We start from the raw sequence: 57,671 nt of genomic DNA on the forward strand, positions 1-57,671 counted from the left end.
CTGGAGGCGCGGTGCCAGCTGGCACCGCGCCTCCAGGCCGGTTCTCGGTTGCGTCCTACGACAGCTTCTTGCTGTCCTCGAGCCAGCCCGCGAGCTTGGTCATGTAGTCGGCCTGCGACGCGTAGTCGAGGGCCGGGAACGTCCAGCTGTGGACCTGGCCCGCCTCGAGCGCAGCGTTGTCGGCGAAGGTCGGCTGCTTCTCCAGATCGGCGACCTGGTAGCCCTGCTGCGACAGCAGCAGCACGTCACCGGTGATCTGGCCGGCGTTCTCCCACGAGTAGATGCCCCAGTAGAAGCCCTCGGGCTTCGGGTTGACGAAGTCGACCCCGTACGACGCGTACATCTGCAGCGACGGCTCGTCGGTCGGGCGGGTGACGTACGCGCCGTCACCGTCGGCGTACATCGAGACGACCGACAGGTCCTTCTCCTTCGAGACCTTCTCGAGCTCGTCGGCAGCGGTGTCGAAGCGCTTCTCGGCGGCGTCGACCGTCGACTCCTTCGCGCCGAGGGACTCGGACAGTTCCGCGATCTTCTCGATGACGTCCTCGCCCTTGCCGCCCCACTTCACCTGGACGACCGGCGCGATGGCCTCGATCTGCTTCTCCTGCGGCTTGTCCTTGAAGCCGTAGCCGGGCTGCTTCGTGTCGAGCGTGCCCTTGGCGTCGGTCGGGTAGACCGACGTGACGACGAGGTCGGGCTTGAGCGCGGCGAGCTGCTCGAGGTCGATGTCGCCGTAGGCGGTGCCGAGCTGCGTGATGCCGTCGGTGTCCAGGCCCTCGAAGCGGGCGTCCTTCGCCATCGTCAGCTGCCCGAAGGTGCCGACGGGCTTCAGGCCGTACTCGATGAACGACAGGGCGATGTCGTTCAGCACGACGACGCGCTTCGGCGTGTGGTCGACCTTCACGGTGGCGCCCGTGGCGTCCTCGTACGACCACGCCTTCGACGCGGCGGTGCCGCCGTCGGAGTCGGAGTCGTTCGAGTTGCCGGTGCTCGAGCAGCCGGTCAGGAGGAGTGCCGAGACGGTCACGGAGGTCAGGAGGGCGGCGCGCAGGTGGCCACGTCGGGAGGTCTTCACGTTAGGAGAGGCTAACCTAAGTTCGCGGTACTCGCCAGCACGTCTTCGGTTTTCGTCGGGACCGTGTGCTCGGTCCGGGCGCCCGGGGCCGTGTGCTCCGTCGGGGCGCTCGGGACGGGGTCGTGCTCGTCCGCCTCGGGCACGATCATCGGTGCACCGGTCACCGGGTCGGGGAACACCCGGGCGTGCAGGCCGAACGCGTGCTCGAGCAGTGCCGGGGTGAGGACGTCGTGGGGGGTGCCGTCGGCCACGACCCCGCCGTCGTGCAGCACCACGAGCCGGTCGGAGTACCGCGCCGCGAGCGACAGATCGTGCAGCACCATGACGATCGTCGACCCCTGCTCGCGGTTCAGCCGTCGGACGAGCCGCAGGACCTCGAGCTGGTGCGCGAGGTCGAGGTAGGTGGTCGGCTCGTCGAGCAGGAGCGTCTGGGCCTGCTGCGCGACGACCATGGCGATCCAGGCGCGCTGGCGCTGCCCGCCGGACAGGCTCGTGACGTCGCGGTGGGCGACCTCGGTCAGGCCGGTGGCGGCGATGGCCTCTTCGGCGACGGCGGCGTCCTCGGCGGTCCACGGCTTCGCCCACGACTGGTGCGGGTTCCGGCCGCGCATCACGAGGTCGAGCACGCTGGTGCCAGCGGGTGCGACGGGGGACTGCGGCAGGATCGCGAGCTTGCGGGCGACCTGGCGGTTCGGCTCCCTGCGGATCGGGGTGCCGTCGAGCAGGACCTCGCCGGCCTGCGGCTTGAGCACGCGGCCGAACGCCTTGAGCAGGGTCGACTTGCCGCAGCCGTTCGCGCCGAGGAACGTCGTGACGGTGCCGCGTTCGATGCGCAGGTCCAGGTCGCGCAGCACGGGGTGCCGGTCGTAGCCGACGGACAGGCCCGTGGCTTCGAGGACGGGGGTGTCGTGCTGGTGCTGGTGTGGTGCTGTCATCGGGACATCTCCTTGCGGTGACGGACGAGGAGCCAGATCAGGTACGGCGCCCCGATCACGGTGGTGATGATGCCGACCGGCACCTGCCACGGGAACGCGGAACGGGACAGCAGGTCGGCGGCGAGCACGAGCACGGCGCCGAGGGCACCGGCGAGCAGCAGTGGCGGCCGGTTCGTGCCGGCGAGCCGGAGCCCGACCTGCGGGACGACGAACGCGACGAAGCCGACCGGTCCGGCGGCGGCCACGGCGGCGGCGGTCAGTACGACCGCGAGCGCGATGACGAGCAGCCGGTGCCGCTGGACGCCGAGTCCGACGCCCGTCGCGACCTCGTCGCCGAGCTGCCCGATGCCGAGCGCGGCACTCGTCGCGAGCGCGATCGGCACCGCGACGACCGCCACCACGAGCAGCGGCCAGACGCTCTCCCACGAGGTGCTCGACAGGCTGCCGACGAGCCACTGCGACGCCGCGGTGGCGACGGTGATCTTCGCGCGGACGAGCAGGTAGCTCGTCACCGCGTCGAGCGTCGCGCTCACGCCGATGCCGACCAGTACGAGCCGGTAGCTCTGCACGCCGCCGCGCCAGCCCAGTCCGTACACCAGGACCGCCGCGACCAGGGCGCCGATCGTGGCCGCCACCGGGATCCCGCCACCGAGCACCAGGGACGACACCGAGTACGTCCCGCCGCCGAGGACGATCGCCGCGACCGCACCGACGCTCGCGCCCGCGGTGACACCGATGATGTCCGGGGTGCCGAGGGGGTTGCGGGTGAAGGTCTGGGTGAGCGCGCCGGCGACCCCGAGCGTCAGGCCGACGAGTGCGCCGGTGAGAACGCGGGGCAGGCGCAGGGTGGTGATGATGAAGGCGTCCGGCCCGGACTCCAGGCCGAGCAGGGACCGGATGACGACCCCGGGGGCGATCCACGTCGATCCGACCGCTGTCCCGATGACGATGAGCACCAGGACGGTGGCGAGCGACCCGACCGTGTACCAGAACACCCGGGGGCGCCAGGCGAGGCCGACGGGGCCGATGCGGATGCCGGTGCGGCCGGGGGTTCGTGCAGCCGGGGCGGGCGTGCCCGGCGTGGTGGTCTCGGGCGTGCTGCTGGGCGCGCTGCCGGGCGTGCTGCTGGGCGTGCTGCCGGTGCTGCGCACCGCTGCCCCGCTCACAGCGACACCAGCGATCGGCGACGGGCCACCGCGACGAACACGGGGCCACCGATGACGGCGAGCACGATGCCGACCTCGACCTCGGAGAACCCGCCGATCAAACGACCGATGACGTCGGCGAGCAGCACGAGGGCGGCGCCGACCAGACCGGAGACCGGCAGTGTCCAGCGGTGTCCGGTGCCGACGAGCGCGCGGGCGACGTGCGGCACCGTCAGGCCGACGAAGCCGATCGGGCCGGCAGCAGCGGTCGCCCCGGCGGCGAGCAGCGTGATCCCGCCCAGGCCGACGAGCCGCGCGACGAGCACGTTCTCGCCGAGCCCCTTCGCCAGCTCGGACCCGAGCCCCAGGGCGTCGAGGGCGCGGACGTTCAGCACCGCGAGCACGAGCCCGGCGGCCAGGAACGGCCACACCGCCCCGAGGATGTCGAGCTGCCGTGCCGCGAGGGACCCGACGACCCAGAGTCGGTACGCGTCGAGCGAGGCCTGGTCGGTCAGCACGACGAAGGAGGTCAGGGCGGCGAGCAGCGCCGAGACCGCGGCCCCGGCGAGGGCGAGTGGCACCGGACTGGCGGTGCCGCTGCCGGCGATGGTCACCGAGAAGACGACGACGCTGGCGACCAGGGCCCCGACCAGGGCGAACCACACGGTCGCGCTCGTGCTCGTCACCCCGAACACGTAGACGCCGAGCACCACCGCGAGTCCGGCACCCGACGAGACCCCGAACAGGCCGGGGTCGGCGAGTGGGTTGCGGGTGTGTCCCTGCATGAGCAGCCCGGCGATGCCGAGGGCCGCCCCGACCGCAGCACCGATCAGCGTGCGCGGGATGCGGGAGCCCCACACGATCGCCTCGTCGGTGCTCGACCCCGAGCGGGTGAGCCCCGCCCACACCTCGGCGACACCGATGCGGTTGCTGCCGAGCAGCATGCTCGCCACGGCGACGAGCACCAGGGCGACGACGAGGCCGAGGATGACCGCGGTCCGTCGCCGCATCGCGGTCCGGTGCACACCGAGGGCGCGGGACGCGTCGCCGTCTCGGGCGCTGGACGCGACGGGTTCGGGGGCCTCCGGACCGGAAGCCAGAACGGGATTGGGGGCTGGCACGGAAGTCATCTTAGGTTAGCCTTGCCTCATGGCGAAGACCCCGCGGCTCCTGCCGACGAACCCCCGGCTCTTCCGCGCCCGTGTCCTCCGGACCCAGCGGGTGACCCCCTCGATGCAGCGCGTCACCGTCTCCGGGGACGACCTGCACGAGTTCGGCTACCTCGGTTTCGACCACTGGTTCCGCCTGTTCGTCCGACGCCCCGACCAGGACGCCTTCCGGATGCCCGACCTGGACGGCAAGAAGTGGTGGCCGACGTTCCTCGGCATCCCCGAGGACATCCGTCCCCACTGCGCGAACTACACCGTCGCCGCGTACCGGCTGCTCGCCGACGGCACCGCCGAGCTGGACATCGACTTCGTCGTGCACCTGGACCACCGCGGTCAGCTCGAGGGCCGTGCCGCGATCTGGGCCTGCTCCGCCCGCCCCGGCGAAGAGCTCGCGATGCTCGACCAGGGCTGCATCTTCGACGTCCCCGCCGGCACCAGCGAGGTCGTCGTCGCCGCCGAGGAGACCGGCCTGCCCGGCGTCGTCGGCATCGCCGCCTCGTTGCCGCGCGACACCATCGGCCGCATCATCCAAGAGGTCCCGACCCCCGCCGACATCCGCGACCTCGACGCCCCCACCGGCGTGCAGGTGACCTGGATCGTCCGGCAGCCCGGCGCCGTCCCCGGCAGCGGCGCCCTCGCCGAACTGCAGCGGCACGTGCCGTCCGACGACCAGGGGTACGCGTTCGTCGTGGGGGAGTCACGACTCGCAACCGAGGGCCGCCGCCACCTGCACCGTGCGGGCCTGCCGAAGTCGCGCATCACGTTCTCCGGGTTCTGGAAGCACGAGACGAAGGTCTCCGTCCCCGCCTGACCCGCGCGTGCCTGCCAGGCATGCCCGTTCCCGCCAGGTACGCCCGGTTCTGCCAGGTACGCCCGATCCTTCCCCTTGCGCGCGCGATGCCTGGTGCTTTCGGGCGTACCACCACGGAACTTCCGACCGAGTACGCCCGGTTCCGCCAGGTGTGCCCGCTCTGCACAGGTACGCCCGATCCCGCCAGGTACGCCCGGTCTTTCCCCTGGCGCCCGCGATGCCTGGTGCTTTCGGGCGTACCACCACGGAACTTCCGACCAGGCACGCCCGGTTCCGGCAGGTACGCCCGGTTCCGCCAGGCGCGCCCGTTCCCCCTAGATACGCCCGGTTCTTCCCCTGGCACCCGCGATGCCTGGTGCTTTCGGGCGTACCGCCACAGAACTTCTGCCCAGGTACGCCCGGTTCGGCCAGGTACGCCCGAAAGCACCGGCCGCACCGCGCCCGCGACGCGACCAACGGACGGACGGGAGGCCCGGTGCCAGCTGGCACCGGGCCTCCCGTCCGTGGTGGGGTGGCGTCAGCCCTTGAGGCCCGAGCCCGTCACGCCCTCCACGATCTGCCGCTGGAAGATCAGGTAGAGGATGATCAGCGGCAGCGCCGCGAGGATCGCACCGGCCTGGATGTCGGCGTAGCGCTGCCCGAAGCTGCCCTGGACCGTGGCGAGCCCGACCGGGATCGTCATGAGGTCCGGGTTGGACAGCACGAACAGCGGCAGCAGCAGGTTGTTCCACACCCCGACGAAGGTCAGGATCGTCACGGCCGCGATCACCGGACGCGACAGCGGCAGGATGACCGACCAGTAGACCTTCCAGATGCCGGCGCCGTCGATGCGCGCGGCCTCTTCCAGCTCCTTCGGGATGCCGTCGAAGAACTGCTTGAAGATGAACACCGCGATCACGGCGGGCACCTGCGGGAAGATCACCGACCAGTAGGTGTTGAGCAGGCCGACCGCGTTGAGCTCCTGGAAGATCGGGATGATCAGCACCTGCGTCGGGATCATGATCCCGAGGATGATGAGCAGGAACGCGATGTTGCGGCCGCGGAACACCAGCCGCGACAGCGCGAACGCCGCCATCGACGCGAACAGCACGGTGAGTGCCGCCGTGACGACGCTCGTGATGGCGCTGGCGAGGTACCAGTTCCAGATGTCGCCGGCCTGGAACAGCGACGAGTACGAGTGCAGCGTCGGGTTCCAGTTCGACAGGATCGCGTTCGCGCCGAGGGCGGCGACGCCGTTGTCGGACAGCGACGTCTTCAGGGCGAACACGCTCGGGATGAGCCAGATGATCGCGAAGATCGTCAGGACGATCCCCGACGCGATCGTGAAGCCGCGACCGCTGACGCCGATCTTCGCGGCGCTCGTCGGAGCGGCGGACGAGACGCCGGTGCGGAGCTTGCGGCCGGTGGTGATGCTCTCGGTGGCGGTCATGTCAGGCCCCGATCTCTCGCTTGGCGGCAGCGCGCTCGACGAGCTGCCGGATGACCGCGATCGCCACGATCACGATGAACAGGAGGACCGACGCGGCCGATGCGGCACCGAGCCGGTTGTCGGTGAAGCCGACGCCGGTGATGAGCTGCAGCGAGACCTGGGTCGAGATGCCCGGCCCGCCGTTCGTCATCAGGTAGACCTGGTCGAAGATCTTCAGGCTCGCGATGATCTGCAGCAGGACGACCAGCGTCGTCGTGCGGCCGAGCAGGGGGAGCGTGATCGACTTGATCTGCTGCCAGTTCGACGCACCGTCGACGGCGGCTGCTTCGTACAGTTCGCGCGGGATCTCCTGCAGACCGGCCAGGTAGAGCACGAAGTTGAAGCCGAGGGTCCACCACACGGTGGCGATCGCGACACCGATCATGGCCGTGTTCGGGCTCGACAGCATGCCGGAGCCGGGCGTCATGCCGATCGCCGACTGCAGGCTCGCCCACAGACCGGTGCTCGGCGTGAAGATGAACACCCAGATCAGCGAGATCGTCGCCGACGGCAGGATGAACGGCAGGAAGAACGCCAGACGGAAGAACCACTGCCCGCGGTTCATCCGGTTCGTCAGCACGGCGAACACGAACGCCAGGATGACGAGCGGCGGGGTCGTGTACAGCGTGAACTGCAGCGTGTGCCAGAGCGACGACCAGAAGTCACTGCGCCCGAGCATCTCGGCGTAGTTCGCGAACCCGGCGAAGCTGCCGAGCCCGGTGCGGACGGTCGAGGTGTTGAAGAAGCTCGTGACGATCATCCAGACCGTCGGGCCGAGCAGGAAGGCCACGTAGAACAGGCCGAACGGGGCGAGGAACAGCCAGCCGCTGCGGCCCTGGCCGCGGTTCACGCTGGAGCCGTAGGAGCGGTTCCGGCGGAGACGCGGCGCGGTGGCCGCGTCGGTCGGCCGGTCGAGGACAGGTGCTGTGGTCACGTCATCGTGCCTTTCGCGCGGTGTTCACGGCGATCGCGGGGGTCGTCTGCCCGGCGTGGTCCGGCCGGGTGGTTGCGTGCCGGGTCACAGGGGGCTCGGGGTGTTGAGGTACGTCGCGAGCTGCGACTTGATGGCGCTGAGGGCCTGCGCGGGGGACGAGCTGCCCTGCTGCACGAGGGCGAGCTGGGCACCCACAGTGCCCTCGAAGGTCGAACCCGAACCGCCGTACCAGGCGGCGTCGTCGAACACGGCGGTCTCGGCTGCGGCCGCGTAGTTCGACTGCGGCGTGAGCTTCTTGTACGCGGCGCTGTCGAACGTCGGGATGTAGGCCGGCACGTGCCCGCCCTCGGCCCACGTCAGGCTCTGCTCGAGCATCTGCTTGATGAAGAGCATGTGCTGCTTGCGCTGCTCCGGCGTGCGGGCCTTCTTCGGCAGGACGAACGTGTGCGAGTCCGCCTGGGTCGCCGGCTTGTCGTAGAGCTGGGGGATCGGCGCCATGCCGAAGTTCAGGCCCTTGATCGACTGCGCGGTGCTGATCTCCCACTCGCCCTGCATGAAGAAGCCGGCCTTGCCGTCGAACATGAGCGACTGCGCGGTGGCGTAGTCGAGCGCCTTGTTCAGCCAGCCCTCCTTCACCCACTTCTGGGTGCGGCTCGTGACCTCGTTGTAGGCGTCCTCGTTGACGGTGAGCTTCGACCCGCCGTCGCTGATGAACGGGGTGGCGTCCTTCAGCTGGTTGTACATCGTCCAGAAGAAGCGCCACGGGGTGGCCGTCTCCGGCACCACGTTCGCGACGTTGAGCGCCGTGCCGCCGGTGACCTTGGCGACCGCGGCGAGGGCCTTCTCGAAGTTGTCCATGCCGTTGAGGTCGACGAGGTTGCCGTCGCCGTCGATCAGGCCGGCCTTCTTGCAGACGTCGACGTTGTAGAAGAGGACGAAGGGGTGGGTGTCGAGCGGGACCGCGATGTTGTTGCCGTCGGTCTTCTGCGCCGCCCAGGCCTTCTGGTTGAAGTCGGCGGCGCTCAGGCCGACGCTCGCCAGGTCGTCGGACGTGATCGGGTCGAGCAGGTCACCGTCCCAGAGCGGCTTCGCGCGGGTCAGGTGCGCGACCGCGACGTCCGGCGGCTTGTTCCCGACGGTCGCCAGTGTCAGCTTCGAGTAGTACGGGTTGCCCCACGCGAACGTGGTGCCCTGCAGCGCGCTCGAGCCGCCGTGCTGCTTCGCGTAGCCGTCCTCCATGGCCTGCATGCGGACGCCGTCGCCGCCGCCGAACAGGTTCCAGAAGACGAGGGTCTCGGGGTTGAGTGCGCTGCCGGCGAGGCCGGCGGCGAGGGGGCTCGAGCAGGCGGCGAGCGGCAGGACCGTCGCGGCCGCTGCGCCGGCGGCGAGGAAGCCCCGGCGCGAGAGGCGCGACGCGGGTGTTGCGGGTGGGATCGGCATGGCATCACTCCATCGGGATGGGCCGGGCTCGGGAACAGGGTCGGTGCTCCCGCCGGAGCATCGCTGCTCCGGACCCGGAGCACTGCTGCTCCGGACACGGAACGACCTTCCGGTGCTCCGTGAGCGCTCACATTAGCGCTCGCTCCCGGCATCCGCCACCCCTTTCGCGACGGCGTGGAACCCGGTAGCGTTTCGGTCAGGTGAGCGCTCACTTTCGTGACGGCCCGCTTCGGTTCCCGTCCGTGGCCCCACCCGCTCCCCGCACGAACCGCACTGCCACGATCGAAGGAGATCCATGCCCCGCACACACCTCGTCCTCGACGCCGCGTTCACCGTGGGGCCGGTGCGACGTCGCCTGTTCGGCGGGTTCGTCGAGCACCTCGGCCGCCACGTCTACGACGGCATCCACGAGCCCACCCACGAGACCGCCGACGAGCACGGCTTCCGCAAGGACGTCGTCGAACTCGTCAAGGAACTCGGCGTCTCCGCCATCCGCTACCCCGGTGGCAACTTCGTCTCCGGGTACAAGTGGGAGGACGGCGTCGGCCCCGTCGAGCAGCGCCCCCGCCGCCTCGACCTCGCTTGGCACTCGACCGAGACCAACGAGGTCGGCCTGCACGAGTTCCAGCACTGGCTCGACCAGGTCGGCTCGGAGCTCATGCTCGCCGTGAACCTCGGCACCCGCGGCACGCAGGAGGCCATCGAGCTCCTCGAGTACGCGAACATCGACGCCGGGACCGCACTGTCCGAATACCGTCGTTCGAACGGTCGCCAGGAACCCTTCGCCATCAAGATGTGGTGCCTCGGCAACGAGATGGACGGCCCGTGGCAGCTCGGCCACAAGAACGCCGACGACTACGGCAAGCTCGCCGCCATGACCGCCAAGGCCATGCGGCAGATCCAGCCCGACCTCGAGCTCGTCGCCTGCGGTTCCTCCGGGGCGTCGATGCCGACGTTCGGCGAGTGGGAGCGCACCGTCCTCGAGCACACCTACGACGACGTCGACTACATCTCCGCGCACGCCTACTACGAGGAGGACGACGACCTGCCGTCGTTCCTCGCCTCGGGCGCCAACATGGACCACTTCATCAAGACGGTCACCACGGCCGCCGACCACGTCCAGGCGCAGAAGAAGTCCGACAAGCGCATCGACATCTCGTTCGACGAGTGGAACGTCTGGTCGATCAAGAAGTGGGAAGCGAAGGCCAAGACCTTCACGCTCGACGAGTGGCCCGTCGCCCCGCGTCTGCTCGAGGACGTCTACACCGTCGCAGACGCCGTCGTCGTGGGCGGCCTGCTCATCTCGCTGCTCCGGCACGCCGACCGCGTCGCCTCGGCCTCGCTCGCCCAGCTCGTCAACGTGATCGGCCCGATCATGACCGAGCCCGGCGGCCCGGCCTGGCGCCAGACGACCTTCTTCCCGTTCTCGGTCACCTCGCGCCTGGCGCAGGGCACCTCGTTGCAGGTCAAGGCCTCTGGTGACACGGTCGACGGTGGCAAGCACGGCGAGGTCCCGGTCGTGGACTCCGCCGCCACCGTGTCCGAGGACGGCAAGGCCGCGGTCTTCCTGATCAACCGCCACCCGTCCGAGCCGACCACGGTGACGATCGACCTGGCCGGCATCGGTGCGACGGGTGACGTCCACGCCGAGGGCGTCTGGGACGACGACCTGCACGCCGTGAACGACCTGGAGAACACCTCGCGGGTGGGGCTCCGCACGAACGAGTCGGTCCGCCGCGAGGGCGACACCGTCACGATCGAGCTCCCGCCGGTCTCCTGGACCGCCGTCTCGGTCGGCTGACAAGGCGCCTCGGCGCACGCCACGGCGGGCGTCGAGTGAGCACAGAGGACGTCGGGCGCTCGCGCCCGACGTCCTCTGCTCGTTGCGGGGGCGCGGCGGGCGGCGCGAGTTCACGTGCTGGGCGACAGTTCGCGGGGTGACGGGCGCGTGGACTGTCGCTGGGCGCGAAACATGCGCGGCGGCGGCCGGGAGGCCCGTGGCGGCCTGGCACCGGGCCTCCCGTCCGGCGCGGGCGCGAGTTCACGGGCTGGGCGACAGTTCACGGGGGCGTGCGCGCGTGAGGTGTCGGTGAGCGCGAAACGCGCGCCGCGTCAGCGCGCCGGCGGCGCCGCCGTGCTCGCGCGCTCGACGAGCCGCACCGGCACCAGGTCGGCCGCGACGCTGACCCGCTCGCCGTCGATCTGGGCGAGCAGGTTCGCGACCGCGCGGCGTCCGACCTCGTCGAAGGACTGGTGCACGGTGGTGAGCGGCGGCCAGAACGAGTCGGACTCGGGGGAGTCGTCGAACCCCACCACGCTCAGCGACGACGGCACCGGGCGACCGGACTCGTGTGCGGCGCGCAGGACACCGAGGGCGGTCTGGTCGTTCGCGGCGAACACCGCGGTGATCTCCGGGCGTGCGGCGATCTCGAGCCCGGCCTCGTAGCCGTGCTCGGTCGTCCAGCCGCCGCGGAACACCGGGGGCACCGGTCGACCGGCGCGCGTCAGGGTGTCCTGCCACGCGGCGAGGCGACGGGCTGCCGAGTACGACGACTCCGGACCGGCGACGTGCCAGACGGTCTCGTGCCCCAGGTCGAGCAGGTGCTGCGTGGCCTGCCGGGCGCCGTCGGCCTGGTCGGTGTCGATCGCGGGGTGGTCGGTGCTGCCTGTGGAGTCGATGATGACCATCGGCACGCCGTCGGGCAGCACGACCTCGGCGGTGTCGATGATGTGCGACTCGATGATGATCACGACGCCGTCGACGGCCTGTTCGTGCAGGCGCGAGAACGCGGAGCGGACGCCTGCTTCGGTGCGCGAGGCCATCGGCAGCAGGGTGATCGTGAAGTCGGCGACCCCGGCGGCGTCGGCGATCGCCTCGAGCGTGCGCATGTTGCCGAAGGACGCGAGCGTGAACATGATCACGCCGATGGTGCGGAAGCGGCCGGAGCGCAGGGCACGGGCGGCACGGTTGGGCCGGTAGCCGAGGGACTCCATCGCGCGCTGGACGCGGTCGCGGGTCTCCGGGCTGACGTTGTCGAAGCCGCGGGCGACCCGCGAGACGGTCTGCATCGAGACCCCCGCGGCGTCGGCGACGGCGGCCATCGAGGGGGCGCGGCGGGTGCCGGCGGGGGACTCCATCGTCACGCTGGCGCTCCTTCCGGATCGAGGGGCCGAGCGGTCGGCCTCCCCGGACGCTAGCGCATGTTGACGTTGCCATGCTATCGTCGCGTCGTTCGATGTTGACGTCAACATCGGTGACCGCCCGGACACCCTGATCCGGCCCGGGCCGACCCGCCGACATCGACCACCCGAACGCAGCAGACGAAGGAGTCACATGAGCACGCTCGCAGCGCGCCCCGGTGAGGCAGCACCGCGCCCCACCGCCGAGCGCCCGGCCGGCCGCCGCCCCAAGCCGCGGGGACGGCTCACCGGATGGCTGTTCGTCGGCCCGTTCGTCGTCGTCCTGGTCCTGATGCTCATCGTGCCGATCGGCTACGCGCTCTGGCTCAGCCTGTTCCGCGACCAGCTCATCGGTGGCAACCAGTTCGTCTGGTTCGCCAACTACGTGCAGCTCTTCCAGGACGCCAAGTTCTGGTCCGGGTTCGGCCGGGTCGCGATCTTCCTGGTCGTCCAGGTGCCGATCATGCTCGGCCTCGCCCTCGTCGCCGCCCTGGCTCTGGACAGCGCCCGACTGTGGGGAACGAGCTTCTTCCGCATCGCGGTGTTCCTGCCCTACGCCGTCCCCGGTGTCGTCGCCGCCCTGATCTGGGGCTTCATCTACGGCAACCAGTTCGGTCTGACGGGCGCCGCGAACGACGCGCTCGGCATCGACCTGCTGCAGCCGTTCAGCCCGAGCTGGGTCCTGACGTCGATCGGCAACGTGGTCACGTGGGAGTTCCTCGGCTACAACATGCTGATCTTCTACGCCGCACTCCGCACCGTCCCCGGTGAGCTGTACGAGGCGGCCGAGCTCGACGGCGCCGGCCCGATGCGCACGGTCTTCTCGATCAAGCTCCCGGCGCTCCGCGGCCCGATGGTCATCGCCACGATCTTCTCGATCATCGGCAGCTTCCAGCTCTTCAACGAGCCGAACCTGCTCAAGACGCTCGCCCCGAACGTCATCGGCAGCGCCTTCACCCCGAACATGTACGCCTACTCGCTGTCCTTCAGCGGTCAGCAGTTCAACTACTCCGCCACGGTCGCGATCGTGATGGGCGTGATCACCGCGGTGATCGCCTACGTCGTCCAGGTCCGCGGCACCCGCGAGGAGAACCGATGAGCACCATCCAGCACCCCGCCGGGCCCGCAGCTGCCACGGTGACCGAGGCGACCACGACGCAACGTGCGCCGCGCACCCGCTCGATCCGCGCCTCCAGGAAGGCAGACCAGCACGTCGACGGACGCAAGCCGAAGCGTTCCGGCCTGCTGACCGCGGTCATGGTCGTCTTCGTCGTGTACTCGTTCGCGCCGCTGTTCTACCTGCTCGTGAACAGCACGAAGACGCAGGCGTCGCTGCTCTCCACGTTCGGTCTGTGGTTCGGCGGGGACTTCAACCTCTGGCAGAACATCGTCGACACGCTGACCTACAACGACGGCATCTTCCTGCAGTGGTTCGGCAACACGCTGCTCTACGTCGTCGTCGGTGCCGGCGGGGCCACCCTGCTCGCCACCGTCGCGGGCTACGGCATGGCGAAGTTCCAGTTCCCCGGTCGCCGCGCGGTCTTCGCCGTCGTCCTCGGCGCCATCGCGGTCCCCGGCACGGCCCTGGCGGTCCCGACCTTCCTGCTGTTCTCGCAGGTCGGCCTGACCAACACCCCGTGGGCGATCATCCTGCCCTCGCTGATCAGCCCGTTCGGCATGTACCTGATCTGGACCTACGCGGTCGACGCGATCCCGGCAGAACTGCTCGAGGCCGCCCGCATGGACGGCGCCGGTGAGTTCCGGATCTTCTTCACGATCGCGCTCCGCCTGCTCGCGCCCGGTGTCGTCACCGTCCTGCTGTTCGCGGTCGTCGCCACCTGGAACAACTACTTCCTGCCGCTCATCATGCTGAGCGACCCGAAGTGGTACCCGCTGACGGTCGGCCTGAACCAGTGGAACGCGCAGGCCACCGGGTCCGGCGCGCAGCCGATCTACAACCTCGTCGTCACGGGATCGCTCCTCACGATCATCCCGATCGTGGTCGCGTTCCTCTTCCTCCAGCGCTTCTGGCAGTCCGGCCTCGCGGCCGGGTCGGTCAAGGCCTGACCCCTCGGACACCAGGCGCACGGCGACCCCGCCACGCGCCGCCCGGTCCGGCACACAGCAGCACCACCCCCTCCACGAAGAAGTGAAAGGCACTCCCATGAACAAGCGTCTCCGGCGCGGGCTCAGCGCCCTCGCCATCGGCGTCACCGCCGCGATCGCCCTCGCCGCGTGCGCCTCCGGTGGCTCCGGCTCCGGCGGATCGGCCGACGACATCGACAAGGCCCTGCAGGACGGTGGCACCCTGACCTACTGGTCGTGGACCCCGTCGGCGAAGGCCCAGGTCGCCGCGTTCGAGAAGCAGTACCCCAAGGTGAAGGTCAAGCTCGTCAACGCCGGCACCGGTGCCGACCAGTACACGAAGCTGCAGAACACGATCAAGGCTGGCTCGGGCGCCCCCGACGTCGCCCAGGTGGAGTACTACGCCCTGCCGCAGTTCGCGCTGTCCGAGTCGCTGCTCGATCTGTCGAGCTACGGCTTCGACTCGCTCGAGAAGGACTTCGCGAAGAGCACCTGGAGCTCGGTGTCGATCGACGGCAAGGTCTACGGCCTGCCGCAGGACTCCGGCCCCATGGCGCTGTTCTACAACAAGAAGGTCTTCGACAAGCACGACATCGCCGTGCCGAAGACGTGGGACGAGTACGTCACCGCGGCCAAGAAGCTGCACGAGGCGGACCCGAAGGCCTACATCGCGGCGGACTCCGGCGACGCCGGCTTCACCACGAGCATGATCGCCCAGGCCGGTGGCACCCCCTTCACCACCGACGGTGACAAGGTGACCATCAACCTGCAGGACGAGGGCACCAAGAAGTGGACGAGCACCTGGAACGAGCTCGTCGAGCAGGGCCTGCTGTCGAAGACGGTCGGCTGGACCGACGACTGGTACAAGCAGCTCGGCAACGGTGAGATCGCCACGATGATCACCGGCGCCTGGATGCCGGGCAACCTGGAGTCCGGCGTCGCCCAGGCCTCGGGTGACTGGCGTGTCGCCCCGATGCCGACCTACGACGGCGGCACCGCCCAGACCGCGAACAACGGCGGCAGCGCCCAGGTCGTCATGAAGCAGTCGAAGAACCCGGCCCTCGCCGCGGGCTTCCTCAAGTGGCTGAACTCCTCGAAGGAGTCCACGAAGGTCTTCATGGAGTCCGGCGGCTTCCCGTCGACCACCGCTGACCTCGACTCGTCGGCGTTCCTCGACGAGAAGCCGGAGTACTTCGGCGGTCAGCAGATCAACAAGGTGCTCGTCGACGCGTCGAAGTCCTCGGACAACGACTTCACCTACCTGCCCTACCAGGTGTACGCGAACAGCGTCTACGCCGACACCGTCGGTCAGGCGTACGAGAACGGCACCTCGCTCGACGCCGGCCTGCAGGCCTGGCAGAAGGCCCTCGCCAAGTACGGCAAGGACCAGGGCTTCACGGTCTCGTCGAAGTAGTTCGACAGCATCCCCGCGGGGCCGTGCGGACACGTCCGCACGGCCCCGCTCCACGCCCGGCCCGGCTCCACGTCCGGCCGGGCTCCACGCCCGGCCCGGCTCGACGCCCGGCCCGGCCGGCAACGAAAGAACCACACCATGCGCTTCGCCATCGGCGACACCGACTTCCTGCTCGACGGCGAGCCGCACCGGGTCCTGTCCGGCGCGATCCACTACTTCCGCGTGCACCCCGACCTGTGGGCCGACCGGATCCGCAAGGCGAAGCTGATGGGCCTCAACACCATCGAGACCTACGTCGCCTGGAACGCGCACGCGCCGTCGCCCGGGGTCTTCGACCTGTCGGGTGGCCTGGACCTCGGCCGCTTCCTCGACCTCGTCGCCGCCGAGGGCATGCACGCCATCGTCCGCCCCGGCCCCTACATCTGTGCCGAGTGGACGAACGGCGGTCTGCCGTACTGGTTGTTCGCCGACGGCTCCGTGGGCGTCCGGCGCAACGAGCCCGGGTTCCTCGCGGCGGTCGAGACGTACCTGCAGCACCTGGCCCCCGTGCTGGTCCCGCGGCAGATCGACCAGGGCGGGCCCATCGTCCTGGTGCAGGTCGAGAACGAGTACGGCGCCTACGGCTCCGACCCCGAGTACCTGCGCGCACTCGAGCAGATGCACCGCGACATCGGGCTGACCGTCCCCTTCACGAGCGTCGACCAGCCGATGGGCACGATGCTCGAGGACGGCTCCCTGCCCTCGCTGCACAAGACCGGGTCGTTCGGCTCACGGTCCGCCGCCCGACTCGAGCGCCTGCGGCAGGCACAGCCCACCGGGCCCCTGATGTGCTCGGAGTTCTGGGACGGCTGGTTCGACAGCTGGGGCGAGCACCACCACACCACGCCGGCGTCCGCCAGCGCGGAGGACCTCGACGTCCTGCTCGCCGCCGGCGGCTCGGTGAACATCTACATGTTCCACGGCGGCACGAACTTCGGCTTCACGAACGGCGCGAACGACAAGGGCGTCTACCGTCCGATCGCGACGTCGTACGACTACGACGCCCCGCTCGACGAGGCCGGCCGACCGACGGAGAAGTTCCACGCGTTCCGCTCGGTCATCGAGCGCTACGCGCCCGTCCCGCCGCTGCCCGCGACGATGGAGCCGGGTGGATCGGGTCGCCTCGGTCCCGTGGCCGAGTCCGGCGACGGCCTGGAGGCCCGGATCACCCCCGCCACGGGCCTCGCCGTCCGTCTGGACCGCGTCGCGTCGCTCCGTTCCCTGCTGCCCACGCTCACGGCGTGGTCCGCGCACGACGAGCCGCCGACCTTCGACGCCCTCGGAGCCGCGAGCGGCTTCGTCGCCTACCGCGCCGAGGTCGACCTGCCCGCCGGAGGGGTGCTGACCGTCGGCACCGAGGTGCGAGACCGAGCGATCGTGTCGGCCGACGGTGTCGTCGTCGGGGTCCTGGAGCGCGAGCACCACGACCGCGCCGTCGCCCTGCCGCCGGTGACCGGCACGCTCGAGCTCCTCGTCGAGGACCAGGGCCGCGTCGACTACGGCGTCCGCATCGGCGAGCCGAAGGGCCTGATCGGGGGCGTCTCGATCGACGGCGTCCCCGTGGCCCGGTGGACCGCGTCGCCGCTCGCCCTCGACCCCATCGCACCGGCCGCCGTGACCGCGCTGTCCGAGATCGCTCCCACCGGCGGCGACGTGCTCGCCGGGCCGACGTTCGCAGCTGGCTCGTTCGACCTGGACACCGTGGACGACCGGTACCTGTCGCTCGACGGGTTCCGGAAGGGTGTCGCCTGGGTCAACGGGTTCTGCCTCGGTCGGTACTGGTCGCGAGGCCCGCAGCAGACCCTGGCGATCCCGGGGCCGGTGCTCCGCCACGGTTGCAACGAGCTCGTCGTGCTCGAGTTGCACGCCGCCGCGTCCCGCACCGCGTGCCTGCTCGTCGAGCCCGACCTGGGCCACACCGAGGCCTAGCCGCGGGCGCGCGGCCTGGTCGAATCGGGCCCGCGGCCTGGTCGAACCGGGCGTCCCTGGTCAGATCGGGCGTACGTGGTCGGAAGTTTCGACCAGGTACGCCCGATTCTGCTTTCCATCGCGGGCGTCATGGGACGTTTCGGACCTCGCGAGCCGCCGCCCACGCTCGAACTTCGAGGAGTGCCTCGCGTCGCCACCGCCAGAGCGGAGCGAACTTCGTGCCGTCGTCCTCCCGTGCCCGGGCCAGCAGCCAGATCTGCCGTCGGTGTTCGGCCCCGTGATCGTCGCGCCACTCGACGAACGCGTCGTCGAGCACCGCGGTGATCCCCGCACGCGGTGCGGTCCACGACGAGAGGAAGCCGGAGTACCGGAGGGTGTCGTCGCGCAGGTGCACGGCGACGCGTCGGAGCCTGGCCGTGGCCCAGGTCCCGCCGGCGATGAAGGCGACACCGCGGACGAAGACGAACACCCGCGCCGATGCTCCGGGTACGAAGGCCACGCCCGCGAGTGCGACTCCCGTCCCGATCATCACCGGGCCGAACACGATGCGGTTCAGGATGCGATCCAGGCGCGGTGGACGGATCGTCGTCACGGCAGAGCGTCCAGGGCGGCGAGGGCCTGCTCGGCATCGGCGATCCGGTCGGCCTCGGGGCGGGTCCACCACTCGGGGCCGCGTTCGCCCAGCCCGTGCTTGGCCAAACCGTTCCGGTGCCGCGCCGCCGCCAGGGCCTCGTCGTCGCCCGCGCGCTTCGCGGTCTTCACGGCGTTGCGCCCGCGCCCCAGGTGGGAGCGGAGCGCGGCGGCGAGTTCCTCGGGCAGGGCGGGGTCGGTGCGGCGCCAGCGTCGGCCGTCCACGACGAAGAAGTGGTCGTCGGGTTCAGCGGTCATGGTCCGAGTCTGCACCGTCGGTGGTGCCGGGTAGACAGGAGCTGATGAGCCACGAACGCGTCCGCCCGATGCTCGACGTCCGACGCATCTACGCCGAGCCGGCCGCCCTCGAACTGCAGCGTGGGCAGGAGATCGTCGGGCGCTGGCCGGACGCCGAGATCGTCCCGGTCGAGTCGCACTGGAACATCCCCGAGGTGCACGGCGACGAACGGAACGTCCAGCGCTGGGTGCGGATCAAGACCGAGGCGCTCGTGCTCGGCGTGAAGAAGTCGCTGGTGACCCGGCCGAACGGTCGCTCCGCCGACTTCATCGCACCGTCCACCGCGAACGGCTGCGCGATGGCGTGCGCCTACTGCTACGTACCGCGGCGCAAGGGCTACAGCAACCCGGTGACGGTGTTCGCGAACATCGACCAGATCACCAAGCACGTGGCGCGGAACATCGCCAAGCAGGGGCCGAAGACCGAACCGAACCAGTGCGACCCGGAAGCCTGGGTCTACGACATCGGCGAGAACAGCGACTGCTCGGTCGACGCGATGATCAGCGACAACGTCCGCGACCTCTGCGACCTGTTCCGGATGACCCCGACGGCCAAGGCCTCGTTCGCCACGAAGTACGTCAACCGCGACCTGCTCGACTGGGACCCGATGGGTCGGACCCGGATCCGTTTCTCGCTGATGCCGCACGAGACCGCGAAGGTCACGGACATCCGTACGAGCGCGATCGCCGAGCGGATCGCCGCGGTGAACGACTTCGTCGACGCCGGGTACGAGGTCCACCTGAACTTCTCGCCGGTCATCCTCACGCCGACGTGGGAGTCGGACTGGGCCGAGATGCTCCGGCAGGTCGACGACGTGCTGTCCCCGGCCGCCAAGGCGCAGCTTGCGGCCGAGGTGATCTTCCTGACCCACAACCAGCCCCTGCACGAGGTCAACCTCGGGTGGCACCCCAAGGCCGAGGACCTGCTGTGGCGTCCGGACCTGCAGGAGCAGAAGGTGTCCCAGAACGGTGCCGTGAACGTGCGCTACCGGTCCGGCATGAAGGGGCAGCTCGTCGAGCGCTTCCGCGAACTCGTGGCCGAGCACCTGCCGTCCTGCCGGATCCGGTACGCCTTCTGACCGGCGGCCTGCCCGATCAGGGGATGAGCCGGTCCGCCCGGTACCGGGCGAACAGGTCCGCGAAGGCCTGCTCGGTCCGGCGGAACGCCGTGAACCCGGCGTCGCGGCTCTTCCCCATGTCGGTGACGACCTCCATCGCACGACCGAGGTCGGCGTCGGTGTGCCACCACGAGGCGAGCCGGGTGATGTCGGCCTCGGCGAGACCGTGGCGCTCGGCGATGCCGGCCCACTCGGACTCGTACGGCGCCATCTGCTCCTCGAGCGGTCGCGGAGCGTCCTCGTAGCCCACGACGCGCGTGGGGTCGACACCGAGGTGCGCGGCCAGGCGCGGCCACATCCAGCGCCACCGGAAGACGTCACCGTTGACGATGTTGAACGGCTCGTCCGCACCCTCGGGTGACGTCGAGGCCCACACCATGTGCTCGGCGAGGATGCCGGCGTCGGTCATGTCGGTCAGGCCGTTCCACTGGGCCTCGCTTCCCGGGAACACGAAGTCCAGGTCGAGTTCCTTCGCCAGCGTGGCCTGCACGGCGAGTGTGAGGCCCATGTTCATGGCGTTGCCGACCGCGTGCCCGATCACGGTGTGCGAGCGGTGCACGGACCAGGTGAACCCCTGGCGCTCGGCTGCGGCGAAGAGCTCGTCCTCCTGCGCGTAGTAGAAGTTCGGGGTGTCGAGGCGCGGTTCCTCCTCGTGGAAGGGGGTGTCGGGCATCTCGCCGGCGGCGTACGCCTCGAACGGGCCGAGGTAGTGCTTCAGGCCGGTGACCAGGGCGACGTGCTCGAGCGGAGCGTGCGACAGCGCCGCGAGCAGGTCGCGGACCATGCCGCCGTTGACGCGGATGTTCTCCGCCTCGGTGTCCTGCCGCTGCCAGGCGGTGAAGAACACATGGGTCGGGTGTTCGTCGGCGAGTGCGGCCGCCAGGCTCTCGGGGTCGCGCAGGTCGGCCGCGACGGTCCGGACGCCCTGTTCGGCGAGCGGTCGGCGGGAGAGCGCCGTCACGTCCCAGCCCAGGTCGAGCAGGTGGCGCACCAGGGCGGAACCGGTGATGCCACTGGCTCCGACGACCAGGGCTTCGCGGCGGGCAAGAGTCTGTTCGGTCGATCCGGTTGCAGTCATCCTTCGATGCAACCGACGTTGGACGACACGTGTTCCCTCCCCGCGTCCCCTCGCGCGCTGAGTGTGCACAAAAACGCTCCACATGTACCGCATATCGGTACACTCCTTGCGGAGGCATCGACATGCAACTCGTGAAACCACTCGCCACACTGCTGGGGGCCACGCAGGCTGACGCGCTCCGCGTCCTCGCCCGGACCGATTCCGGCATGACCGGACGCCAGGTGGCGCGGGTCGCGGGCGCTGCGCAGCACACCGGCATCAAACGCGCGCTCGACAAGCTCGAGGCAGCAGGGCTCGTGCAGGTCGAGCGTGGTCTCCAGCACTCTGCCTACCGGGTCAACCGGGAACACCTGCTCTGGCCAGCGGTGGAACTCGGCCTCGAAGCCGGCGACGAACTCGAACGTCGGATCGGCGCCTACGTCGAGTCGGTGGAGGCCGGGGTCCTCTCGGTCTCGATCTTCGGGTCAGTCGCGCGGGGCACCGCGACGCCGGCGTCCGACCTGGACCTCCTCGTCGTCTTCGAGCAGACCGTCGACACCGACGTCGTCGTCCGCCTCGGTGACCTCGTCCGGCGGTGGACCGGCAACGAGTGCCAGGTCTTCGACGTGACCCGCGCTGATCTCCGTCGGTTCGTGGCCGAGGGAGACCCGCTCGTCGGGTCGTGGCGAGAAGAAGCCCGAACAGTCTTCGGCGAGGAGATCAGGACGTACTTCTGATGGGCGCCCGCGTGCGCGCCGTCGACCGGCCGCAGTCGCGATGCGCCGCGACGAAGCGCAGGCCTACCTCGACGTCGCGCTCCTCTACGCCGAGTCCACGAGTCACGCGGACTGGAAGGCCGCCGGTGCGAACGCTGTGCTCGGCGGGATAGCGGCGTCGGACGCGATCTGCGGTGCGATCCTCGGCCACCACCACCTCGGCGACGACCACGCCGCCGCTCGTCGGCTGCTCGACACGGCCTGCGCACCGGACACCCGACCCGGCCTGCACTTCAAGCGCCTGACCGATGAGAAGACGAACTTCCAGTACTCGACGTCGCGTGTGACCCAGGAGAAGACACGGGCGCTGGTGACCGCGCTCGAACGGCTCATCCGAACGGTTCACGAGCACACCTGAAACAGGCGCGCCGCGACCCGGATCACCGCGGACGGCGGATGCGGATCGGGCCCTTGGCGGTCGACGGGTCGACGACCGACCCGCCCTGGGTGATCTCGACCTCACCGCGCGCGACCATGCGCCGGGCGGCTCGACGTGCGGGCTCCATCAGCGGTCGCCAGTCGTCCGGGTCGAGTGAGCGTGCGACCTCGGACGGGCAGATGCTCGAGGTCCGCGCCCGTGCCGCGAGCAGTTCGTCGATGCGCTGCTCCAGAGCCCGGTCGGTGTCGTCCAGCCCGTGTCGGCGGCAGGCTCCGGAACACCACTTCGCCTCCGGCGCCGCCGAGGACGGCATCCGTCGCCCGCACGAGGCGCAGGTCCGTTCGGCGTGTGCCGACTCCGATGCCGACGCATCGGCTTCCGTCCTGATCGCCCGTCCCATGGCCCCATCCTCGTCCTGCTCGGCGGGGCGGCACACAGCGACCACGCACACGGTCCAGGTGCGCCTGGCAGCATCGGGGCGGTGAACCCCGACACCGCCCCCGCCCGTCCGTCCGAGCCGGCCTGGGTCCAGCACGTGATGTGGTGGCACGTCTACCCGCTCGGCTTCGTCGGCGCCGAGGTCCGCCCTGCGTCACCGGTGGGGGAGCGTCCGCTCGAACACCGCCTCGACCGCCTGACCGGGTGGCTCGACCACGTCGTCGACCTCGGTCTGAACGGCCTGTTGCTCGGCCCGGTGTTCGCGAGCTCGACCCACGGGTACGACACGGTCGACCACTTCCGCATCGACCCGCGCCTGGGCGACGACTCCGACTTCGACGCCCTGGTCGCCGCAGCGCACGAGCGGGGCGTGCGGGTGCTGCTGGACGGGGTGTTCAACCACGTCGGCCGTGAGCACCCGGCTTTCACCGTGTTGTCCGATCACGGCCCGGAGGCGCCGACCGCCGACCTGTTCGCCATCGACTGGTCCGGGTGGCAGCCGGGGCAGCCCGTGCCCGTCGGACTGTTCGAGGGCCACGACATCCTCGTCGCGCTCGACCACGACAGCCGTGCCACCGAGGACCTCGTGGTGCAGGTCATGACGCACTGGCTGGCCCGCGGCGTCGACGGTTGGCGGCTCGACGCGGCGTACGCGGTGCCGCCGGCGTTCTGGGCGCGGGTGCTGCCGCGGGTGCGGGAGCGGTTCCCGGACGCCTGGTTCAGCGGCGAGGTGATCCACGGCGACGCGGCGGCGATCGCGCGCGACTCGACGATGGACTCGCTGACCCAGTACGAGCTGTGGCAGGGGATCTGGCACGGCATCGCGGACCGCAACGGCCACGAGCTCGCGCACGCGATCGAGCGGCACGACGCGCTGCTGGCCACCTTCGCCCCGACGACGTTCGTCGGCAACCACGACGTCACCCGGATCGCGAGTGCGGTGGGGGAGCGGTTCGCCGGGCATGCCGCCGCGGTGCTGTTCACGGTGGCGGGGACCCCGGTGGTCTATGCGGGCGACGAGTACGGCTGGACCGGGGTGAAGGAGGAACGTGAGGGCGGCGACGACGCGGTCCGCCCGGAGTTCCCGGCCGAGGTGCCGGAGCCGACGGACGTGACCCACGCGTACGAGGCGCTCGTCGCCCTGCGTCGCCGGAACCCGTGGCTGCACCGCGCACACACCGACGTCGTGCACCTGACCAACACCGCCGTGGTGCTGCGGACCGCGACGGCGGACGCCGCCGTGGTGACCGCCCTGAACCTGTCGGACGATCCCGTCGAGGTGCCCGTGGCCGACGCAACGCAGGTCGAGGCGGGCGGGGCCGATCTCGGGGACGGGACCCTGCGCCTTCCGGCCGGGGCTTGGGCCGTCCTGTCGCGTTCGTGAGCAGAAACGGTCGGGTCCCCATCGAGGACCCGACCGTTTCTGCTCACCAAGCGAACGCGCGAACGCGCGAACGCACGCGAACGCGCGAACGCGCTACTTGCGCGCGGACGCCGCCCGGCGCTTGTTGAACACGTCGAACGCGACGGCGGCGAGCAGCACCAGGCCCTTGATCAGGGACTGGAACTCGGTGCCGACACCGAGGATCGACATGCCGTTGTTCAGCAGACCGATGATGAGACCACCGACGATGGCGCCTGGCACGGTGCCGATGCCGCCGGTGACGGCAGCGCCACCGATGAACACGGCGGCGATGGCGTCGAGCTCGAAGCCGTTGCCCGCGCCCGGTGCCGCCAGGTTGAGCTGGCCGGTGAAGACCACGCCCGCCAGGGCCGAGATGACACCCATGTTGACGAAGAGCAGGAACGTGACGCGCTTCGTCTTCACACCCGACAGCTGCGCCGCCAGGGCGTTGCCACCGATCGCGTAGATGTGGCGGCCGAACACCGCGCTCCGCATGACGACCGAGTAGATCACCACGAGGGCGCCGAGCACGACGAGCACGATCGGGGTGCCGTTGTAGCTGGCGAGCAGGAGCGCCACGTAGATCACGAGCACGGCGCCGAAGGCCGTCTTCACGATGAACCAGGCGAACGGCTCGCTCTCGAGCTGGTACTTGCGCCGCGTGATGCGACCGCGGAACGCGGCGATCACCATGACGGCCGCGGCGGCGAAGCCGAGGATCATCGTGAGCGGCTCGTACCCGGTGGTGCCGAAGGACGGCAGGAAGCCGGAGCCGAGCGAGCGGAAGCCGGCGGGGAACGGCGAGATCTGCTGGTTCTGCAGGACGATCTGGGCCGCGCCGCGGAAGGCGAGCATGCCCGCCAGCGTCACGATGAACGCCGGGATCCCGAAGTAGGCGATCCAGAAGCCCTGCCAGGCGCCGACGAGTGCACCGACCACCAGGCAGAGCACGACCGCGATCGGCCACGGGATGTTCCACTGCGTGATCATCACGCCGGCCATGGCACCGGTGAAGGCGACCACCGACCCGACAGACAGGTCGATGTGGCCGGCGATGATGACCATGACCATGCCGATGGCCAGGATGAGGATGTAGCTGTTCTGGACGATCAGGTTCGAGACGTTGATCGGGGCCAGCGTGATGCCGTTCGTGGTCACCTGGAAGAAGATGACGATGACGATCAGCGCGATGAACAGGCCGATCTGTCGGAGCTGCCCGGTGAGGTAGCCGACGGCGGACTTAAGCGCGTTCATTGACAGGGGTCTCCCGTTCCTGGGTCATGTACTGCATGAGGACCTCGGGCGTCGCCTCGGCGCGCGGGACGTCGGCCGTGATGGTGCCCTCGGAGAGGGTGTAGATGCGGTCGCAGATGCCGAGCAGTTCGGGGAGCTCGGAGGAGATCACGATGACCGCCTTCCCCTGGTCGGCGAGCTGGTTGATGATCGTGTAGATCTCGTACTTCGCGCCGACGTCGATGCCACGGGTCGGCTCGTCGAGGATGAGCACGTCGGGGTCGGCGTACATCCACTTCGACAGGACGACCTTCTGCTGGTTCCCGCCGGAGAGCTTCCCCGTCACGACGTCGACGTTCGGCGCCTTGATGTTGAGGCTCTTGAGGAACTGGGTCGCGACGGTGGTCTCCTCCGAGGAGTTCACGAACCCCCAGTTGGCGAGCTTGCCGAGGGCCGACCCGGAGATGTTCCGCTTGATGTCGTCGATCAGGTTCAGGCCGTACCGCTTGCGGTCCTCGGTGACGTAGGCGATGCCGTTGTCGATGGCCTGCGAGACGGTGTGCGTCTTGATCGGGGTGCCGCGCTTGTAGACGGTGCCGCTGATGCCGGTGCCGTAGGACTGACCGAAGACGCTCATCGCGAGTTCCGTGCGGCCGGCGCCCATGAGCCCGGCGATACCGACGACCTCGCCGGCGCGGACGTTGAGGTTGGCCTGGTGGATGATCTCGCGCGACGAGTCGAGCTGGTGGTGGACGGTCCAGTCCTCGATCCGCAGCAGTTCCTCGCCGATGACGGGGTTCTCGCGCTCGGGGTACCGGTTCGACAGGTCACGGCCGACCATCCCGCGGATGATCCGGTCCTCGGACACGTCGTCGGCTCGCATGTCGAGCGTCTCGATGGTCTTGCCGTCGCGGATGATCGTGACCTTGTCCGCGATCGCCTTGATCTCGTTGAGCTTGTGGCTGATGATGATCGCCGTCATGCCCTCGGCCTGCAGCGAGCGGATGAGCTCAAGCAGGTGCGCGGAGTCGTCGTCGTTCAGCGCGGCGGTGGGCTCGTCGAGGATGAGGAGCTTCACCTCCTTCGAGAGCGCCTTCGCGATCTCGACGAGCTGCTGCTTGCCGACACCGAGGTCGACGACCTTGGTGACGGGGTTGTCCTTCAGCCCGACGCGCTTGAGCAGCTCGGCGGCCGTCAGGTTCGTCTTGTTCCAGTCGATGAAGCCGCCCTTGGACTGCTCGTTGCCGAGGAAGATGTTCTCGGCGATCGACAGGAAGGGGCTGAGCGCCAGCTCCTGGTGGATGATGACGACGCCCGCAGCCTCGGAGTCGTTGATGTTCGCGAACCGCACGGGCTCGCCGTCGAGCAGGATCTCGCCGTCGAAGGAGCCGGCCGGGTAGACACCCGACAGCACCTTCATGAGCGTCGACTTGCCCGCGCCGTTCTCGCCGCAGATCGCGTGGACCTGGCCGCGCTCGACCTCGATCGAGACACCCTGCAGGGCCTTGACGCCGGGGAACGTCTTGGTGATGTCCCGCATCTCGAGGATGGTGTCCGCCATGTGGACGCCTTTCCGTCGTGCGCGCGTGCGCGCGCTGGTGGAGACGGACTGGAGGCGCGGTGCGGGCTGGCACCGCGCCTCCGGTCCGTGAGATGGGCCTGACTACTTCAGGTCGGCTTCGGTGTAGTACCCGGAGTCCACGAGGACTTCCTTGTAGTTGTCCTTCGTGACGACCGTCGGCTGGAACAGGAAGGTCGGGACGACCTTGACCTTGTTGTCGTAGCTCTTCGTGTCGTTGACCTCGGGGTCCTTGCCGGTGAGCAGGTCCTCGGCCATGGTGACGGACTGCTTGGCGAGCTTGCGCGTGTCCTTGTAGATCGTCGAGTACTGCTGGCCGGCGATGATCGACTTGACCGAGGCGGCCTCGGCGTCCTGGCCCGTGACCGTCGGGAGCGGGCGGTCACTCGTGCCGTACCCGGCGCCCTGGAGCGCCGAGATGATGCCGATCGAGATGCCGTCGTACGGCGAGAGCACGCCGTCGAGCGTGGTGCCGCCCGAGTAGGACTTCGCGATCAGGTTCTGCATGCGGGCCTTGGCCGTGGCCGGGTCCCACTGCTGCGTCGCGGCCTGGGACAGCTTGTCCTGGCCAGACTGGATCTTCAGCGTGCCGTCCTCGAGGTACGGCTTGAGCGTCTTCATGGCGCCGTTGAAGAAGAACCCGGCGTTGTTGTCGTCGAGCGAGCCGGCGAAGACCTCGATGTTGAAGGGGCCCTTCTCGCCGGTCTTCTTGCCGTCCGCGTCGAGCACGCCCAGGCCGGTGAGCAGGCTGTTCGCCTGGTCGACGCCGACCTTCTCGTTGTCGAAGGACACGTAGTAGTCGACGTTCTTGTTGCCCGTCAGCAGGCGGTCGTACGAGATCACCTTGATGCCGGCCTTGGCGGCGGCGTCGAGCTGGTCGGAGAGCGCGCCACCGTCGATCGACGCGATGATCAGGACCTTCGCGCCCTTGGTGATCATGTTGCTGACCTGCTGGGCCTGCTGCTGGACCTTGTTGTCGCCGTACTCGAGGTCGACCTTGTAGCCAGCCTTCTCGAGGTCGCTCTTGACGGCGTTGCCGTCCTTGATCCACCGCTCGGAGACCTTGGTGGGCATGGCGACGCCGACGAGGGCGCCCTTGTTGTCGCCGCTGCCGCCACCATCGGTGGACGCACGGCCGCCGGCCGAGCAAGCGGCCAGCGAGATCGCGATGCCGACGGCTGCGACGCCCGCGATGATCCTGCGCTTCATCATCGAAGTACCTCTGTTCCTTCGCGTCGTCCTCGACGCGGTCGGGTGCCGGGGCTGCTGTGCCCCGCGGGATGCGCTCGTGTGAGCGCTCACATCTTGTGGGTTCCGTGACGGGGTGTCAACTCAACACCGCCGTTTCGTGATCTTGCGGCGGCGACCGGACCGAGCGGTACGGTTGGCGCGTGAGCACCACGACCGCCCCCGAGGGCAGGGGCGGCAAGCGCCGGAAGGCCCCGACGATCTTCGACGTCGCCGAACGCGCCGGCGTTTCCCACCAGACCGTCTCCCGCGTGATCAACGGCGATCCGACCGTCCGGGAGCAGTTCCGGACGCAGGTCACCGACGCCGTCACCGAGCTCGGGTACCGGCCCCGCGCCGCCGCCCGGGCGCTCGCCGGTGGGCGGAGCAAGGCGCTCGGCATCATCACCGCCGGCGACGCGCTGTACGGCCCGTCGAGCACCTCGATCGGCTTCGAACGAGCCGCCCGCTCCGCGGGGTACCACGTGCTGCTGTCGACCCTGCCCGAGGAACCGCGGCCGTCCGACCTGTCCGGGGCGCTCACCACGCTGCTCGCGCAGGACGTCGCCGCGATCGTGCTGGTCGCCGCCGACAACCGGGTGCTCGACGCCCTCGCCTCGCTCACCGTGCCGGTCACCGTGCCCGTCGTGGTGTCGAACGCCGTGCAGCGCGACGCCGTCCGGACCCCGGTCGCGCCGAGCGTCGCCGCCGTCGCCATCGACCAGGCGGCCGGCACCTCGCTCGTCATGCAGCACCTGTTCGACCGCGGACACCGCCGGATCGTGCACATCGCCGGGCCGCACGTGTCGCAGGAGTCCGAGGTGCGTCGCGCCACCTACGTGCGGATCATGCAGGACGCCGGGCTCGAACCGGTCGTGCTCGAGGGCGACTGGACCCCGGCGAGCGGCTTCGCGGCCGCCCGGCACATCGACGTGGGGACGGTCGACGCCGTCTTCGCGGGCAACGACCAGATGGCGCTCGGGGTGCTGCACGCCTTCGCCGACGAGGGGCTGCGTGTGCCCGACGACATCGCGGTCGTGGGGTTCGACGACGTCCCCGAGGCCGCGCACTTCACGCCGCCGCTGACCACCGTGCGGCAGGACTTCCGGGCGATGGGGGAGCGGGTGCTCGACACCGTGCGGGCCCTGGTCGAGGGGGAGCCCCGCGACGAGACGCTGCTCGCGCCCGAGCTGGTGGTGCGGCGAAGCACGTAGCGCCCCCTCGCACCGTGCGAGGTCTGGCACCGCGCGCTCGGCATGGTGCGAGGTTCCGTACTCGGTGCGAGCCCCTGCGCCCCGCACGGAGTACGCAACCTCGCACCACGCAGACGGCGCCCCTCGCACGGTGCGAGGGGCGCCGTCTGCGAGCTGACCCGACCGTCAGCCCTTCAACGCCCCGGACGACAGCCCGGCGACGTAGAACCGTTGCAACCCGACGTACAGCGCGATGCACGGGATCATCGCCACCACCGACCCGGCGACGAGGTTGCCGTACGACACCTGCCCGTACGCCCCCGTCTGCAGGTTGAGCAGCGCGACCGGCAGCGTGTACAGCGAGTCCTTCGTCAGGAACGTCAGGGCTCCGAGGAACTCCGTCCACGACGCCAGGAACGCGTAGAGCGCCGCGGTCGCCGCCCCGGGCAGGAGCAGCGGGCGGAGCACCGACACGACGACCCGGAAGCGCGAGGCCCCGTCGACGAAGGCCGAGTCCTCGAGCTCGGTGGGGATCGACTCGAACGCGTTCCGCATCACGAACACCCCGAACGGCAGGTTCACCGTCGTGTAGAACAGCACGAGCCCGAGCAGCGAGTTCGTCAGCCCCATGGCGTTCATCTCGAGGTACAGCGGCGTGAGGATGGCCTGGAACGGCACCATCATCGTCAGCAGCACCAGGCCGAACACGAGGCCGGCGCCCCGGAACCGGAAGCGCGCGAACCCGTAGCCCGCCATGGTCGCGATCACCGCGGTCAGCACCGCCGTCGCGATCGACACGATGAGCGAGTTCACGACGCCGGTGAGCAGGTGCGACGACGAGGCGAACACGGCGGCGAAGTTCTGCCACCCGAGCTGGAAGAACGTCGCCGGGTCGGGGGCCTGCGTGATGACGGCCTCGGACTGGAACGCCCGCAGGATCGACCAGATGAGCGGGACGCCGAACACGAGCGCGGAACCGATGCCGGCGATCGCGTACAGGGTGCGCTTGACGGTGGTGTCGCGGGGGTGCTGGACGCTGCCCTGCTGGTGGCGCCGACGTCGGCCGTCGCCCGTGGTGGTCAGGGTCCTGGTGGACAGGTCCGGCGCCGCGAGGGCCGCACGGGAGGTCGTGGTGCTCATGGCGTCAGTCCTTCTCTCGCAGTGCCCAGAACTGGAACACCGTCACGGCGGCGATCACCACGACGAGGGCGATCGACTGGGCGGTCGCGGCCCCGAGCTGCAGGTTCACGAACCCGCGGTTGTAGATCGCGTTCACGATCGTGGTGGTCTCGGTGCCCGGTCCGCCCTGGGTCAGGATGTAGAACTGGTTGAAGGCGAGCAGCGATCCGATCACCGAGATGATGACGCTCAGCGCGACGGTGGAGCGGATCATCGGGAACGTGATGAGGCGTTCGGTCTGCCACCAGGAGGCCCCCTCGAGCTGCGCCGACTCGTAGACCTCGTCGGGGACGCCCTGCATCGCCGACATGAGCAGCACCATGGTCAGCCCGGACACCGCCCAGACCACGAGCACGCAGATGAGCAGCGTCGCCAGCGGACCGTTCACGAGCCACGCGGTGCTGCCGTCGGTGATCCCGAGCCAGCGGAGCACCATGTTGACGGCCCCGGAGTTCGGCTGCGCCTCGAGCACGAGCATGAACGAGAGCGTCGTCAGCCCGACCACGTACGGCAGGAAGAACACCGTCCGCAGGATCGTGCTGCCACGGCGACGGGCCCGGACGAGCACGGCGAGGAAGTACCCGAGCGCCAGGATCGGCAGGGTCACGATCGCCGTGTACAGCAGCGTGTAGCCGATGGCGTGCACGAACGTCGGGTCCTGGAACAGCGTCAGGTAGTTCTGCAGCCCGATGAACCGGTACGGGCCGATCAGGGGCCAGTTCGTGAACGAGATGTAGAGCGCGAACACGAGCGGCACGAGCACGAAGACGGCGACGAACAGGATCGCCGGGGCGACGAGGACGGCGCCGCTGCGCGGCGGGTGGGTGAGCGAGTTGCGGGTCCGGACGGAGCCGCCGCGCCCCGGGCCGCGGCCCACGGTGGGGCGACCCGGGCCGGTCCGGCCGGCGGGGCGCCGGGTGGAGATGGTCGACATGCGTGCACCTCTCTGTGCATCAACAAGAGCGAGACGAGCGGGACGAGCGGAGAAGACAGGCAGGCAGACTCAGGCCTGCACCTGGTCGAGGATCCGCTGGTAGTCGGACTGCGCCGTCCGCATGGCGGCAGCGCTCCCCGACCCGAACACGGCCTCCCGGAACATCGCGAAGTACGGCGACGACGGCTGGTTGTTGAGCAGGTTGTACGCCAGCGTCTGCGGTGCGTAGCCCTTGTCGATGGCGTCGAGTGGCCCGTACGCCAGTGGGAACCGCTTGCGGTACTCCGGGGTGGCGGCGTCGGACCGCGTCGGGAAGTACCCGCCGTCCGGCAGCGCCTGCTGCTGCTGGAGGCCGTTCGCGTACTGCATGAACGCCCACCCACCGGACGGGTTCGCCGCCCCGTTCGGGATGCACATGTTGTCGCCGCCGTCGAAGAAGGACCGCCGGCCGTCCCACGACGGGATGAGCACCGTCTGCATCTTCGCCCGCATCGCCTTGGTGGCCGCGGGCACGGTCGCCCCGTACGAGGTCGGGAAGATCCCCACCTTGCCGGCCCGGAAGTCGGCACCCCACGTGGTGCCGGCGTCGGAGTACGTCGCCTTCGACAGCACGCCGTCCTTCCAGAGCTGCCGGTAGAACTCGAGCATGCGTTCGAGGGCCTCGTTGCCGGTGATGTTCGCCCGCTGGGACCCCACCTCGCCGGTCATCATGTCGACCCCGGTCGCCCAGACGTGCGGCTGCGTGACGAAGCCGATGATGCCGGCGGCGTTGCCGGAGATCGACCAGCCGTACACGTCGTCGTCGAGCTTCCGGATGGCCTTCGCCGCGTCGAGCAGCGTCGACAGGTCCTTCGTCGACTCCTCGACGTCGAGACCCGCACGCTCGAACAGCTCGGTGTTCACGAACAGCTGCGAGTTGTCGGCCAGGTAGGGCAGGCCGTAGTACCGGTCGCGGTACTCGAGCAGGCGCAGGTGCCCCGGTGAGATCGCGTCGAAGTAGTCGAGGTCCTTGACCACGTCGGTCAGGTCGGCGAACGCCTCGCGGAAGATGAACAGCTGCGAGTTGATGTCGTCGATGTCGACGACGTCCGGCGGCTCACCCCCGCGGATCGCGGTCGCGAGCTTGGTCACGTACTGCGCGTCCGGCACGGGCGTCAGCTGGACCTGCAGCGCCGGGTTCGCCTTGTTGAACCCGGCGACGGCCGACGTCAGGCCGGCCTGGGTCGCCGACCGGCACCACACCTGCACGGTGCCGGTCGCGTTCTTCCCGAAGCTCGCGGGCTTCGCGACGACCTTCGGCAGGGTGCCGGAGCACCCGGCCAGGGCGAGGGCTGCCCCGCCGGCGACGCCGCCGACGAGGAACGCTCGGCGGTCCACGCCGGTCACCGCGCCAGCGGGAGCCAGACGCGCATCGGCGCGGCTCCCCGGTTGGCCCACGCGTAGTACGGGACGGCGATCGCGGTGACGTCGCGACCGGCCTGGAGGCCCGTGGTGGCGTCCTGCGGACCGGCCACGTCGTCGACGCTGGTCGCGTCTCCGGCGTGATCCGCGCCTCCAGACCGGGTCGCGTCCAGCCGCTGGTACGGCCAGGCGGGCTGCACGTGCTCGGCCGGGGCGTGCCCCGGGATCCGCAGCGTGACGACGCCGTCGAGCAGGTCGTCGCGGCGCTCCTCGGTGATCGGCGCGTCCGCGTCGACCGTCAGGTCGTCGACCGTGAAGCCCTGTTGGTCCGCCTGCTCGACCGCGTACACGAGCGGGCCGCGCTCGATCGCGACCTGCCCGCGAGCGGCGTCGATGCGGGCGTCGGCGACGTAGCGGTGCGGCGTCGTGTCGAAGACGAGCTCGACGGTGTCGCCCGCCGACCACTCGCGGTCGACGACGTGCAGCGTGCCCGCCGCAGGGTTCGCGGACCCGTCCGGACCCGTGACGGTCGTGGTGTCCGACCAGGCCGGGATCCGCAAGCCCAGGGCGAGCGGGCCGTCCTCGGTGACCGTGACACGGACGGGGCCGTCGTGCGGGTAGTCGGTCTCGACCCGCACCGGACCGAGGTCGGCGGTGGCGTACTGGTGGACCTGCAGTCCGCCGTCGGTTGCCGTGGCCAGGTAGCCGTCGAGGCTCGCGAAGGTGCGCATGATGTTCGGCGGGCAGCAGGCGCAGTCGAACCAGCCGCGGCGCCCGTGGGCGGGGGAGCGGTTCTCGTCCTGGTGGGCGTGGTCGCGCTGCTGGAGCGGGTTCACGTAGAAGTACTCGGTACCGGCCAGGCTCACCCCGGCGAGGAACGCGTTGTAGAGCAGGCGCTCGATCGCGTCGGCGTAGACCGGCTTGCCGGTGGCGAGCAGCAGCCGCCAGGCCCACTGCACGCCGCCGATGGCCGCGCAGGTCTCGGCGTAGCCGCGGTCGGTCGGCAGCTCGTAGGGGTCGCCGAACGCCTCCCAGTCCCAGCGCGCCCCGAGGCCGCCGGTGATGAAGGCCTTCGTCGCCATCATGTCCGCGAACTGGCGCTCGCTCGCGGCGAGGAGCTCGGTGTCCCCGGTCTCGATCGCGACGTCCACGGCACCCGCCGCCAGGTACACGGCGCGCACGGCGTGCCCCTCGACGGTCGTGGCCTGCCGGCTCGGTACCCGGTCGGAGAAGTACGTCGGCTCGCCGCCGGCGCGCTCGATGATGCCGTGCCCGCGGGCGTCGACGAACCAGTGCGCCAGGTCGAGGTAGTCACGGTTGCCGGTCTCGCGGTACAGCTCGACCAGGCCCATCTCGACGACGGGGTGGCCGTCGACGTCGCGCGTCTTCGGCGTGCCGTCCGGTGCGGTGCCGTCGCCGAACGTGCGGACCAGGTGGTCGGCGTTCTTGATCGCGACGTCGAGCAGCCCGGTGTCGCCCGTCGCACGGTGCTGGGCCACGGCCGCCTGGTACAGGTGCCCGGCGCAGTACATCTCGTGGCTCCACTTGAGGTCCGTGTACCGCTCGCCCTTCCCACGGACCTGCTGGACGGAGTCGAGGTACCCGTCCTCTGCCTGCGCCCGGGCGTACAGGGCGGTGACCTCGCGCTGCAGGTCGAGCAGGTCCTCGGCGGGGGCGCGGCCGTACTCCCACGCCACGGCCTCGAGCCACTTCGTCACGTCGGAGTCCATGAAGATCGGGCCGACGGCCTCGCCCTCCTCGAGTCCCGCGGCGATGCGGAGGTTGCGGAAGTTGCCGGCCGTCTCGAGCTGCTGGTAGCCGCTGCGGACGGCGTCGCGGCCGTTGCGCTCCTGGCGGAGCGCCCAGAAGCCGCCGGTGATCCGGGCGTCGCCGGTCGGCAGCGGCCGGAGCGTCAGGCGTGCGTCGGCGGTCGGGAGGACCGGGGTCGCGGTGTGCGCGCCGCGATCGGTCGCGAGCGTGGTGGTCATGTCGCCTCCTTGCGATGTGACTGGCACCGTCCGGATGGAGCTGGCCATCCGGAAAACGGTTTCTGCGGTGGACGCTACGACACGGGGCGCACGTCGCGCAAGAGCATTCCGGCGGTTTTGTGTAAGGTCATCGGCACGCCCTGATCGTCGGAAAGGTGGTTGCCGTGACGCTCGAACGCACCGGACAGCCGATCCGGATCACCGACGTGGCGGCGCTCGCCGGGGTGTCGATCGGCACCGCGTCGAAGGCGCTGAACGGCACCGGGCAGCTGCGGGACGCCACCCGGCTGCGGGTGAAGGAAGCCGCCGAGAAGCTCGGGTTCGTCGGCGATGCCCGGGCCCGTGCGCTGTCGTCGGGGCGGACCTACACCGTCGGCATGATCACCACCGACTCGTTCGGACGGTTCTCGATCCCGGTGCTGCTCGGCGCCGAGGACGCCCTGTCCGCCGGGCGGATGGCCGTCCTGCTGTGCGACACCCGCGACGACCACGTCCGCGAGGCCCACTACCTGCGCTCCCTGGCGGCCCGCGGCGTCGACGGCATCATCGTGACGGGTCGTTCCGCCGACGCCCGGCCCCCGATCGACGTGTCGATCCCCGTCGTCTACGCCTTCACGCCCTCGACCGACGACGCCGACGTGTCGGTCACCCTCGACGACGCCGCCGGGTCGGCACTCGTCGCCTCGCACGTGCGCTCGCTCGGGCGGCAGCGGGTCGCGATCGTGACCGGGCCGGCGCGACACCGGTCCGCGGCGCGACGAGTGGCCGGTGCCTCGTCGGTCCTCGGGTCGCACCTGGTCACCGACCCGCTGTACGGCGAGTGGTCGGAGCGCTGGGGGCGGCAGGCGGTGGACGTGCTCGCGCGGGAGTCGCCCGACGTCGACGCGATCGTCTGCGGCAGCGACCAGATCGCCCGGGGCGTGTGCGACCGGCTGCGGGAACTCGGACGTTCGGTGCCCGGAGACGTCGCGGTCACCGGGTTCGACGACTGGGACGTGATGGCGCTCGCCTCGAGGCCGCCGCTGACCACCGTGGACCTGCGGCTCGAGGAGCTCGGGCGCGTCGCGGGGCAGGCGCTCCTCGCCCTGATCGACGGCGGGACGGCGTCGTCGGCGGCCGTGACCCCGTCGCTCGTCATCCGCGAGAGCACCGTCGGCGCGTAGGGCGCGCGGTCGGCGGTCGGCGGTCGGTCGGGGCTCGGCGCTCGCGAGGTCGCGCGAACTGCCGCGCGTCGTGCCGTCCGGCGCCAGTTCGTGCGACCTCGGCGGACCGGTCGCGGCGTGTCGTGCGACCTCGCTGGTGCTGGTGCTGGTGCTGGTGCTGCTGCTCGAGCGGTCACAACACCCCGTCCGCCGTGGTCGAGCGGTCACGACTCGTCGCCCAGCGCGCCTCCAGCCGACACTTCGTGACCGCACGCTGGGGAGGCAGCGGGGTGTCGTGACCGTCCCGAGCGCCGCAGTTCGGGGTGTCGCGGGTGCGGGGCTGCGGGTGGTCGGGACGTGCGCGGGTGCGGGGCAGTGAGTGGTCGGGACATGCGCGGGTCCAGGGTGGCCGGTGGTCGGGACGTGCGCGGGTGCGGGGCAGTGAGTGGTCGGGACGTGCGCGGGTGCGGCGTTGCGGTGGTCGCAGGTCGTCGCCGACCTCGTTCGTCGCGCGGTCACGACCCGTCGCGCGTGGGACGTCGAGTGGTCAGGAATGGTCGGCTGCCGAAGCGCTGGACGACGTTCGTGACCGGTCGGGGGAACTGAGCGGGGTGTTTCGACCGCTGGCGGGACTGGCGCACCGGCGGCGCGCCGCGGCGTTGCACGAGTGAGCGCTCACGTGCCAGGATGTGAGCGCTCACTGAGGACGACGAGGTTCTGGAGGAACACATGGGTGACGACCGCCGACAGCGGATCGTGGACGGCCGCACCACACTCGGGATCGAGCTCGGCTCCACCCGCATCAAGGCCTGCCTGGTGGACGAGGACCTCGTACCCATCGCGGCCGGTTCCCACGAGTGGGAGAACGAGTACGTCGACGGCCGCTGGACCTACTCGCCCGAGGCCGTCGAGACCGGACTCCGCGCCGCGTACGCCGCCCTGGTGGCCGACGTCGAGGCGCAGTACGGCGTCGCCCCGAGCACCTACCGCGCGGTGGGCGTGAGCGCGATGATGCACGGCTACCTGGCGTTCGACGCCGCGGGTGAGCTGCTCGTGCCGTTCCGTACCTGGCGCAACACCTCGACGGGGCCCGCGGCCGAACGGCTCAGCGAGGCCCTCGGGTTCAACATCCCGCTGCGCTGGTCGATCGCGCACCTGTACCAGGCGGTCCTCGACGACGAGCCGCACGTGGCCGAGATCGCCGGTGTGACGACCCTGGCCGGCTACGTCCACCGTCGTCTGACCGGCCGGAACGTGCTCGGCGTAGGCGACGCGAGCGGCATGTTCCCGATCGAGGGCGGCCCCGTCGACAGCGGCCCCGGCGACCCGGGCGCGAAGGACTTCGACCACGCCATGCTCGCCACCGCGCAGGACCTGATCGGCGTGCCGGACCTGCGGTCCCTGCTGCCCGAGGTCCTCGTCGCCGGTGCCGAAGCCGGCGAGCTGACCCCCGAGGGTGCGGCCTGGCTCGACCCGACCGGCACGCTCGAACCCGGCGCACCGCTCTGCCCGCCCGAGGGCGACGCCGGCACCGGCATGGTCGCGACGAACGCCGTCGCCCCGCGCACCGGCAACGTCAGCGTCGGCACGAGCATCTTCGCGATGGTCGTGCTCGAGCAGCCCCTGACCACCGCGCACGAGGAACTCGACGTCGTCACCACCCCGGCCGGGGACGCCGTGGCGATGGTGCACTGCAACAACGGCGCGAGCGAGATCGCGAGCTGGGCCCGGGTGTTCGGACGCTTCGCCGAGGCCTCGAGCGAGCGGACCGGCGCGACGCCGATCGGCATCGACGACGTCTACGCCACCCTGCTCGCCGAGGCCGTCGCCGACGACACCGACCCGGACGCCGGCGGTCTGCTCTCGTTCAACTACCTGGCCGGCGAACCCGTCACCCACGTCGAGGACGGCCGGCCCCTGCTGCTCCGCACCCCCGGCGCACGCTTCACGCTCGGCAACCTGGTGCGCTCCGAGGTGCACGGCGCCTTCGCGACCCTGGCCATCGGCATGGACGTCCTGCACGGCGAACAGGTGCAGGTCGACCGCATGACCGCGCACGGCGGGCTGTTCCGCACGCCCGGCAGCCCGCAGCGGCTCCTCGCGGCGGCGTTGCGCGTGCCGATCGCGCTCGAGGAGACCGCGGGCGAAGGCGGCGCGTGGGGGATCGCGGTGCTGGCCGCCTACCTCGAGCACACCGACCAGCAGCTCGCCGACTACCTGTCCGACACCGTGTTCGGCGGGGACGCCGTGCACGTGGCCGAACCCGAGCCGGCAGATGTCGCCGGGTTCCAGACGTACCTGGACCGCTACCGGGCCGCACTGCCCGTGCAGGACGTCGCCGCGGCGGCGACCCGCCCCAGCGCGACCACAGGACCGACCGAAGAGACCGACGGCGCCGACCCGCGCCTCCAGACAGAGGAAGTGACCCGATGACGGACGCGATCGACGAGACCACACGCCAGGCGGTGGCGACGACGCGGGAGCGCGTCGCGCGCCTGCACGGCGAACTCGTCCGCTACGGCCTCGTGATCTGGACCGGCGGCAACGTCTCCGAGCGCGTACCCGGCACGGACCTGTTCGTCATCAAGCCGAGCGGGGTGTCGAGCGACGACCTGACGCCCGAGAACCAGGTCGTCTGCACCCTCGACGGCGTGCCGGCCGAGGGCTGGGGCAACGAGCACGGCCCGTCCAGCGACACCGCCGCGCACGCCTACGTGTACCGGAACATGCCCGAGGTCGGCGGCGTCGTGCACACCCACTCGACGTACGCGACCGCCTGGGCCGCCCGCGCCGAGGCGATCCCGTGCGTGATCACGGCGATGGCCGACGAGTTCGGCGGCCCCATCCCGGTCGGCCCGTTCGCCATCATCGGCGACGACTCGATCGGCCACGGCATCGTCGACACGCTGAGCGGCCACCGCAGCCGCGCGGTCCTGATGCAGAACCACGGCGTCTTCACGATCGGCAAGGACGCGAAGGACGCCGTCAAGGCGGCCGTGATGTGCGAGGACGTCGCACGGACTGTCCACATCGCGAAGCAGGGCGGCGAGGTCGTCCCGATCCCCGAAGCAGACATCGATCGACTCTTCGATCGCTACCAGAACGTCTACGGACAGAACCCCGAAGGAGCCATGCGATGACGCAGGACACCCCGACGCACGTCGACCCGCAGGAAACGCTCGACAGCTACGAGGTCTGGTTCCTCACCGGCTCCCAGGGGCTGTACGGGGAGGAGACCCTGCGCCAGGTCGAGGAGCAGAGCAAGGCCGTCCACGCGGAGCTCGCCGGGCACCTGCCGGTGAAGCTCGTCTGGAAGCCCGTGCTCAAGGACGCCGACGGCATCCGCCGGGCGCTCATCGAGGCGAGCGCCGACGACAAGGTCATCGGCGTCACCACGTGGATGCACACGTTCAGCCCGGCCAAGATGTGGATCGGCGGCCTGCAGGCGCTGACCAAGCCGCTGCTGCACCTGCACACGCAGGCGAACGTCACGCTGCCCTGGGCGGACATCGACTTCGACTTCATGAACCTCAACCAGGCCGCGCACGGCGACCGTGAGTTCGGCTACGCCCTGGCCCGCCTCGGCGTCCGGCACGCCACGGCCGTCGGCCACGTCTCGGACCCCCGCGTCCAGCAGCGTGTCGCGAACTGGACCCGTGCCGCCGCCGGCGCCGCGGCCGTCCGCGAGCTGAAGCTGACCCGCTTCGGCGACAACATGCGCTACGTCGCCGTCACCGAGGGCGACAAGACCGAGGCCGAGATCGAACTCGGCGTGCAGGTCAACACGTGGGCCGTCAACGAGCTCGCGGCAGCGGTGGACGCCGCCGCAGCGGACACGGCAGCGGTCGACGCGCTCGTGGCGACGTACGAGCGCGACTACGACGTGGACCCGTCCCTGCGCAGCGCCGGCGGCGAACGGCACGCCGCGCTCCGCGACGGTGCCGCCATCGAGATCGGCCTCCGCACCCTGCTCGCGCAGAACGGCAGCGCCGCGTTCACCACGAACTTCGAGGACCTCGGCTCGCTCAAGCAGCTGCCGGGCCTGGCCGTGCAGCGACTGATGGCCGACGGCTACGGCTTCGGTGCCGAGGGTGACTGGAAGACGGCGGTCCTGGTCCGCGCGATGAACGTCGCCGGCGCCGGCCTGCCCGGTGGTGCCTCCCTGATGGAGGACTACACCTACGACCTCACCCCGGGCGCCGAGAAGATCCTCGGGGCGCACATGCTCGAGGTCTCGCCGACGCTCACCACCACGAAGCCGACGCTCGAGATCCACCCGCTCGGCATCGGCGGCAAGGACGACCCGGTCCGCCTGGTCTTCACCGCTGACTCCGGCGAGGCCGTCGTCGTCGCGCTGTCCGACACCCGCGACGGCTTCCGCCTCACCGCCAACGTCGTCGACGTCGTGCCGCCGACCGAGGCCCTGCCGAAGCTGCCCGTGGGCCGCGCGGTCTGGGAGCCCCGGCCGTCGTTCCCCGTCGCCGCCGAGGCCTGGCTCACCGCCGGCGCCGCCCACCACACCGTCATGACGACGGCGGTCGGCCTGCAGGTCGTCGAGGACTTCGCGACCATGGTCGGCACCGAGTTCCTGGTCATCGACGAGCACACCACCGCACGCGGGTTCCGTGACGAGCTGCGTCTCCAGCAGACGTGGCACCGTCTCGACCGCGGCTTCTAGAGGAGTCAGGACCCACGATGGACGACGTGATCGCGGCCGAGCGCACCCGCACCAACTGGGCGGGCAACGTCACCTACCGCGCCTCGGCGCTGGCCCGGCCGACGTCGGTGGACGAGCTCCAGCAGCTCGTCGCCTCGACGCCGCGCCTGACGGCGCTCGGCTCGCGACACTCGTTCAACACCATCGCCGACACCGATGCCGTCCAGGTCTCGTTGTCGGACCTGCCGCCGGTGCTCGACATCGACACGTCGCGTCGCGTCGTCCGGGTCGCCGCTGGCATGACGCACAGCCAGGTCGCGGCCGGTCTGGAGGCCCGTGGCTGGGCACTCGGGAACCTCGCGTCCCTGCCGCACATCTCCACGGCCGGGGCCGTCGCCACGGGGACGCACGGCTCCGGTGTGCGGAACCCGTCGCTCGCGCAGGCGGTGGTCGGCCTGGACGTCGTCCGCGCCTCCGGTGAGATCGCCCACGTCGACGCCTCGTCGCCGGACGGGCTGCTCGACGCCCACCGGGTGGCGATCGGCGCGCTCGGCGTCGTCACCGCGGTGGAGCTCGCGATCGAGCCGACGTTCCAGGTCGCCACGACGGTGCACCTCGACCTGCCGTGGGACTCCGTCGCCGCGCAGTTCGACCAGGTGATGTCCGACGCGTACTCGGTGTCGATGTTCACGTCGTTCGACGACCGCGGTGCCCGGCAGGTCTGGGTCAAGCACCGCGTCGACGAGGCCGCACCGACCGTCGACCTCGTGGCCCTCGGAGCCCGTGCGGCCTCGGGGCCGGTGCACCCGGGTGAGAACGACCCTGCCGGGGTCACCGAGCAGGGCGGCGTGCCGGGGCCCTGGTCGGAGCGGCTGCCGCACTTCCGGTCCTCGTTCACCCCGTCGACCGGGGCCGAGATCCAGGCGGAGTACCTGATCCCAGCTGCCTCGGCGGTGGCGGCGCTCGAGGCGCTCCGACCGCTGGCGTCGTTGTTCGCCCCGATACTCATCGCCGCCGAGGTCCGCACCATCGCGGCCGACACCGCCTGGCTCGCGCCGTCGTCCGGTCGGCAGTCGGTCGGCCTGCACTTCACGTTCCGCCGGGACGCCGCCGCCGTGGCCGAAGCGGTGGCCCGGATCGAGGACGTGCTCGAGCCCTTCGACCCGCGACCGCACTGGGGCAAGGTCTCCGCCGCGAGCGCCGAGCGGCTGCACGAGGCGTACCCGCGGCTGTCGGACTTCGCGGCACTCGCCCGGGACCTCGACCCCACGGGGCGGTTCCGGAACGCGTTCCTGGCCCGCATCCTGTCCTGAGCCGCGCCGGTTCCCAGCGGATCGGGATGCGTTGTCCGGGTGTCGCACCGGAGCAGCGCTGGGCGTTCACATGTGAGGACGCAAAGGTCGGGACATGGCGAACCTCAACCGCATCATCGGCATGGCCTCCAAGGTCATCGACAAGCAGCTCCAGAAGCGTGGGCAGGGGGGAACCGCGCCCGGCGCCGGATCGCAGCAGGGCGGAACCGACTGGCGCGGCATCGTGTGCAGCGCCGCGGACAAGCTGACCGGCGACGACCGGAACCAGCAGCAGCCGCCGCAGCAGCAGTACGGCCAGCCGCAGTACGGCCAGTCGCAGCAGTACGGCCAGCCGCAGCACGCCGGCACGCCGCAGCACGGGGCCGACGCCGACAAGGTCGCCCTGGCGAAGTACGACTACCTGCTCCGTACCTCGTCGCCGGAGCAGCTCGAACAGGTCCACCACGACGCCTTCGCGCGGCTCACCCCCGCGCAGCGCCAGCAGGTCCGCGACCGCCTGAACTCCGAACTCCCGCCCCACGAGCACCTGCGCGACGACTCGGCGGGCGGCATGGCCCGTGCGATGACCCGCGGGGAGATGTCGCGTCCGGGTCTGGTCCGACGGGTCCTCGGCGGTTCCGGCCGCTCGGGCAACGGCAACGGCAACGGCCGCGGCCGCGGCGGGGCCTTCGCCGGTGGCGCAGCGGTCGGTGCCGGCGCGATGGCGTTCGGTGGCCTCGCCGCCGCGGTGGCCGGGGGAGCGGTGCTCAGCGCTGCCGCCGGTCCGGTCCTGGCAGGGGCGGCCGACCTCGGCGTCGACTTCGAGGGTATCGCCTCGGGCATGGGCGACCTCGGGCTCGGTGACCTCGCGGTGGCGTCGAGGGACTCCTCGGCGAGGGCGAGCAGCTCCTCGGCGGGTTCGGTGAGCAGGCCGCGGGGTTCGGTGAGCAGGCGTCCGGGCTCGGCGAGCAGGCGTCGAACCTCGGCAACGACTTCCTCGGTGGGCTCTTCGACCGCTGACGCACTGCGGTGCGAACGCATCGGGAATAGCGGGACGGCGTCCGGCGCTTGCAATGTTTCGTCGTGCGTCGTCCGACGCACGCGAGATTCGGACGGGCCACCGTCGCGGTGTCAGGATGGACGCCGCCCGGCGGGTGAACCGTTCCGCCGTCGCAGCGACCGCCACCGCGATCGCGATCCCCTTCCCCGAGGAGCAGCACCGTCATGAGACGCCCCAACCGCCTGACGATCACCGCGGCCGTCGCCGCAGCAGCAGCCCTGGTCCTGACCGGCTGCTCGGGTGGGGGTTCGTCCGACGACGGCGCCGAGGGCACGGCGAAGGGCGGCACGCTCAACATCCTGACGCCGCAGACCTCGTTCCACCTCGACCCCGCGACCAGCCAGAGCCTCGGCATCACGTCGATGGGCCTCGTCGCCCGACGGCTCACCACGTGGGACGTCGAGCCGGGCAAGACGGCGAAGGTCGTCCCCGACCTGGCGACCAACACCGGGGTCTCGAGCGACGACGGCAAGACCTGGACCTACACGCTGAAGGACGGCGTCGAGTTCCAGGACGGCACGCCGATCACCACGAAGGACATCAAGTGGGGCATCGAGCGCTCGTTCGCGCCGACCCTCAGCGGTGGCCTGAGCTACCACAAGTCGCTCCTGGTCGGTGGTGACTCTTACAAGGGCCCGTTCGACGGCAAGTCGCTCGACAGCATCGAGACCCCGAACGACAAGACCATCGTCTTCAAGCTGAACGACGCGTACGGCGACTGGCCGTGGCTCGCGTCGATGCCCGCGTTCACCCCGGTGCCCGAGGGCGACGGCAAGGACACCGGCGCCTACGACCTGAAGCCGGTCGCGTCAGGTCCGTACCAGGTGCAGTCGAACACGCAGGGCTCGCAGGTCACGCTCGTCCGCAACAAGAACTGGAGCGCGAAGACCGACGAGGTCCGCACCGCCGGCCCGTCGAAGATCGTCTTCAAGGAGAGCCAGGACCAGTCCACGGTGACGCAGACGCTCATCGCGGACAACGGCGACGCCAAGAACTCGTTCGGCGCCATCTACCTGGGTGCCGCCGAGCTCAACCAGGTCCGTAGCAACCCGGCCGCCCAGGACCGCCTCGCCACCTCGAAGGCCGGCCCGATCAGCTACATGGCGATCAACACGCAGCGCGGTGAGCTCAAGGACCTCAAGGTCCGCCAGGCGCTGCAGTACGCGGTCGACCGCAAGTCCTTCCGGATCGCCGCCGGCGGCGCGATCGCCGGCTCGTACGCCTCGACGCTCATCACCCCGGGCATCGCCGGACGCCAGGACTACGACCTGTACAAGACGAAGGCCACCGGTGACGTCGACAAGGCGAAGGAGCTGCTCAAGGAGGCCGGCGTCAGCAACCTGAAGCTGACCCTGGTCACCCAGAACGACCCGACGTACCTCGCCCAGGCCCAGGCGCTGCAGTCCGGCCTGAAGCGTGCCGGCATCGCCGTGACGCTCAAGCCGCTCGACTACGACTCCTTCACGCAGGCGACCACCAACGGCACCGACTTCGACCTGTCGCTGTCGAGCTGGCAGCCGGACTTCCCGAGCGCGAACGCCAACCTGCAGCCCCTCTACGACTCGTCGCAGATCGGTGGCGGCGGCTACAACGTCTCGAAGTACAGCAACCCCGAGGTCGACGCCCTCATCGCGAAGGCCAGCTCCACGGTCGACCAGGACGACGCGCAGAAGCTCTGGGCCCAGGCGGACCAGAAGATCATGGCCGACGCTCCGGTCGTGCCGCTGATCTACGCGAAGCAGTCCTTCCTCGCCGGTTCGAACGTGCAGAACTTCCAGATCGCGGACTTCCCCGCGTACCCGAACTACCTCAAGGTCTCGCTCAAGCAGTGACCGAACCGATCCTGCAGGTCGAGGGGCTCCGCGTCGCGTTCGGCGACGCGGAGCCCGTCGTCCGTGACGTCTCCTTTGACCTGACACCCGGCCGGGTCCTCGCCCTGGTGGGGGAGTCCGGCTCGGGCAAGTCCGTCAGCGCCATGAGCGTGCTCGGGCTCCTGCCGCCGCAGGCCTCGGTGTCGGGCAGCGCCCGGTTCCGCGGCGAGGAACTCATCGGTGCCCCCGTCGAGACGGTCCGCGCCGTCCGGGGTGCGGGCATCGGCGTGGTGTTCCAGGAGCCGATGAACTCGTTCACGCCGGTCCTGTCGATCGGCACGCAGATCGCCGAGGCCGTCCGAGCGCACCCGACCGGGCTCGACCGCGCAGGCGTCCGGGCACGCGTCGACGAACTGCTCCGTGACGCCGGGCTCACCGACCCGGAGCGCATCCGGAAGGCCTACCCGCACGAACTGTCCGGCGGTCAGCTCCAGCGCGCGATGATCGCGATGGCCCTGGCCGGCGACCCGGTCGCACTCTTCGCCGACGAGCCCACGACCGCGCTCGACGTCACCGTGCAGGCGGGCATCCTCGACCTGCTGCGGCGGCTCGGCCGCGAGCGCTCCCTCGCCGTGCTGCTCATCACTCACGACATGGGCGTGGTCGCGGACGTCGCGGACGACCTGCTGGTGCTGCGCCGCGGGGACCCGGTCGAGCACGGGACCGTCTCCGAGGTCTTCGCCCACCCGACCGCCGACTACACGCGCGAGCTCCTCGCGGCCGTCCCCAGCCTGGAGGCGCGCCCCGCGTCCGCAGCGCCGGCTGCGGACACGGACGCCCGGGCCGGCGAGCCCAGCTCACGCGCCCAGCGACAGCTCACGGCTCCGGGCGCGCGTGAGGTGTCGTCCAGCGCGAAGACCGCTGCGGTGACCGACGAGGCGGACGCGAGTCGCGCCTCCCGACAGTCCGTGGCGCGCCTGCGCGACGTCGCCGTGCGGTACTCGCGCCGAGGCGGACCGACCGTGTCCGGCGTCGACCTCGACCTGCACGCCGGCGAGACCGTCGGCCTGGTGGGCGAATCCGGTTCCGGCAAGTCCACGATCGGGCGCGCGCTCGCGGGCCTGGTGCCCGTCGTGGCCGGCTCGGTCGAGGTGGACGGCAGCGACCTGCGGACCGCTCGCGGACGACGACTGCGCGAGCTGCGCAGTCGGGTCGGCATCGTGTTCCAGGACCCGGCGTCGTCGCTCAACCCGCGGCAGACCATCGGCTGGAGCATCGCGGAACCGCTGCTCGTGCACGGCACCGACTCCGCCGCCGACCGTGCCGAGCGGGTCCGTGAACTGCTGACCGCCGTGCAGCTCGACCCGACGTGGGCGGAGCGGTTCCCGCACCAGCTGTCCGGCGGCCAGCGGCAGCGCGTCGCCGTCGCACGTGCGCTCGCGCTGCGCCCGGCACTCGTCATCGCCGATGAACCGACCTCGGCACTCGACGTGACGGTGCAGGCCGCCGTGCTCGACCTGCTCGCCGGGCTGCAGCGGGAGTTCGGCTTCGGCATGCTGCTCATCAGCCACGACCTCGCCGTCGTCCGCCAGCTCGCCGACCAGGTGATCGTGCTGCGCGACGGCCGGGTCGTCGAGCGGGGGAGCACCGACGCGGTGCTCGACGACCCGCAACAGGACTACACGCGCATGCTCCTCGCCGCAGCGCCCGTCGCCGATCCCGTGCGACAGGCCGCTCGCCGCGAGGCGTGGCGCGCGTGGGAAGGAGTGGCCTCGTGACGGCCAACGTCGTCGACCGACCGGTCGCACCGTCCGGCCGCACGACCGGCTTCCGGGCCGTGGTGCGACGCGTCCGGCAGGACCGCTGGGCGGTGGCCTCGGCCGTCGTCATCGCGGTGTTCCTGGTGGTCGCCGTGGCGGCCCCGCTGATCGCGAAGGCGTCCGGGCAGGACCCGTACTCGTACGACATCGACGCGCTCAACTCGTTCGGCGCTCCGCGCGGTCCGGGCGGCGGCATCAGCGGTGAGCACTGGTTCGGCGTCGAGCCCCTGACCGGGCGCGACCTGTTCTCGATCGTCACGTACGGTGCTCGGACGTCGCTCGGCATCGGACTCGCCGCGACCCTGGTGTCGATCGTCATCGGCGTGCTCGTCGGCGTCACGACCGGGTTCTTCGGCGGCTGGTACGACCGGGTGCTCTCGCGGGTCGTCGACGTGATCTTCGGGTTCCCGTCGCTCGTGTTCATGATCGCCCTCACCGCGATCGTGCCGTCGTCGTTCCCGAAGCCCGTGCTCGTCGTGCTCGTCATCGGGTTCTTCGGCTGGCCGGCCGTGGCCCGTGTGGTGCGGGGGCAGACGCTGTCGCTCGTCAGCCGCAACTACGTCGTCGCTTCCACCGCGATGGGCGCCGGACGCTGGCACGTCATCCGCACGCAGCTGCTGCCGAACCTCGCCGCGACGATCACCGTCTACGCCACCATCTCGATCCCGTCGATGATCGGTGCCGAGGCCGCGCTCTCGTTCCTGGCCGTCGGCGTCAACCCGCCGACGCCGTCGTGGGGTCGCAGCATCGGCGACGCCATCGGCTGGGTGCAGACCGATCCCATGTACCTCGTGTTCCCCGGAGCCGCACTGTTCCTCATCACCCTCGCCTTCAACGTGCTCGGTGACGCCCTGCGCGACGCCCTCGACCCGCGAGGGGGCACCGCGTGAACGCCGCCACCCTGCGGTTCCTGGCGATCCGCGTGCTCGGAGCCGCCGTCGTGCTGCTCGTCGTCGCGGCCATCACGTACGCGCTCTTCATGCTCCTGCCGACCAACCCGGCCCGGGCGATCTGCGACAAGCCCTGCACGCCGGACCGGCTGCGAGAGGTCCAGGCGTTCCTCGGCACCGACAAGCCCTGGCTCGCGCAGTTCGGCGCGTACCTGGCCGGCATCTTCACCGGCCGCACCTTCGGCAGCGGCAACAGCGTCATCGAGTGCGCGGCGCCGTGCTTCGGGTACTCGTTCCAGCTGCACGAGAGCGTCACCGAGCTGATCCTGGCGCGCCTGCCCGTCACCGCTTCGATCGCCGTGGGCGCCGCCGTGCTGTGGCTCGTCGCCGGGGTGTTCGGCGGCACCGTCTCGGCGCTGCGCCGCGGCACCTTCGTCGACCGGGCCGTCATGACGGTCGCGGTCGCCGGTGTCTCGTCTCCGGCGTACCTGGTCGGGCTGCTCGGCATCCTGCTGTTCGGCTTCGTACTGGGGATCCTGCCGACGAGCGGGTACGTGGCCTTCGGCGACGACCCGGTCGGCTGGTTCACCCACCTGATCCTGCCGTGGTGCGTGCTGGCCTTCATCAGCGCGGCGATCTACGCCCGGTTGACCCGTGGCGAGATGCTCGAGTCGATGTCGCAGGATTTCGTGCGGACCGCCCGGGCCAAGGGGCTGCGCGAGCGCCAGGTCGTCGTGCGGCACGGGCTCCGGACGGCGATCCTGCCCGTCGTGACGCTGTTCGGGCTCGACCTCGGGTCGCTGCTCGGTGGTGCGGTCATCACCGAGAAGGTGTTCTCGATGCAGGGCCTCGGCGCGCTGCTCATCGACGCGGTGCACACGCTCGATCTGCAGGTGGTCGTCGGCTTCACGCTGTTCTCGGCGCTGCTGATCGTCACCGCGAACGTGATCGTCGACGTGGTCTACGCGTTCGTCGACCCGCGGGTGCGGCGCCGGGCGTAGGGGCGCCCCCGCTCGTGCCGAGCCTCGCACCGTGCGAGGTCAGGTGCCCCCGCCGCTGTTGTGGTGCGAGGTTCCGTACTCCGTGCGAGCGCATCCGCCTGCCACGGAATCGGGAACCTCGCACCAGAGCGCCCGCCCCTCGCACCGTGCGAGGTCAGCCGGCCGTTGCCGCGCCGTCCCACCACCGCAGGACCCGCGTCCCCATCAGGGTGAGCCACTTCGAGCGTTCGCCCGCCGGGACGTCGACCTCGAACCACTGCCGCCCTGGTGCACGTTCACCTTGGGTCCAGGTGCCGTCGGCGTTGCGAGCCGCGCGGACGAGCTCGATCGCCTCGGCAGCACGTGGGTCCGGCGGGGTCCCGTCCTGCAACCCGGCCGCCCGCAGGTGATCGGTCGCCCGAAGCTCGGTGTAGATCCATCGCGACGGGTACGCGAAACGGTGCACCCAGGAGCCGACGAGCTCGCCGTCGGACTTCCGGTACAGCAGCCGCCGTTCGAGCAGGTACTCGGCTCCGCGGTGTCGGGCCGCGCGGAGCTCCGTGGCGCGCGGGTGCGATCCCTCGGACAGCTGCTCGTGCTGCAGCAGCCCGTCGAGCACGTTGAGGGTCGAGTGGAACGACGACACGGTGGACCCTTCGACCCACTCGCAGTTCCAGCCACCGTCGGCGAGCTGGTGCTCGAGGATCCACTCGGCGATGTCATCCACGTCAGCACCGAGCCAGGTGCCGTTGGCGAGCGTGAAGGCGTTGATGCAGCAGTCCACTTCGCCGCCCCAGTACGGCAGGTCGTCGTAGTCCCACCGACTGTTCTCGGCGAGGCGCACGGCGGTGTCCCCGAGCACAGCGGCGTCGAGCCCCCAGTCGCGCAGCGTGTTGAGCGACCAGGTCGTCGCCGTGTAGGGCTGTCCGGCGGCCTGGGCCTCGGGACCGTCGGGGTCGAAGTCGGCGGGGAAGTACGAGCCGCCAGCCCACTGTCCGTCCGGGTCCTGGTGAGCGAGGAGCGCTGCGCCGAACCCCTCGGTCGCGACCCGGGCACGGGTGGCCTGCCACGTCGCGGCGGGGGCGTCGACGAGGTCCCGCTCGACCTGCCAGCGCAGTGCCGGGTCGGAGGCGACGAGCCAGTCGACCACCGTGTCGTCCGTCATGGCGGGGAGACTACTCGCTGCTGCGCGCCGTGCGGGACGACCGAGCAGCATCAGGCCGGACGACGCACCATCCGGTAGACCGAACCGTCGTCGGTGCGCGTCAGGACGCCGAGGTCCACGGCGTCCCGGCGCACGACGGAGACATCGGTCGCGAACATGCCGATGGCCGCGTTCAGGACGGCTTCCGGCACGGCTCGCTCCTGTCCGAGTCGCTCGAACACCAGCTCCACGATCCGGACGGACAGCGCATGTCGTTCGACGTCCTTCACCGGCATCCGCTCGATCCGGTCGAACTCGAGCACCGCTGCCGGCGACTGCAGCCGTTGGAGTTCGCGTGACGTCCTGCCGAGCACCGACGCGTCGGGACCGTCGTCGGTGAGCCAGTCGAACGAGTCGATCGCTGCCCGGGTGCGGTCATCGACGGGGCTCCCGCCGAGCACCGCTGCTCGCAGGGTGGGGGACGCCAGGACGGAGACGACCTGACGCGCGCGACCCACCACCCGGGCGACGTCCATCAGAAGTACGTGATGCCGTGCGGCGTCCGCGGCGGCAGCAGCATCGCGCGGAGCAGCTCCACCGACGCCGGGTCCGCAGCGCGGACGAGCCCCGCGGCGGCCAGGGTGACGGGGGAGACCGACCCGATCAGCAGCGCACCGAGCTCTGCGACGTCGAGCTGGACGTCAGAGCCGGCCGCGTCGACGTCGTCGGCGATGCGCGTGACGGTGCCACGGGCCTCCTGGACGTCGAGGCGGTACGTGCCGGTGGTGAAGCCGAGCGCGTCGGTGACCCCGAGTGTCAGCGACCCGTCGACGGCGAACGGCCGCGAGGCCAGCACCGCCGGCACGTCGAGCACGCGCAGCCAGACGTGGTCCTCTTCGTGGTCGACGTCGTATGCACGGTTATCGCCGAGCGCCGCGACGATCGGGTCGTCGAGGCGGGAGCGGTTGTACTTCACGACGTCGTTGAGGTCGACCGAGAGCAGGAACTCCCACAGGGCGGTGTAGGCCTGGTCGTCGGCGTAGACCAGGTCGACGATCTCGAGCGCGGTGTCGGAGCCGCGGTCCTCCTTGACGCGCCAGGTCACGTAGCCGTCGATCTCGTCGGAGCCGTCGGGACGGTGCACCGCCGCACGGACGTCCTTCGCCTTCTGCCCGTCGTGCCCGAGCAGGCCGAACACGATCGGCCAGGTGCCGGTGTTGCGGACCATCGAGCCGGGGGTACGGACGTGGAACCGGTCGAAGACCGCCTTGCCCGGGCCGTCGGCCAGCCACTGCGGCGTGACGACCGACACCGTGCCGGAGGTCGGGGCGAGCAGGGGGAGCGCGCGCTCGCGGCGGACGTGCACGGCACGCTCGCGGATGGCGCAGCCGAAGCCGAAGCGGCGGTAGATGGTGCCCTCGGACGCGGTCAGCGACGCGACGGCGTAGCCCTCGGCGACCCCGCGCTCGAGCGCGTGCGTCATCATCCGGCGCAGGATGCCGCGGCGACGCTCGGTCGGGCGGACGGTGACCGCGGAGATCGCCTGGGTGTCGACGGAGGAGCCGTCACCCCAGCTCAGCGCCTTGCGGAACCACGTGAAGGTGCCGGCCGGCCACGTCTCGTCGACGGACCCCGGGAACGGCTCGCGCACGTAGACCCCGAGGAACGTCTCCTCGTCGGCGATGAAGTGCGACGCCATGCGGGCTGCGCCCTCGGCGTCGGGGTCGGCTTCGTGGAAGCCCATCCCGACGGCCTGCATCCACGCTGCCGTCTCGGCGTTCGGTGCCCCCTTGTCGTCCGTCCCGGGCGCGAACTCGCGCAGCTCGTAACGGTCGTCGAATGCCTCGTTGCTCACGTTCCGACACTATCGGGACCGGGTGACGTCGTGACAGGCGCGTGTTCGGTCCGGTCGAACTGGAGGCCCGGATCGCGTCCGGCGGACGGGCTGCGGGGTGCGGGTGGCCGGTTCGGGTGCCGGGTTCGGGTGCCGCGGACGCACGGTGCGGGATGCAGGGCGGGCCGCACGGTGCTGAGTTCGTGGGTCGGGGCGCATGCTCGAGGAACCGGCACGCATGACGAACCCGGCACGGTGCGGCTCCGTGGTCGCGTCCTTGGGGCTCACCCGGAGCCGCACGGTGCGTGGTTCGTGGGTCCGGGCGGCGGAGGTGGCTGGGTGCGGGGTCGTGGCGGGGCACGGTGCGGGCAAGTTCGCACGGGTGGGGTGACCCGGCACCGCACGACGAACCCAGCACCGTGCGATTCCGTGGCCGCGGGCCGCGTCAGTCGGTCGCGCCCCGCGGGGGATCGACGAGCAGCCCGACGCGGTCGTCCAGGTAGTCGGCGAGGGGGACCGCGGCGCCGGCGGTCGGGGACCACCGGACCGACGGCACGTCGTCGATGACGACGAGCACGCCCTCGGCGCCGACCAGGGAGTCGTCGACGGGGATCGGGACGGCGCCGTGGTTCACCGTGTCACCGGCGCCGAAGTGCCCCTTCGCGGCGGCGGCTCGGTAGGCGCGACGGACCTCGGCGGAGACCGACTGGTACTGCGACCGACCGGGTTCGGTGACACGGGTGATCGACCCGGTGGCCCAGACACGGCCGACTGTCTCGGGGGACGACCCGATCAGGAGTGCTCCGACCCGCCACACCCGACCGAGGGGCCGCATCGTCGGGTCACGACGGATCCCGAGGACGGCCTTCGGCTGCACGTACTCGCCGAGTGCTTCGTCCGGGACGTCCGCGGCGCGGAGCCGTCGGGCCGCTGCGTCGAGGAGCTCCCGCGCCCGCTGCACTCCGTCCGTCACGTCCACCGAGCCTAGACCGGGTGGTGGTCGTGTTCTCGGTGGTGGTCCGCTCGACGTGGTGCGCTGCGCTGCGGCGTCCGTGGCTGGTGCCGGCACGGCTGGTGCCGGCGCGGCGACGACGTGCGGCGCTCACGAAGCCCGCGGTCATCATCACCGCCCCGTACGTCAGGAGCACGCCGGCGACCGCGGGGATGAGCCAGCTCCGCGACCCGTTGACGACCTGGTTGACGATGCCGATCTCCGGCACGGAGTACCAGACCACGCCACGGATCTGCACGGCGGTGACCGGTGCCGGGTCGGCCTCGGCGTTGTTGTCGCCCTTGAGCACGAAGGTCCGCTCGCCGTCGGACGACGACGACACCGAGACCACGCGGTGGCTGACGACCGCGGGCTGGCCGGACACGATCTGGTAGGTCACGACGTCGCCGACCCGGATGTCGTCGATCGGGGTCGGACGGACCACGAGCAGGGTCCCCGGCGGCAGTGTCGGCTCCATCGACTGCGTCAGGACGGTGAGTGGCATCGAGCCGGTGGCCTTCGGCACGACGATCAGCACGACCGCCAGGGCCGCGACGAGCAGCAGGAGTCCGGTACTGAGACCGAGCACGACGGCGTGGACGACGGCGCGCCAGCCGGAGCGCGGGGTGGGGGTGCTCATGCGCCGCATCGGATCGCCGCCCCGTTGTCCTGCGTGAAGAGCGTGACCTTGCCGGTGCCCGCGACGGTCGACGTCGGGTTTCCGGCACTGTCGAGCACCTTGACGGTGACGGTCAGCGTGCCAGCGGTGCCGGCGCTCGCGGGGACGTCCGGCGGCGCGATCGTGATGAACGCGGAGTAGTCCTGCGCCTTCTGCCCGACCGGGGTCGAGCCGACGAACGCGCCGTACCAGGTGTCCATCGGCCGGTTCGCGGCGTCCCACCGGATCTCGACGTACCAACCGCCGTGGTCGGTGCAGACCAGCGAGGGGGTGGTGTCGACGGTCGCAGCCGGCGTGGTCAGGGTGAAGCCGCCGGCGACGATGCCCGAGGTCCAGGTGCCGCTCGTGACGGTGAGGTTGACGTTCACCTTGGCGGTCGAGCCGGCCGGGGCCGATGACTGCAGAGTGCTGCGGGTGCACCAGACGGCGGAGGCGCCGGCGGCGAGCTTCGCGCTCATGCTCGGCAGCGACGCCCAGGTGCCGGTGACGGACCCCGTGCCGACGGCAGTGCTCGTGGTGCAGCCCGCGGTCGAGGCGACCGGCCAGGCGACGACGGTGACGGCCTTGGCGAGCGCGGTCGAGCTGCCGGACACGACGGAGACCGTGGTGGTGGAGGTGCCGGCGAGGGTGCCCGAGTCGGTCAGGGTGATCGGCTTCGTCGTCGAGGTGACGCTCGACGAGAACGCCGTGGTGAGGGCACTCGTGCCGCTGATCGACGCCGCGACCGTGCCGACCGTGGTGCTCGCCGCGGTGGTGCCCGACGCGCTCCACAGTGCCCACGCGGCGCTCGAGGTGCCACCGACGAACACGGCGGTGAGGAGCACGGCGACGAGGAGCCGGAGGCGGCGGTTCATGCGGAGACCTGCGTTCCGGTGACGGTGAGGGTGAAGTCGGTGGTGGCGCCGGCGACGCTCTGCGGGGCGTCGGCGTCGAGCGCCATCTCGAGGCAGGCGATGCCGCTGACGCCGGCCGGCAGGGTGAAGGACCCGGTGCCGGTGTCGAAGGTGGCGAGCCGCGCGCTCGTGCCGGTGAGCCCGGGCACGCACTTCGCGGTCGAGGACACCATCGCGAGGTGGAGCGTCAGTTCACCGGTCGCCGCCGCGACGGACGACTTGGAGGCCGTCGTCGTGACGCGCATGGACAGGGGGATCGACCCGGTGTTCCGCACCGTGAAGGTGCCGGTGGTGCTCGTGCCCGGCCCGAGGACCGCGGTGTTCATCGCCGTGGTGCTGCCGACGGTGATGGTCGCCGTGGCGGAGCGCACCGTGGTGGCTCCCGTGCTGGCGGTCCCGTTCCAGAGGGCGTACGTGCCGCCGGCGCCGAGGAGCGCCGTTCCGACCGCGACGACCAGGGCGATCGCGACCGGCCACACCCAGCGGTACCGTCGGGCTGCGCGGTGGCGTCCCGTCGTCCGCGGTGTGGCGGTCATGTGCGTGCTCCTGGTCGTCGTGGTCGGTGGGGTGCGATCGGGGGATCAGGAACCGATCGCGGTCTGGGTCAGCGTGAAGGCCAGCGCGCTGAGGTTGATCGAGCCGCCCTGACCGGTGGTCGCCGACGCGGGGAGCGTCACCGTGAAGACGACCTTGACGGTCGACGTGGACGAGGACGGCGAGACCACGAAGGTGTTCGTGTTCGACGAGGACTGCACGACCGAGGCGCTCGTCGACGTGACGGCCAGCGTCTTCGTCGTGGCGGCGAGCAGCGCGGCGTCGCCGGTGATGCTCTGGTTGGCGTAGGTCAGGTTCGCCTTGAGGTCCTGGCCGGTCGCACCGATGTTCAGCGTCTGGGTGAACTGGAACGTGTTGCCCGGGACCATCAGGGCCTTCGTCGGGTCGATCGCGGTGGAACGACCGTTCGTGATGTCGGTCCAGGCACCGTCGTTGTTGGCGCTCAGCGTCAGGGTGCCGGCGCTCACGGCGGACGCGGCGCTCGAGGCGCTGGCGTTCCAGAGGGCGAACGTGCCCGCACCGCCGAGGAGGAGTGCGACGCCTGCTGCGCCGGCGATGGCACCGGTGACGATCTTGTGCATGGGGTGGATCCGTTCCTGCGTGCTCCGGGCACGCTGAAGCCCACCGGGGACATTCGGGCGTCGTGTCCGGTGGGGAGGTTGTCATCGACCCAGTGGTTGGAGGGGGTCGCGGCTGACCGGTGCCGAGAGCGGTCGCCGGGCCTCGGAGCGCATGTGCTGCTGCTCGGGCGGGCTGGACTCGCTCTGGTGTCGACGTTACCTGTCCCCCAAAGTGCCGACAAGCGAGAACGAGCGTTCACCCGGACCCCAGAACAGGGGTCATTTTTGTCCCCGCTAGGGAGGACATGGTTTGTACCCCGGTTTCTGGGTGCGCGCTCCGCGTGTGCAGAGCGATCACAGAAGGAATGCCGGTAGGCACGGCGTCGTTGCACCGTCCGGAAACGGGGAGGGCCCATGGACATCGTGCGCTGGTTGTTCGACGCGCAGATCGTCATCGGCGACCAGACGGTGCTCTGGCGCGAGGTGATCGGCAACGTCTTCGGGCTGCTCAGCGCCCTCGGCGGTATGCGCCGGAAGGTCTGGGCCTGGCCGGTCGGACTGGTCGGCAACGCCCTGCTCTTCACCGTCTTCATGGGCGCGCTCTTCGACACCCCGAACCCCGTCAACCTGCTCGGGCAGGCCGGCCGTCAGGTCATGTTCATCATCGTGAGCATCTACGGCTGGTACCGGTGGACGCACCGCCCCGAGGACGCGACGACCGTGATCGACCCGCGCTGGGCCTCCTGGCGGACCCGTCTGCTGCTCGTCGTCGGCATGGTCGGCGGCACCGCCCTGCTGACCCCCGTCTTCCGCGCGCTCGGGTCCTACGAGCCGGTGTGGAGCGACGCGTGGATCTTCGTCGGATCGCTGCTCGCCACGTACGGCATGGCGAAGGGGTGGGTCGAGTTCTGGCTCATCTGGGTGGCGGTCGACCTGGTCGGCGTGCCGCTGCTGTTCTCGGCCGGGTACTACGCCTCCGGGTTGATGTACGTCTTCTACGGCGTCTTCACGCTGACCGGGTTCTTCGTGTGGATGCGCCAGCGGGTCCGCCCGCCGGCGGCGCCCGTCACCGTCGGCTGACCGCCGTGATCACGACGCGCTGACGCGGCCCGGAGCACGGCCCCCGCTCTGGGACGAGACAAACGGCCCGGAATGCGCTGCAATGGTCGGATGGAACCCCTGCACGGCGAACGCGTCGAGGACGACGAGTCCCTCGCAGAGCGCACGGTGCGCGCGGCCATCCGTGCCTACCGGCTGCACCCGTTCGACACCGTCGACGCGGCTGTCGTCGCCGAGGTGGCCGGTATCCCGCTCGAGACCGTCGAGCGGCTGTTCCCGACCTGGCACGCCCTGCTCCTGGTCACCTACGACCGGTGGGCGCAGCTGCGGGGGACCCGGCGGAAGAACCCGCCCACGTGCACGATCGAGCACGTCCGCCTGACCCTGGCCGAGGACGTCGCCGACCCCGGGCTCGTCCGGGTGCTCGCGGGGCTGATCACCGTGGCCAGCTCGGAGTCCGGGTTCGCCGAACTGTTCCGCAAGCGGTTCGAGGAGTACGCCGAGCAGCTGACCGTCGGGCTGCAGCGCGACTTCGACAAGGGCTCGGAAGAGGCCGGCATCCCCGCGTACCAGGCTGCGACCCAGCTGCTCTCGGTCTACGAGGGGCTGCAGATCCAGATGCTGGTCCGCCCGCACATCGACGTCCTGGTCGAGTTCGACCGCGCGGCGAACACCCTGCGCCAGGGATGGAAGCGGCACGCCGTCCCGTCGTGGGACCTCGACGAGGCACCCGTCCGCGTCTGACGTCGTGCGGCACCGACCGACGAGGTCAGCCCCGCCGCCCCCGCCGCCACGACAGCATCTGCCGCACCGTCACCTTCGACCCGTACTGCGCGACCGAGTGCCGGAACAGGTACTCCGCGAACCACAGCAGCAGCCCGGCGACGACGAACACCTCGACGATGCAGACCACCGACTCCGTCACGGTCAGGGCCCCGACGGCGTTCCGCACCATCGCGGTGATCGGGGTGAAGGTCGGGAAGTACGTGAAGAACTGCGCGACGGGCGACGTCGGCGTCGTCATCACGAAGAACGCCGCGTACAGGGGGATGATCAGCGCGAAGATCGCTGCCGACTGCAGGGCCGAGGCGTCCTTGATCGACGGGACGGCGGCCCCGACGGCGACGAACAGCCCGGACGCCAGCAGCACCCCGCCGACGAGCAGCAGCGCCCCGGTCACCATCCGCCACGGGTCGACGGTCAGCCCACCGAGCTGCGACGACACCAGCGGCAGGGCGACGAGCAGTCCGACCAGGCCGGGCACGACGAACACGCTGACCTGCACGAAGCCGACGAGCAGCATCGCGATGACCTTGCCGCGGATCAGGTCGCCCGCGGTCACCGTGGTCAGGATCATCTCGGAGATCCGGTTCTCCTTCTCCTCGACCACGACGGTGACCATCCGGGCGGCGAGCAGGATGACGAGCCCGAAGAACGCTGCGACGAACAGGAACGGCGGCACGACGGACAGCCAGCCCGGTGCGACCCGGCCGTCCGCGTAGGTGGTGACGTCGGTGGCGGGCGGACTGCGGAGCAGCTGCACGGTCTCGGGGTCGTCGACGGACGCGGCGACGCTCTGCTCGAGCACCCGCTCGGCCAGCGACGAGTAGACCCCGTTCGCGAAGAGTCCGCGGTCGGCGGCGTCGACCCGGATGGCCGTCGTGGACGGCGACGACGGGAACACGATGAAGGCGTCGAGGTCACCGGATCGAACGGCTGCACGGTCGGCGGCGGCGTCGGTGGACGGGGTCCCGCCCCACTTCGCGGCCACGGACTCCGACACCAGGCCGGACTCGTCGACGTAGTGGAACGGGGTCTTCGTGGCCGACGACCCGGACACCACGGA

The 57,671-nt window shown here is 70.6% G+C and carries 51 protein-coding genes (1 of these 51 running past the window's edge); 23 read left to right on the forward strand and 28 right to left on the reverse strand.

Features of this window, described 5'->3' with window-relative positions:
* Positions 1-55: 55 nt before the first annotated feature.
* Genes BIU91_RS03495 through BIU91_RS03510 form a run of 4 tightly spaced genes read right to left on the reverse strand, consistent with a single transcriptional unit; the run spans position 56 to position 4,276 of the window.
* Positions 56-1,075, reverse strand: a complete 1,020-nt coding sequence (locus BIU91_RS03495; RefSeq protein ID WP_071404231.1) for an ABC transporter substrate-binding protein — start codon at positions 1,073-1,075, stop codon at positions 56-58.
* An 11-nt stretch (positions 1,076-1,086) separates the two neighbouring features.
* Positions 1,087-2,010: an ABC transporter ATP-binding protein gene (locus BIU91_RS03500; protein WP_071404232.1), complete on the reverse strand. Its 924-nt coding sequence runs from the start codon at positions 2,008-2,010 to the stop codon at positions 1,087-1,089.
* Entirely contained in the window at positions 2,007-3,176 is a 1,170-nt protein-coding gene (locus tag BIU91_RS03505; protein WP_253183676.1) for an iron ABC transporter permease, read from the reverse strand. Before BIU91_RS03505 ends, BIU91_RS03500 begins: the two co-directional genes overlap by 4 nt.
* Complete coding sequence (locus BIU91_RS03510) at positions 3,173-4,276, reverse strand: iron ABC transporter permease (RefSeq protein WP_253183677.1); 1,104 nt, start codon at positions 4,274-4,276, stop codon at positions 3,173-3,175. Before BIU91_RS03510 ends, BIU91_RS03505 begins: the two co-directional genes overlap by 4 nt.
* Before the next feature lie 28 nt (positions 4,277-4,304).
* Between BIU91_RS03510 and BIU91_RS03515 the strand changes: the two genes are divergently transcribed.
* Entirely contained in the window at positions 4,305-5,135 is an 831-nt protein-coding gene (locus tag BIU91_RS03515) for a siderophore-interacting protein (RefSeq protein ID WP_071404234.1), read from the forward strand.
* Between the two features lie 517 nt (positions 5,136-5,652).
* On the opposite strand, the gene BIU91_RS03520 is transcribed toward BIU91_RS03515, so the two are convergent.
* The 3 genes from BIU91_RS03520 to BIU91_RS03530 form a co-directional block, all read right to left on the reverse strand.
* The gene (locus BIU91_RS03520) at positions 5,653-6,564 is read right to left on the reverse strand and encodes a carbohydrate ABC transporter permease (protein WP_027466145.1); all 912 of its coding nucleotides are present in this window, start codon (positions 6,562-6,564) and stop codon (positions 5,653-5,655) included.
* A gap of 1 nt (position 6,565) precedes the next feature.
* Positions 6,566-7,537 carry a carbohydrate ABC transporter permease gene (locus tag BIU91_RS03525; protein WP_027466146.1) on the reverse strand — a complete coding sequence of 324 codons (972 nt, stop codon included), beginning with the start codon at positions 7,535-7,537 and terminating at the stop codon, positions 6,566-6,568.
* A gap of 84 nt (positions 7,538-7,621) precedes the next feature.
* Complete coding sequence (locus BIU91_RS03530; protein WP_027466147.1) at positions 7,622-8,977, reverse strand: extracellular solute-binding protein; 1,356 nt, start codon at positions 8,975-8,977, stop codon at positions 7,622-7,624.
* A gap of 295 nt (positions 8,978-9,272) precedes the next feature.
* Here BIU91_RS03530 and BIU91_RS03535 point away from each other — a divergent pair, with 295 nt between their 5' ends.
* Entirely contained in the window at positions 9,273-10,778 is a 1,506-nt protein-coding gene (locus BIU91_RS03535; protein ID WP_071404235.1) for an alpha-N-arabinofuranosidase, read from the forward strand.
* A 311-nt stretch (positions 10,779-11,089) separates the two neighbouring features.
* Here the strand turns inward: BIU91_RS03535 and BIU91_RS03540 are convergent, their stop codons facing one another.
* A complete protein-coding gene (locus BIU91_RS03540; RefSeq protein ID WP_035808788.1) occupies positions 11,090-12,115 on the reverse strand; it encodes a LacI family DNA-binding transcriptional regulator in 1,026 nt (341 codons plus the stop codon).
* Positions 12,116-12,311: 196 nt separating this feature from the next.
* On the opposite strand from BIU91_RS03540, the gene BIU91_RS03545 reads away from it, so the two are divergent.
* The 4 genes from BIU91_RS03545 to BIU91_RS03560 all read left to right on the forward strand — a co-directional run bounded on the left by BIU91_RS03545 (position 12,312) and on the right by BIU91_RS03560 (position 17,624).
* The gene (locus BIU91_RS03545) at positions 12,312-13,256 is read left to right on the forward strand and encodes a sugar ABC transporter permease (RefSeq protein ID WP_071404236.1); all 945 of its coding nucleotides are present in this window, start codon (positions 12,312-12,314) and stop codon (positions 13,254-13,256) included.
* Between the two features lie 158 nt (positions 13,257-13,414).
* On the forward strand, positions 13,415-14,224 hold the full coding sequence (locus tag BIU91_RS03550; RefSeq protein ID WP_071261973.1) for a carbohydrate ABC transporter permease: 810 nt from the start codon (positions 13,415-13,417) through the stop codon (positions 14,222-14,224).
* Between the two features lie 97 nt (positions 14,225-14,321).
* The gene (locus tag BIU91_RS03555; RefSeq protein ID WP_171907769.1) at positions 14,322-15,656 is read left to right on the forward strand and encodes a sugar ABC transporter substrate-binding protein; all 1,335 of its coding nucleotides are present in this window, start codon (positions 14,322-14,324) and stop codon (positions 15,654-15,656) included.
* A 138-nt stretch (positions 15,657-15,794) separates the two neighbouring features.
* Positions 15,795-17,624, forward strand: coding sequence for a beta-galactosidase family protein (locus BIU91_RS03560; RefSeq protein WP_071404238.1), 1,830 nt, complete (start codon positions 15,795-15,797; stop codon positions 17,622-17,624).
* Positions 17,625-17,751: 127 nt separating this feature from the next.
* On the opposite strand, the gene BIU91_RS03565 is transcribed toward BIU91_RS03560, so the two are convergent.
* Positions 17,752-18,216: a hypothetical protein gene (locus tag BIU91_RS03565; RefSeq protein ID WP_071404239.1), complete on the reverse strand. Its 465-nt coding sequence runs from the start codon at positions 18,214-18,216 to the stop codon at positions 17,752-17,754.
* Positions 18,213-18,512: a biopolymer transporter Tol gene (locus BIU91_RS03570; RefSeq protein WP_071404240.1), complete on the reverse strand. Its 300-nt coding sequence runs from the start codon at positions 18,510-18,512 to the stop codon at positions 18,213-18,215. Before BIU91_RS03570 ends, BIU91_RS03565 begins: the two co-directional genes overlap by 4 nt.
* A 44-nt stretch (positions 18,513-18,556) precedes the next feature.
* Here BIU91_RS03570 and BIU91_RS03575 point away from each other — a divergent pair, with 44 nt between their 5' ends.
* Positions 18,557-19,630 (forward strand): spore photoproduct lyase family protein, encoded by a 1,074-nt coding sequence (locus BIU91_RS03575; protein WP_071404241.1) that lies wholly within the window; start codon positions 18,557-18,559, stop codon positions 19,628-19,630.
* A gap of 16 nt (positions 19,631-19,646) precedes the next feature.
* On the opposite strand, the gene BIU91_RS03580 is transcribed toward BIU91_RS03575, so the two are convergent.
* Positions 19,647-20,747, reverse strand: coding sequence for an SDR family oxidoreductase (locus BIU91_RS03580; protein WP_071404242.1), 1,101 nt, complete (start codon positions 20,745-20,747; stop codon positions 19,647-19,649).
* A gap of 122 nt (positions 20,748-20,869) precedes the next feature.
* On the opposite strand from BIU91_RS03580, the gene BIU91_RS03585 reads away from it, so the two are divergent.
* Entirely contained in the window at positions 20,870-21,463 is a 594-nt protein-coding gene (locus BIU91_RS03585; protein WP_071404243.1) for a nucleotidyltransferase domain-containing protein, read from the forward strand.
* Positions 21,464-21,503: 40 nt separating this feature from the next.
* Entirely contained in the window at positions 21,504-21,860 is a 357-nt protein-coding gene (locus tag BIU91_RS03590) for a hypothetical protein (RefSeq protein ID WP_071404244.1), read from the forward strand.
* 22 nt (positions 21,861-21,882) lie between these two features.
* Here the strand turns inward: BIU91_RS03590 and BIU91_RS03595 are convergent, their stop codons facing one another.
* Positions 21,883-22,281, reverse strand: coding sequence for a DUF3253 domain-containing protein (locus BIU91_RS03595; RefSeq protein ID WP_017888385.1), 399 nt, complete (start codon positions 22,279-22,281; stop codon positions 21,883-21,885).
* A gap of 81 nt (positions 22,282-22,362) precedes the next feature.
* On the opposite strand from BIU91_RS03595, the gene BIU91_RS03600 reads away from it, so the two are divergent.
* The gene (locus tag BIU91_RS03600) at positions 22,363-23,703 is read left to right on the forward strand and encodes an alpha-amylase family glycosyl hydrolase (protein WP_253183678.1); all 1,341 of its coding nucleotides are present in this window, start codon (positions 22,363-22,365) and stop codon (positions 23,701-23,703) included.
* Positions 23,704-23,796: 93 nt separating this feature from the next.
* Here BIU91_RS03600 and mmsB read toward each other — a convergent pair whose 3' ends face one another.
* The 3 genes from mmsB to chvE form a co-directional block, all read right to left on the reverse strand.
* A complete protein-coding gene (gene mmsB, locus BIU91_RS03605; RefSeq protein ID WP_027466160.1) occupies positions 23,797-24,978 on the reverse strand; it encodes a multiple monosaccharide ABC transporter permease in 1,182 nt (393 codons plus the stop codon).
* Positions 24,965-26,518 carry a multiple monosaccharide ABC transporter ATP-binding protein gene (mmsA, locus tag BIU91_RS03610; RefSeq protein WP_027466161.1) on the reverse strand — a complete coding sequence of 518 codons (1,554 nt, stop codon included), beginning with the start codon at positions 26,516-26,518 and terminating at the stop codon, positions 24,965-24,967. Before mmsA ends, mmsB begins: the two co-directional genes overlap by 14 nt.
* A gap of 102 nt (positions 26,519-26,620) precedes the next feature.
* Complete coding sequence (gene chvE, locus BIU91_RS03615; protein ID WP_071404245.1) at positions 26,621-27,748, reverse strand: multiple monosaccharide ABC transporter substrate-binding protein; 1,128 nt, start codon at positions 27,746-27,748, stop codon at positions 26,621-26,623.
* A gap of 179 nt (positions 27,749-27,927) precedes the next feature.
* Here chvE and BIU91_RS03620 point away from each other — a divergent pair, with 179 nt between their 5' ends.
* Positions 27,928-28,977, forward strand: coding sequence for a substrate-binding domain-containing protein (locus BIU91_RS03620; RefSeq protein WP_071404246.1), 1,050 nt, complete (start codon positions 27,928-27,930; stop codon positions 28,975-28,977).
* 165 nt (positions 28,978-29,142) lie between these two features.
* Here the strand turns inward: BIU91_RS03620 and BIU91_RS03625 are convergent, their stop codons facing one another.
* From BIU91_RS03625 to BIU91_RS03640, 4 genes are all read right to left on the reverse strand, one after another.
* A complete protein-coding gene (locus BIU91_RS03625; RefSeq protein ID WP_027466164.1) occupies positions 29,143-30,096 on the reverse strand; it encodes a carbohydrate ABC transporter permease in 954 nt (317 codons plus the stop codon).
* Positions 30,097-30,100: 4 nt separating this feature from the next.
* Positions 30,101-31,069, reverse strand: a complete 969-nt coding sequence (locus tag BIU91_RS03630; protein ID WP_071404247.1) for a sugar ABC transporter permease — start codon at positions 31,067-31,069, stop codon at positions 30,101-30,103.
* A gap of 69 nt (positions 31,070-31,138) precedes the next feature.
* Positions 31,139-32,446 (reverse strand): sugar ABC transporter substrate-binding protein, encoded by a 1,308-nt coding sequence (locus BIU91_RS03635; RefSeq protein ID WP_253183679.1) that lies wholly within the window; start codon positions 32,444-32,446, stop codon positions 31,139-31,141.
* Between the two features lie 5 nt (positions 32,447-32,451).
* Positions 32,452-34,458: a beta-L-arabinofuranosidase domain-containing protein gene (locus tag BIU91_RS03640; RefSeq protein WP_071404249.1), complete on the reverse strand. Its 2,007-nt coding sequence runs from the start codon at positions 34,456-34,458 to the stop codon at positions 32,452-32,454.
* Between the two features lie 164 nt (positions 34,459-34,622).
* Between BIU91_RS03640 and BIU91_RS03645 the strand changes: the two genes are divergently transcribed.
* The 10 genes from BIU91_RS03645 to BIU91_RS03690 all read left to right on the forward strand — a co-directional run bounded on the left by BIU91_RS03645 (position 34,623) and on the right by BIU91_RS03690 (position 48,131).
* Complete coding sequence (locus tag BIU91_RS03645; RefSeq protein ID WP_071404250.1) at positions 34,623-35,621, forward strand: LacI family DNA-binding transcriptional regulator; 999 nt, start codon at positions 34,623-34,625, stop codon at positions 35,619-35,621.
* Positions 35,622-36,329: 708 nt separating this feature from the next.
* Positions 36,330-38,033 (forward strand): FGGY-family carbohydrate kinase, encoded by a 1,704-nt coding sequence (locus tag BIU91_RS03650; RefSeq protein WP_071404251.1) that lies wholly within the window; start codon positions 36,330-36,332, stop codon positions 38,031-38,033.
* The gene (locus BIU91_RS03655; protein ID WP_071247850.1) at positions 38,030-38,740 is read left to right on the forward strand and encodes an L-ribulose-5-phosphate 4-epimerase; all 711 of its coding nucleotides are present in this window, start codon (positions 38,030-38,032) and stop codon (positions 38,738-38,740) included. Before BIU91_RS03650 ends, BIU91_RS03655 begins: the two co-directional genes overlap by 4 nt.
* A complete protein-coding gene (gene araA / locus BIU91_RS03660) occupies positions 38,737-40,278 on the forward strand; it encodes an L-arabinose isomerase (protein WP_071404252.1) in 1,542 nt (513 codons plus the stop codon). Before BIU91_RS03655 ends, araA begins: the two co-directional genes overlap by 4 nt.
* A 17-nt stretch (positions 40,279-40,295) precedes the next feature.
* Complete coding sequence (locus tag BIU91_RS03665) at positions 40,296-41,570, forward strand: FAD-binding protein (protein ID WP_071404253.1); 1,275 nt, start codon at positions 40,296-40,298, stop codon at positions 41,568-41,570.
* Positions 41,571-41,664: 94 nt separating this feature from the next.
* On the forward strand, positions 41,665-42,777 hold the full coding sequence (locus BIU91_RS03670) for a hypothetical protein (RefSeq protein ID WP_216099640.1): 1,113 nt from the start codon (positions 41,665-41,667) through the stop codon (positions 42,775-42,777).
* A complete protein-coding gene (locus BIU91_RS03675; RefSeq protein ID WP_071404254.1) occupies positions 42,774-44,441 on the forward strand; it encodes an ABC transporter substrate-binding protein in 1,668 nt (555 codons plus the stop codon). Before BIU91_RS03670 ends, BIU91_RS03675 begins: the two co-directional genes overlap by 4 nt.
* Positions 44,438-46,198 carry an ABC transporter ATP-binding protein gene (locus BIU91_RS03680; RefSeq protein WP_071404255.1) on the forward strand — a complete coding sequence of 587 codons (1,761 nt, stop codon included), beginning with the start codon at positions 44,438-44,440 and terminating at the stop codon, positions 46,196-46,198. Before BIU91_RS03675 ends, BIU91_RS03680 begins: the two co-directional genes overlap by 4 nt.
* Positions 46,195-47,130 carry an ABC transporter permease gene (locus BIU91_RS03685; protein ID WP_017888404.1) on the forward strand — a complete coding sequence of 312 codons (936 nt, stop codon included), beginning with the start codon at positions 46,195-46,197 and terminating at the stop codon, positions 47,128-47,130. The genes BIU91_RS03680 and BIU91_RS03685 overlap by 4 nt, the downstream gene beginning before the upstream one ends.
* On the forward strand, positions 47,127-48,131 hold the full coding sequence (locus tag BIU91_RS03690; RefSeq protein WP_027466175.1) for an ABC transporter permease: 1,005 nt from the start codon (positions 47,127-47,129) through the stop codon (positions 48,129-48,131). Before BIU91_RS03685 ends, BIU91_RS03690 begins: the two co-directional genes overlap by 4 nt.
* A 154-nt stretch (positions 48,132-48,285) precedes the next feature.
* Here BIU91_RS03690 and BIU91_RS03695 read toward each other — a convergent pair whose 3' ends face one another.
* The 8 genes from BIU91_RS03695 to BIU91_RS03725 form a co-directional block, all read right to left on the reverse strand.
* On the reverse strand, positions 48,286-49,275 hold the full coding sequence (locus tag BIU91_RS03695; protein WP_071404256.1) for a squalene cyclase: 990 nt from the start codon (positions 49,273-49,275) through the stop codon (positions 48,286-48,288).
* Between the two features lie 50 nt (positions 49,276-49,325).
* Entirely contained in the window at positions 49,326-49,790 is a 465-nt protein-coding gene (locus tag BIU91_RS03700; RefSeq protein WP_071404257.1) for a DUF2087 domain-containing protein, read from the reverse strand.
* A complete protein-coding gene (locus BIU91_RS03705) occupies positions 49,790-51,109 on the reverse strand; it encodes a GNAT family N-acetyltransferase (protein WP_071404258.1) in 1,320 nt (439 codons plus the stop codon). The genes BIU91_RS03700 and BIU91_RS03705 overlap by 1 nt, the downstream gene beginning before the upstream one ends.
* A 424-nt stretch (positions 51,110-51,533) precedes the next feature.
* Complete coding sequence (locus BIU91_RS18805; RefSeq protein ID WP_084740504.1) at positions 51,534-51,965, reverse strand: hypothetical protein; 432 nt, start codon at positions 51,963-51,965, stop codon at positions 51,534-51,536.
* Entirely contained in the window at positions 51,931-52,719 is a 789-nt protein-coding gene (locus BIU91_RS18070; RefSeq protein ID WP_253183680.1) for a signal peptidase I, read from the reverse strand. The genes BIU91_RS18805 and BIU91_RS18070 overlap by 35 nt, the downstream gene beginning before the upstream one ends.
* Positions 52,716-53,612: a hypothetical protein gene (locus BIU91_RS03715; RefSeq protein WP_071404260.1), complete on the reverse strand. Its 897-nt coding sequence runs from the start codon at positions 53,610-53,612 to the stop codon at positions 52,716-52,718. Before BIU91_RS03715 ends, BIU91_RS18070 begins: the two co-directional genes overlap by 4 nt.
* On the reverse strand, positions 53,609-54,187 hold the full coding sequence (locus tag BIU91_RS18410; protein ID WP_071404261.1) for a TasA family protein: 579 nt from the start codon (positions 54,185-54,187) through the stop codon (positions 53,609-53,611). Before BIU91_RS18410 ends, BIU91_RS03715 begins: the two co-directional genes overlap by 4 nt.
* A 45-nt stretch (positions 54,188-54,232) precedes the next feature.
* A complete protein-coding gene (locus BIU91_RS03725) occupies positions 54,233-54,787 on the reverse strand; it encodes an alternate-type signal peptide domain-containing protein (RefSeq protein WP_071404262.1) in 555 nt (184 codons plus the stop codon).
* 393 nt (positions 54,788-55,180) lie between these two features.
* Between BIU91_RS03725 and pnuC the strand changes: the two genes are divergently transcribed.
* Complete coding sequence (gene pnuC, locus BIU91_RS03730; RefSeq protein ID WP_071404263.1) at positions 55,181-55,846, forward strand: nicotinamide riboside transporter PnuC; 666 nt, start codon at positions 55,181-55,183, stop codon at positions 55,844-55,846.
* Between the two features lie 90 nt (positions 55,847-55,936).
* Positions 55,937-56,569 carry a hypothetical protein gene (locus BIU91_RS03735; protein ID WP_071404264.1) on the forward strand — a complete coding sequence of 211 codons (633 nt, stop codon included), beginning with the start codon at positions 55,937-55,939 and terminating at the stop codon, positions 56,567-56,569.
* Positions 56,570-56,594: 25 nt separating this feature from the next.
* Here the strand turns inward: BIU91_RS03735 and BIU91_RS03740 are convergent, their stop codons facing one another.
* A protein-coding gene (locus BIU91_RS03740; protein ID WP_071404265.1) for an ABC transporter permease crosses the window boundary here: on the reverse strand, positions 56,595-57,671 show its 3' portion. It continues 144 nt past the right edge of the window; the window shows 1,077 of its 1,221 coding nt (coding positions 145-1,221); the start codon falls outside the window, past its right edge — the gene reads right to left on this strand; its stop codon occupies positions 56,595-56,597.

The organism is Curtobacterium sp. MMLR14_002 (assembly GCF_001864975.1).
GTDB lineage: Bacteria > Actinomycetota > Actinomycetes > Actinomycetales > Microbacteriaceae > Curtobacterium > Curtobacterium flaccumfaciens.

Coding starts and splice junctions, on each gene's coding strand:
- BIU91_RS03700 (WP_071404257.1), bottom strand. CDS start 49,790: ATGGACGTCGCCCGGGTGGTGGGTCGCGCGCGTCAGGTCGTCTCCGTC.
- BIU91_RS03725 (WP_071404262.1), bottom strand. CDS start 54,787: ATGCACAAGATCGTCACCGGTGCCATCGCCGGCGCAGCAGGCGTCGCA.
- BIU91_RS03650 (WP_071404251.1), top strand. CDS start 36,330: ATGGGTGACGACCGCCGACAGCGGATCGTGGACGGCCGCACCACACTC.
- BIU91_RS03625 (WP_027466164.1), bottom strand. CDS start 30,096: ATGAGCACCACGACCTCCCGTGCGGCCCTCGCGGCGCCGGACCTGTCC.
- BIU91_RS03570 (WP_071404240.1), bottom strand. CDS start 18,512: ATGACCGCTGAACCCGACGACCACTTCTTCGTCGTGGACGGCCGACGC.
- BIU91_RS03590 (WP_071404244.1), top strand. CDS start 21,504: ATGCGCCGCGACGAAGCGCAGGCCTACCTCGACGTCGCGCTCCTCTAC.
- BIU91_RS03515 (WP_071404234.1), top strand. CDS start 4,305: ATGGCGAAGACCCCGCGGCTCCTGCCGACGAACCCCCGGCTCTTCCGC.
- BIU91_RS03715 (WP_071404260.1), bottom strand. CDS start 53,612: ATGAACCGCCGCCTCCGGCTCCTCGTCGCCGTGCTCCTCACCGCCGTG.
- BIU91_RS03640 (WP_071404249.1), bottom strand. CDS start 34,458: ATGACCACCACGCTCGCGACCGATCGCGGCGCGCACACCGCGACCCCG.
- BIU91_RS03595 (WP_017888385.1), bottom strand. CDS start 22,281: ATGGGACGGGCGATCAGGACGGAAGCCGATGCGTCGGCATCGGAGTCG.
- BIU91_RS03585 (WP_071404243.1), top strand. CDS start 20,870: ATGCAACTCGTGAAACCACTCGCCACACTGCTGGGGGCCACGCAGGCT.
- BIU91_RS03520 (WP_027466145.1), bottom strand. CDS start 6,564: ATGACCGCCACCGAGAGCATCACCACCGGCCGCAAGCTCCGCACCGGC.
- BIU91_RS18410 (WP_071404261.1), bottom strand. CDS start 54,187: ATGACCGCCACACCGCGGACGACGGGACGCCACCGCGCAGCCCGACGG.
- BIU91_RS03630 (WP_071404247.1), bottom strand. CDS start 31,069: ATGTCGACCATCTCCACCCGGCGCCCCGCCGGCCGGACCGGCCCGGGT.
- BIU91_RS03540 (WP_035808788.1), bottom strand. CDS start 12,115: ATGGAGTCCCCCGCCGGCACCCGCCGCGCCCCCTCGATGGCCGCCGTC.
- BIU91_RS03580 (WP_071404242.1), bottom strand. CDS start 20,747: ATGACTGCAACCGGATCGACCGAACAGACTCTTGCCCGCCGCGAAGCC.
- mmsA (WP_027466161.1), bottom strand. CDS start 26,518: ATGGCGGACACCATCCTCGAGATGCGGGACATCACCAAGACGTTCCCC.
- BIU91_RS03665 (WP_071404253.1), top strand. CDS start 40,296: ATGGACGACGTGATCGCGGCCGAGCGCACCCGCACCAACTGGGCGGGC.
- BIU91_RS03530 (WP_027466147.1), bottom strand. CDS start 8,977: ATGCCGATCCCACCCGCAACACCCGCGTCGCGCCTCTCGCGCCGGGGC.
- BIU91_RS03670 (WP_216099640.1), top strand. CDS start 41,665: ATGGCGAACCTCAACCGCATCATCGGCATGGCCTCCAAGGTCATCGAC.
- BIU91_RS03575 (WP_071404241.1), top strand. CDS start 18,557: ATGAGCCACGAACGCGTCCGCCCGATGCTCGACGTCCGACGCATCTAC.
- BIU91_RS18070 (WP_253183680.1), bottom strand. CDS start 52,719: ATGAGCACCCCCACCCCGCGCTCCGGCTGGCGCGCCGTCGTCCACGCC.
- mmsB (WP_027466160.1), bottom strand. CDS start 24,978: ATGAACGCGCTTAAGTCCGCCGTCGGCTACCTCACCGGGCAGCTCCGA.
- araA (WP_071404252.1), top strand. CDS start 38,737: ATGACGCAGGACACCCCGACGCACGTCGACCCGCAGGAAACGCTCGAC.
- BIU91_RS03555 (WP_171907769.1), top strand. CDS start 14,322: ATGAACAAGCGTCTCCGGCGCGGGCTCAGCGCCCTCGCCATCGGCGTC.
- BIU91_RS03500 (WP_071404232.1), bottom strand. CDS start 2,010: ATGACAGCACCACACCAGCACCAGCACGACACCCCCGTCCTCGAAGCC.
- BIU91_RS03655 (WP_071247850.1), top strand. CDS start 38,030: ATGACGGACGCGATCGACGAGACCACACGCCAGGCGGTGGCGACGACG.
- BIU91_RS03560 (WP_071404238.1), top strand. CDS start 15,795: ATGCGCTTCGCCATCGGCGACACCGACTTCCTGCTCGACGGCGAGCCG.
- BIU91_RS03545 (WP_071404236.1), top strand. CDS start 12,312: ATGAGCACGCTCGCAGCGCGCCCCGGTGAGGCAGCACCGCGCCCCACC.
- BIU91_RS03550 (WP_071261973.1), top strand. CDS start 13,415: ATGGTCGTCTTCGTCGTGTACTCGTTCGCGCCGCTGTTCTACCTGCTC.
- BIU91_RS03675 (WP_071404254.1), top strand. CDS start 42,774: ATGAGACGCCCCAACCGCCTGACGATCACCGCGGCCGTCGCCGCAGCA.
- BIU91_RS03735 (WP_071404264.1), top strand. CDS start 55,937: ATGGAACCCCTGCACGGCGAACGCGTCGAGGACGACGAGTCCCTCGCA.
- chvE (WP_071404245.1), bottom strand. CDS start 27,748: ATGATGAAGCGCAGGATCATCGCGGGCGTCGCAGCCGTCGGCATCGCG.
- BIU91_RS03535 (WP_071404235.1), top strand. CDS start 9,273: ATGCCCCGCACACACCTCGTCCTCGACGCCGCGTTCACCGTGGGGCCG.
- pnuC (WP_071404263.1), top strand. CDS start 55,181: ATGGACATCGTGCGCTGGTTGTTCGACGCGCAGATCGTCATCGGCGAC.
- BIU91_RS03695 (WP_071404256.1), bottom strand. CDS start 49,275: ATGACGGACGACACGGTGGTCGACTGGCTCGTCGCCTCCGACCCGGCA.